This window comes from Streptomyces sp. NPDC088354 (assembly GCF_044753585.1).
GTDB lineage: Bacteria > Actinomycetota > Actinomycetes > Streptomycetales > Streptomycetaceae > Actinacidiphila.
This window is the reverse complement of record NZ_JBIVNJ010000006.1, coordinates 1-57,098: the sequence shown is the minus strand read 5'-3', so window position 1 is coordinate 57,098 and position 57,098 is coordinate 1. Positions and strand designations below refer to the sequence as shown.

Genomic DNA, 57,098 nt, shown 5'->3' with positions numbered 1-57,098 from the left:
CGTAGTGGTCCCGCAGGAGGTAGAGCAGCGTGGCGACCGCGCCCAGGTAGAACACCGCTCCCGAGATGATCGCGCAGGAGACGTGGATCCACAGCCAGTACGAGTGCAGGGCGGGCACCAACTGGTCGCTGTCCGTGTAGAGGACGGAGACGGCCAGGCCCAGGTCGAGCAGGACCGAGGTGGTCAGGATGAGCCCGATCCAGCGGACCTTCCTGCCCAGCGCGAGCAGCACGAGGTACGCGGTGACCGCGACGGCGCCGAAGGTCGTGGAGAACTCGTACATGTTGCCCCAGGGGGCGCGCTGCACCGAGACCGCGCGGGCGACGACACTGCCCACGTGCAGCACCCAGGCCAGCGCGGTCAGCGAGATCGCCATCCGGCCGTAGGTGTCCCCCTGCTGGTCACCGCCGGCGGCGCCGGGACCGTCGGCGAAGCCGCGGTCACTGCTGGAGGCGCGGGTGACGACCGTGGGCCGCTGCAGGGTGGCGGTGCCGCCGCCCTTGACGGTGACGGTGACCGCGGGCCGGGCCGCGGCGGGTTCGGCGGCGAGCGCGGCGGAGGTCCTGGCGACCTTGCTGCGGCTGCCGAAGACCCACTCCGCGATGTACGCCAGGAAAGCCAGCGTGTAGACCGCCATCGCCGAGTAGATCAGGTAGTTGCTGATATGGGCGACGTTCTCGTTGACCGCGGCAGCACTGGTCACGCGCGCGCTCCTTCGTCATCGGGCAGGGGTTCTTCTGAGGATTGCGGGTCCGCCGCGGGCAGCAGCGGTGCCGTGGACGTGAGGTCGGCCGCGAGCTCGCCGAGTTCGTCGGCGATCCGCACCGACTCGCTGCGGCCGAGTCCGGCGAGCTCGACGACGGTGACCCCGTCCGCGCCGCGCACCGCCCGCACCCAGACGCGGCGGCGCTGGATGAACAGCGATCCGGCCAGGCCGAGGATGGCGGCGACGGCGCTCACCAGCGCCCAGCCGTTGCCGACCTGGTGGGAGACCTGGAAGCTGGCCCAGGTCTTGACGCCGTCGAAGGTGAGCGTGCCGTCGCCGTTCGGCAGGGTCAGCGTGTCGCCCGTCTTCATGGCCTTGCGGACGATCTCGCCGTCGCCGTCCTTGAACTGCTTCATGTTGGTCGTGTCGAGCTGGTACACGTTCTGCGGCAGGCCGGCGTCCACGCCCAGGTCGCCGTAGTAGGCGGTGAGGACGAGCGCCGGGTAGTCCAGGGCAGGGAACGTGGAGTGCGGGCCCTGCGTGGCGTTCAGCCCGAAGGTCGGCGTGAACAGGCCGCTGAAGCCGTACTGGATCCGCTTGTCCGCGTGGTTGCGGGCGTCCATCACCTTGATCACGCCGGACGAGGTGAGGTTGCCGTCCTGTGGCAGGAAGGGCACCGGGCCCTGGAAGACCACGTTGCCCTTGCCGTCCTTGACGGTGACGGAGGGCGCGTAGCCGTGGCCGATGAGGTAGACCTTCGAGCCGCCGATCTCCAGCGGCTTGTTGACCTCGATCGCCGACGGGGTGCGCTTGCCGTCCGCGTCCGTCCAGTAGTGGATGTTGGCGCGGAAGGTGCGCGGGGTGCCCTTCTCGGGGCCGCTGCGGGCGTACGAGGCGGTGAAGCCGTCCAGCTTGAAGCCGAAGGTCGCCAGGTCGTCGGCGTTGTAGAAGGTGCCGGGCTTGAAGTCGTCGTACTGGGTGAGGGTGTTGTTGAAGCCGTCGCCCTCCACGATCAGCTTGCCGCCCTCGGCCTTGAACAGCCCGCCCACCGCGAAGGCGATCAGCAGCCCGAACAGGGCGACGTGGAAGAGCAGGTTGCCGGCCTCGCGCGAGTAGCCCTTCTCGGAGGCGACCGCGGAGTCCGCCGCCCGGGTCCGGAAGCGCCGGCCGCGCAGCACCTGCCGTGCCGCCGCGAGCACCTCGTCAGGACCGGCCTCGGTGCGCCAGGTCGCGTACGCGGGGAGCCGGGTGAGGTTGCGCGGCGGGAGCGGGGGCTTGGCGCGCAGCTGGCCGACGAACTGCCAGCTGCGCGGCACGATGCAGCCGGCGAGCGAGACGAAGAGCAGGATGTAGATCGCCGAGAACCACACCGAGCTGTAGACGTGGAAGAGCCCGAGCTTCTCGTACAGCGGCGTCACCGTGGTGTGCGCGTCCTTGAAGTCCTGGGCCTTGACCGCGTCGACGCTGGTCTGCGGGACCAGGGAGCCGGGGATCGCGGCCAGCGACAGCAGGAAGAGCAGGATCAGCGCGACCCGCATCGAGGTCAGCTGCCGCCACATCCAGCGCAGCCAGCCCCACACCTCGCGGAGGGTCCAGCCGAGCCCGCCGGCGAGGCCGGGCCTGCGCACGCCGCCGAAGGAGCCCGGCATGATCTCGCCGAACTCCTCGACGGGCGCGGTGGACAGCTGGGCGCCGGCGGCCGCGAGGTCCGTGCCCGCGTCGGTGGTGTCTTTGGAGCTCATGGATCAGATCCCTGGGGTGAAGCCGGACGACCAGATCTGCATCTGGTAGACGATGTGGTCCCACACGCCGGTGACGAGCAGGACGCCGACCGCGACGAGCATCGCGCCGCCGGCCCGCATGACCCACACATAGTGGCGCTTGACCCAGCCGAAGGCACCGAGGGCCCGCCGGAAGGCGACGGCCGCCACTATGAACGGCAGCCCGAGGCCCACGCAGTAGGCGGCGGTGAGCAGGGCGCCGCGCCCGGCGCTGGCCTCGTTGAAGGCGAGCGCGTTGACGGCGGCCAGCGTCGGGCCGATGCAGGGGGTCCAGCCGATGCCGAAGAGCACGCCGAGCAGCGGCGCGCCCGCCAGCCCCATCGTCGGCCTGCGGTGGAAGCGGAACTCGCGCTGCGTGATGCCGCCGACCAGACCCATGAAGGCCAGTCCCAGGACGATGGTGAGCGCGCCGAGCACCTTGGTGATGACGCCCTTGTGCTCCTGCAGCGTCCAGCCGAAGTTGCCGAACAGCGCGCCGCCGGAGACGAAGACGGCGGTGAACCCGATGACGAACAGCGAGGCCCCGGCGAGCATCCGCCCGCGCCGCGCCTCGGCGAGGTCGCTGCCGGTGACGCCGGTCACGTACGACAGGTAGCCGGGGACGAGCGGCAGCACACAGGGGGAGAAGAAGGAGACCAGGCCTCCGAGCAGCGCGACCGGCACGGCGGCGAGCAAGGCGCCGTTGAGCACGGTCTGGTTGACGTCGCCTGCGGCGAGTGCGCTCACGTCACTTCTCCGCGACCACCGGGTCGAGCGCCTTGTGCAGCTCCCCGGCGCTCAGCTCCTTCAGGGCGCGCACCGCGATCTTCCCCTGCCGGTCCAGGATCAGGGTGGACGGGATGGCCTGCGGGTTGAGGCTGCCCTTGGGGAAGCGCAGCAGGAGGTCGCCGGCCGGGTCGTACAGGCTCGGGAAGGGGATGCCGAACTCCTTCTCGAAGGCCTTGGCCTGCGCGGTCTGCAGGTCGCGGGTGTTGATCCCGACGAACTCCACGCCCTGGGACTTCGTCTGCCGCGCCACCTCCGCCAGGTGCGGCGCCTCCGCCCGGCAGGGCGGGCACCACGAACCCCAGACGTTGACGACGACGACCTTGCCCCTGTAGTCGGCGAGGCTGAGCTGCGCGCCGTCGACGGTCTTGCCGCTCAGGTCGGGAGCGGCCGTCCGGTGGCCCTGCGCGATCGTGGAGATCTCACCGGTGCCGCCGACGTAGTTGCTCCCGTTGCCCGTGCCGTTGGAGGAGGCCGTGGAGGTCGAGCAGGCCGTGGCGGCCAGCGCGAACGCGGCCGCGCCGGCCAGTGCCGCGGCGCCGCGGAGCAAGCGGCGACGGAGGGCGCGCGTAGGACTCATGTGAAAAGTTTCGCATGTGGTCCCGAGCGATCTTACGCACCCCCGACACCTTTGCCGAAAGCGGCGAATGCCCCGTATAAACGGCGCTTAACCACGGCCCGGTGTGTGTTCGGCGAACGCCGTGACGAACGCCGTCTCGAAGGCCTTGAGGTCGTCGGGCCGGCGACTGGTCACCAGGACGTTGGAGCCGGTGGGGTCGACCACGACCTCCTGGTCGAGCCAGGTGCCGCCCGCGTTGGTGATGTCGGTGCACAGGCTCGGCCAGGAGGTGAGGGTGCGTCCGCGCACCGCGCCCGCCTCGATCAGCAGCCAGGGCGCGTGGCAGATCGCGGCGACCGGACGTCCCTCGTCGAAGAAGTCCTTGGCGAAGCGGACGGCGTCGGGGTCCAGGCGCAGGGAGTCGGGATTGGCGACCCCGCCGGGGAGCACGAGACCGTCGAAGTCCACCGAGGCCACCTCTTCGAGGGTGTCGTCCACCGGGAAGGTGCCCGCCTTGTCCAGGTGGTCGAAGGCCTGGACGGTGCCGTGCGCACGGGAGACGAGCCGCGGGGTGCCGCCGGCCTCCCGCACGGCCCGCCACGGGCTGGTCAGTTCGATCTGCTCGACGCCCTCTGAGGCGACGAGGAAGGCGATCTTCCTGCCCTGCAGCGGTGCGGTCATGGGGTTCCCTTCGATGCCTGGTGTGAGTGAATGCCCGGTCGTCGGTGCCCGGTTGCCGATCAGGCGCCTTCCCCGAGCGGATCGGGCGAAACGGACCCTCCACCCCGGGAGGGGATGCGTTCCCGGGCCAGGAACCGCCGCCAGCCGCCGGGCGGCGGCAGGCCCGGCCCGAGTGTGCGCAGCTTCGCCAGCACCGCCGGGTCCTGGACGTCCAGCCAGTCCACGAACTGCCGGAAGGACACCAGGCGCACCTCGTCGTGACCGGCGATCCGCCGCAGCGCGTCCTCCACGGCGTCCATGTAGATGCCGCCGTTCCACCGCTCGAAGTGGTTGCCGATGAACAGCGGCGCCCGGTTGGTCTCGTACGCGCGCAGGAAGCCGGACAGGTAGGCGTCCCGCGCCTGCCGCTCCCACAGCGGGTAGTTGGCGGGATTGCCGCGGGTGGAGTTCGCCGACTGGTTGGCGAGCATGTTGTAGTCCATCGACAGGACCTCGAAGGAGCGCCCGGGGAAGGGCACCGACTGCAACGGCAGGTTCCACATGCCGTGCGCCCTGCCCGGCCACATCTGCAGGCCCCCCGGCGCGCTCGCGTCGTAGCGCCAGCCGAGCCGCGCGGCGGTGGGCAGCAGCCCGTCCCGCCCGAGCAGGCAGGGGGTGCGGCCGCCGGTCAGCTCCCTGCGGTAGTCGAAGGGCAGGGCCGGCAGGTCGTCGAAGCCGGTGTTGGTGCGCCAGGTCTCCACGAAGAAGACCGCCTGCTCGATCTCGCTCCGCCAGTCCGCCGGGGTCCAGCGGCCCACCGAGCCGGGGCCGGCGCAGAAGTGGCCGTTGAAGTGCGTGCCGATCTCATGGCCCTCCAGCCAGGCCAGCCGCACCTGTTCGAGGGTGGCGCGCACGTGCGCGTCGGAGAGGTAGCCGATCGCGGAGGCGCCGACGGGGTTGTTCGGGGGCCGGTACAGGTGCTTCTTGGACTCGGGGAGCAGGTAGATCCCCGAGAGGAAGAAGGTCATCTTCGCGCCGTGGTCGTCGGCGACCTTGCGGAAGCGCGAGAAGAGCCCGTCGTCGAGCTCCCCCGCGCCGTCCCAGGAGAACACCACGAACTGCGGGGGCCGCTCCCCCGGCTCCAGCCGCCGCGCGACCGGCTGGTGCGGCTGCGGGCCGGTGTCGGCGGTCGAGCCGTCCCCGATCGGACGGGCGGGGTACGCGGTGCCGGCCGGCCGGGGGCCCGGCGACACCTCCGGTCCCCCGCCCGCCGCACGGCGTCCCTCGGTGTGATCTCCGCCACAACCCGCCAGAGCCGCCGCGGCGGCACCGGCCGCCAGGCCCAGCACTCCACGTCGGCTGATCTCCCGCATTCCGCCCCATTCCCGTGCGCGACGGCCTCAACGCAGTGGATGCCATGGCGGAGGGGCGGGCTCCTGCGTCGCACGGCGGATTCACCGGGAAAGCGGAGTGATTCGGCCACGGTGGCGGCACGACGGGTGCGGTCCGGACGGAACGGTGGTGGAGCCGGTGCGGCCGGTGCCCCTGAGGCACCGGCCGCCGCCGGGACTACGCCCCGAAGCCCTTGCTGCCGCCCTTGACCGGCTTCGCACCGGCCAGCAGATGGGCCGGGACGAGGTCGCGGGCGGGCTCGCTGTACCCCACGGAGACGAGCCTGTCGTCCTCGTAGGTGAACGTGGTCAGGCTGGCCAGGGTGCACTGCCGCTTGCGCGGGTCGTGCCACAGCCGCCGCCGCTCCACGAAACTGCGCACGGTCCAGATCGGCAGCTGGTGGCTGACGCAGACCGCCTCGTGGCCGCGCGCCGCGTCGCGTGCCGCCTCCAGCGCGCTCGTCATCCGCACGACCTGGTCGACGTAGGGCTCGCCCCAGCTCGGCCGGAACGGGTTGACCAGGAGCTTCCAGTTCGACGGGCGCCGCAGGGCACCGTCGCCCACACCGAAGGTCTTGCCCTGGAAGGCGTTCTCCGCCTCGATGAGGCGCTCGTCGCGCGCGACGTCCAGTCCGAGCACGGAGGCGATGGGCGCCGCCGTCTCCTGGGCGCGCTCCAGCGGGGAGGCCACCACGTAGGTGATGTCGCGCCCGGACAGGTGCTCCGCGACCCGGTCGGCCATCTTCCGGCCGAGGTCGGACAGGTGGTAGCCGGGCAGGCGCCCGTAGAGGACCCCGCTGGGGTTCTCCACCTCGCCGTGCCGCATCAGGTGGACGACCGTGATCTCGCTCATGCGGTGGCCTCCGCGGCGGCGCGGGCGGCGGCCGGCAGGGCGGCGGCGATCCGCTCGATCGCGGCGGCGTCGTGCGCCGTCGACACGAACCAGGACTCGAAGGCCGACGGCGGCAGGTAGACGCCCTGGGCCAGCATCGAGTGGAAGAAGGCGGTGAAGCGGTACGACTCCTGCCGCTTCGCCGCGTCGTAGTCGGTCACACGCCCCTCGGTGAAGAACACCGAGAACATGTTCCCCGCGGTCTGCAGGCTGTGCGCCACGCCCTCCTTGGCCAGCGCCTCGCTCACCAGGCCGGACACCTCGGCGGCGACCCGGTCCACCGTCGCGTACGCGGCGTCGTCCAGCAGCCTCAACTGGGCCAGGCCCGCGGCGGTGGCCACCGGGTTCCCGGAGAGCGTGCCCGCCTGGTAGACCGGGCCGGCCGGGGCCAGGTGCGCCATGACGTCGGCGCGGCCGCCGAAGGCCGCGGCGGGGAAGCCGCCGCCCATGACCTTGCCGAAGGTCATCAGGTCGGGGCGTACGCCGTCGATGCCGTACCAGCCCGCCCCGGAGACCCGGAAGCCGGTCATGACCTCGTCGGAGATGTAGAGCGCCCCGTTCTCCCGGCACAGGTCGGCAAGGCCCTGGTTGAAGCCCTCCACCGGGGGCACCACGCCCATGTTGCCGGGCGAGGCCTCCGTGATGACGCAGGCGATCTCACCGGGGTGCGCGGCGAACGCCGCCCGCACCTGGTCCAGGTCGTTGTAGGGCAGCACCACCGTGTCGCCGGCCTGCGCGCCCGTCACCCCGGGGGTGTCCGGCAACCCGAAAGTGGCAACGCCGGAACCCGCCGCGGCCAGCAGCGCGTCCACATGACCGTGGTAGCAACCCGCGAACTTGATCACCTTGGCCCGGCCGGTGAATCCGCGCGCCAGCCGGATCGCCGACATGGTGGCCTCGGTGCCGGACGACACCAGCCGCACCTGCTCGACCGGCGCGACCCGCGCGACGATCTCCTCGGCGAGTTCCACCTCGCCCACACCGGGGGTGCCGAAGGACGTGCCGCGGGCGACCGCGGCCTGCACGGCGGCGATCACCTCGGGGTGCGCGTGGCCGAGAATCATCGGTCCCCACGAGCACACGAGGTCCACATATTCGCGGCCGTCCGCGTCCTTCAGGTAGGGACCATTGCCGGACACCATGAATCGGGGCGTACCGCCCACGGCGCGAAAGGCGCGAACCGGGCTGTTCACCCCGCCTGGGGTCACGGCGGCTGCTCGATCGAACAAGGTCTGAGAAACTGGCGCGTCGTAGGCGTACGGATAGCTCACAAGCACATGCTCTCAAATGCCGGGCGTTGCGCGATGAGGTATCGACCGTGCATCTGAGACGATGATCGGGTTGCGCGGTTGGGTCTGCGGATGGTCGGGTAGTGGAATGCAGCGCGGTGGCGAACGCGGTGGCGATCTGGGCGGCGGGGACGACGACCCCGATCCCGAGCACGCCCGTACCACCGGCCGGCGACGCCGGCCGTCAACAGAGCGCGACAAGGCCGTTGAGAAACGCGGGAGCAGGGGTGGCCGAGTGGGGGTGACCTACAAGTACTTCGGCGCACCCGACGGTGCCACGGCCGCGCGGGTCCCCATCTCCATGCGTCCGGAGGAGCTCGGCGGCGACGAACTGGGCCAGGGCATGTACACCAAGGTCAAGCCGGAGACCATGGCCGCCATGGTGCTCACCGGCATCGAGGGCATACCCCCGGCCAAGGTCCCGCCGCTGGAACTGGTCGTCCTCCACCCCGACTACGCCGTCGTCAAGCTGCCCATCTCCGTCGTCGAGCCGCTCCGCAAGGCCGACGAGGAGGCGCTCGGCGCCGCCGCGTTCATCTGGTCCACCGTCCCCGACCGGCGCGGTCCGCGGGACGCCTTCATGATCTACAAGATGCTCCACGAGTGGCAGGACTTCGCCCAGCGCTGCCACGAGAGCGGGCACCAGCTGTACTGCCTCGTCTGGCCCTGACCGGCCCGCACACGCGAAAGGCCCGGCGCGTCGGTACGACGTCCGCCGGGCCTTCGCGCACGGGTCAGTTGGCGGGGGTGGACTCCACCGGAGCCGGGGCGGGCGCCTCGGCGGGGGCCGCCGGGGCGACCGGGGCGGCAGCCTCGGCGGGGGCCACGACGGGCGCCGCGGGGGCCGCCACGGGCGCGGCGGGAGCCTCGGCCGGGGCCGCAGCCTCCACAGGGGCAGCGGGAGGGGCGACCGGGGCGGGCGCCGCGGCCGGAACCGCGGGGGCCGCCACAGGCGCGGCGGGGGTCACGGCGGCGGCAGCCGCGGCGGCCGCAGCGGCGGCGGCCGCGGCCTCCTCGACGGCCTTGGCCTCGGCGGCCTCCTCCGCCTCGATCTCCGCGGTGTGCTTGGCCACGAACGCCTCGCCCAGGACCTCGCGGGCCTCCTTGAGGTGGTCGAGCTCCACCTCGCCGTTCTCCGCGACGTGGCCCTCCAGGGCCTCGAACATCCTCTCCACCGGCTCGTGCGAGCCGCCGAGGCGCTGCTCGGCGTAGACCGCGACGCCCAGCTTCAGGAAGAGCTCGGCCGTGCGGCGGTTGACGGTGAAGTCGTGGATGGCGTCACCGCCCGCATCAAAGCCCTTCTCGATGACTTCGAATGCCTTCTTGATGAGACTCACGCTGTGCTCCCCTGCACGTGCCTGTCGGACGACTGCCTGACTGTAACCTGACCTGATCTGACCTGAACTGACCCGAACTGCGCAGTGCTGTACGGCAACTGACCGAACGGGCCGGTCCGCGCCGAACCCTATGGCAGTTCCCCGGCCGATGGGCAGTCGCCCCGGTCCCCATCCGTCCCCGGCGCGGAGAGCGTGCCGGCGCGCCGGAGGTCAGGCCCGGTGCGAACCCGCCGCGTACTGCTCCCGCGTGATCGCCGTGACCCGTACCGGCTGCCCGTGCGCGGGCACCGTCGTCGTACGGTCGAGGGCCATCCCGAGCTTGGCCATCACGCGGGCGGAGGCGTGGTGGTCGACATGGCAGATGCTCACGAGCCGGTCAAGACCGGCCTCGGCGAAGGCGAACTCCATTGCCGCGCGGGCGGCTTCGGTCGCGTAGCCGCGGCCCCAGTGGGCCCGTCCCAGACGCCTGCCGATCTCCACGGCGGGCAGGATCTCGGGCAGGAAGGCCGGCACCGTCAGCGCGACCCAGCCCGCGAGTTCGCCCGTGCTGCGGACCTCGACGGCGAACGCGCCGTGGCCGTGCCCGTGGTGGTCGCGCCATTCCCCACGGAAGCGCTCCAGTTGGGCGGCGGTCTCCTCGCGGGTGCGGGTCGAGCCGTCGGCGATGAAGCGCATGACCTCCGGGTCGGCGTTGACGGCGGCCAGCGGGTCCAGATCCGCGTCCTGCCACGCCCGCAGGCGCAGCCGCGCGGTCAGCCGTTCCACTGCGGGGGCGACGCGTGCGCCGCCAGGGCTTCGCGGAGCTGCCGCCGGGAGGGGTTGACCATGGCCCGGCCGGCGACGGTCACCGTGGGCACGGTCTCGTTGCCGTCGGCGACGGAGCGGACGAAGGCCGCGCCGTCCGGGTCCCGCCAGATGTTGACCTTGGTGTGCCGCAGCCGCGTCACGAAGAGGTAGAGCCGCAGCCGCATGCAGTAGGGGCAGCCGGGCCGCCAGTAGAGGACGACACCGCCGTCGCGCCCTTCGCTCATGCTTCCCCGCTCGGCAGGCGTGGCAGCCGGGTGTCGTGCAGCCACGGTCGGAACACCAGCGCGTCCAGGGGCTGGTCGCTGTGCTGGTGGGCCAGTGCGATGAACTGGTCGGTGGTCACGCTGCCATGACGGTACGTCCGGGTCCAGGCCTGTGCCAGCGCGAAGAAGGCGGCGTCGCCCATGGTGGTGCGCAGCGCGTGCAGGGCGAGCGCGCCGCGCTTGTAGACGCGGTCGTCGAACATGCGCCGTACGCCGGGGTCGGAGAGCCGCAGATCCTGCGCCAGGGAGGCGAGCCGGGAGTGCGCGCGGGCGGCGTGGCGGGCGGCCGGGATACCGCCGGAGACCTCCGACCAGAGCCATTCGGCATAGGCGGCGAAGCCCTCGTTGAGCCAGATGTGGCGCCAGTCGGCGATGCTGACGCTGTTGCCGAACCACTGGTGGGCGAGCTCGTGGGCGACCAGGCGCTCGTGGCCGCGCCGGCCGTCGACGTGGTTGCGGCCGAAGATGGACAGCGCCTGGGCCTCCACGGGGACGTCGAGTTCCTCGTCCACCACCACGACCGCGTACTCGGCGAACGGGTACGGCCCGAACAGCCTGGTGAAGGCCCTCATCATCTCCGGCTGGCGCCCGAAGTCGTGGCCGAAGTCCGCCACGAGCGCGGCCGGGACGGCGGCCGGCTGGGGTATGTCGCCGCCGATGTGGTCGATCAGCTCGTAGGCGCCGACCTGGACGGTCGCCAGGTACGTCGGCATCGGCTCGGCCTGCTCGTACACCCAGGTCGTGGTCGAGGCGCCGACCCGGTACGACTCCAGGCTGCCGTTGGCCACGACCGCGTACGCCGACGGCGCGGCCACCGTGATCCGGTAGCTGGCCTTGTCGCCCAGGTGGTCGTTGCAGGGGAACCAGGAGGGCGCCCCGATCGGCTGGCTGGCCACGAGGGCGCCGTCCTCCAGCTGCTCCCAGCCCAGGTCGCCCCAGTCGCGGGTGCGCACCGGCTTGGGGTTGCCGACGTAGCGGACCTCGATCTCGAACGGTCCGGCGGGCAGCGTCTTCAGCGGCTTGATCCGCAGCTTGCCGGCGCGGTGCGTGTAGCGGCACGGCCGGCCGTCGACGAGGACCCGGTCCAGCCGGAACGGGCCGAGGTCCAGGCTCAGCCCGGACAGCGCGCGGGTGGCCACCGCCGAGATCCGCGCGCGGCCCGACAGCCGGTTGGCCGCCGGGCGGTAGTCGAGTTCCAGGTCGTAGTGGGCGACCTGGTACCCGCCGTTGCCGTGCTCGGGGAAGTAGGAGTCGGCGGACACGTCCGCCCCCGGCGTGGCGGGGACGCCCTCCCCGCCACGCACGCGCTTGCCGTTGCTCACCCTCTGCGGGCCCCCTCTGTGTGCCAGGCGGAGATCGGGTTGCCCAGCCACCGGGTGCCCTCGGGAACGCTCTCCCCGCGCATGACCAGCGAGGCCGGGCCGATCGTGGTGCGCGCGCCGACGGTCGCCCCGGGGAGCACGATGCCGTGCGGGCCGAGCGTGGCACCCGGCTCGAGGACGACCTCGTCCATGCGCATGATCCGATCGTGGAACAGGTGCGTCTGCACGACGCAGCCGCGGTTGACGGTGGCGCCGTCCCCGATCCTGACCAGGTCGGCTTCCGGCAGCCAGTACGTCTCGCACCATACGCCCCGACCGATCCTGGCCCCCATGGTCCTCAGCCACAGGCTCATCAGCGGGGTGCCGCCGAGCGTGCCGACCGCCCACGGCACGGCCAGCACCTCGACGAAGGTGTCGGCCAGTTCGTTGCGCCAGACGAAGGAGCTCCACAGCGGCCGCTCGACCGCCCGGAAGCGCCCGACCAGCAGCCACTTCGCCTCGATGGCCACCGCGCAGGCCACCGCGCCGGCGAGGGCGAGCAGCAGCCCTCCGGAGAGCAGCGCCACCGCGACGCCGAACCGGCTCGCCAGCACCGCGTACCCGGCCAGCAGCAGCACGGCCAGCGCGGCCGCGCACATCAGCGGGACGATCCGGCACAGTTCGACGGCCCCGCGGGCCAGCACCAGGTGCCGGGGCGGCGCGAAGGTGCGGCTCTGGTCGGCGGCCTCGGGGGTGCGCGGCAGCTTCATCGGCGGCATGCCGAGGTACGAGCTGCCCGCCTTGAAGCCCTTGGGGGTCGACGAGAGCACGCCGACCAGGCCGTTCTTGGGCACCGAGCGACCGGGGGCGGTCATGCCGGAGTTGCCGAGGAAGGCCCGCTTGCCGATCCGGGCGCCGGCGATGCGCATCCAGCCGCCGCCCAGCTCGTAGGAGCCGACCATGGTGTCGTCGGCGAGGAAGGCGCCGTCACCGACGGTGGTCATCGAGGGCAGCGCCAGCACGGTCGAGGCCTCGACGCGGCGGCCGATCTTCATGCCGAGCGCCCGCAGCCAGACGGGCGTGAAAAGGCTCGCGTAGAACGGGAAGAGGTGCCCGCGGGCCATGTCCATGAGGCGTTCGGTCGCCCAGGCCTGCCAGGCGACACGGCCGTGCACGGGGTGGTGCCCCTCGCGCAGGCCGAGGCCCAGCAGGCGCACGCCGCCCAGCACGAGCAGCGCGTACGTCAGGAGCCAGGCGAGCGTGGCGAGCGGGACGGCGGCAAGTGCGGCGCCCAGGGACGCGTGCCCGGCGCCGCGCAGGAAGGCGGCGAGGACGAGCACGGCCGGCACCGACGCCACCGTCGGCAGCAGACCGAGGGCGAAGGACGCCATCTCGTAGGCGAGCGCCCAGCGCCGCTTGCGCGGCGGCCGGGTGTCGGGCCAGCGGTGGGACGCCTTGCCGGTACGGGCGGCGGGGACGCCCGCCCAGCGCTGCGCGGCGGGGACGGCGCCCTTCACTCCGGAGCCCGGCGCGATCTCGGCGCGCTTGCCGACGCGGGCCCCCGGGAAGAGCGTGGAGCGCGAGCCGACGGTGGCCCCGGCGCCGATCCGGATCTTGCCGACGCGCAGCAGGTCACCGTCGAGCCAGTGGCCGGCGAGGTCCACCTCGGGCTCGACGGCGCTGCCCCGGCCGAGCTTGAGCATGCCGGTCAGCGGCGGCAGGGAGTGCAGGTCGGCGCCGTCGCCGATGCGGGCGCCCAGGGCCCGCGCGTAGTGGGTCAGCCAGGCGCCGGTCAGCTGGGTCGCGCCGCTGAAGTGGGCGAGGCGTTCGGCGGTCCACAGCCGCAGGTGCACGCCGCCGCCGCGGGGGTACGTCCCCGGGCGCACGCCGCGCAGCAGCAGCCGCGCGCCGCCCGCGGAGATCGCCAGCCGGCCGGCCGGGCTGATGAGCAGGGCCCAGCCGGCCGCGATCCACCACCACGACACGGTGGGGGTGCCGGTGGAGGCGCCGAGCAGCGCCAGCACATTGCCGAGGGCCGCGGCCACCACGCCCCAGCGCAGGCCGGCCAGGGTGAGCAGCGGCAGCATCAGCGCGAGCTGCGCGGCGGCCGCGCGCCGGGGCACCGGCGCGATGGTGCGGACGGCGGTGCGGCGGGCGTCGGCCTCGTCCAGCCGCGCGGCGAGGCCGGCGAGCGTGGAGTGCTGGTAGATCTCGCTGACCGAGGCACTGGGAAAGCGGGTGCGCAGCTGGGAGACCAGCCGGGCGGCGGTGAGGCTGCCGCCGCCGAGCGCGAAGAAGTCGGCGTCGGCGGAGGTGGCGGGCACACCGAGGATCTCGCCCCACTGTTCGGCGAGCCAGGTCCCGGTCTCCGTCAGGTCGCCGGGCACCGCCCCCGCGGCGTCGAGCGCGGGCAGCGGCCAGGGCAGCGCGTCGCGGTCGACCTTGCCCGAGGTCCGGGTGGGCAGCGTGTCGACGACGGCGATCAGCGGGACGAGGGCGGCGGGCAGCGCCTCGCGCAGCCGGCCCAGCGCGTCGGCCTGGTCGAAGGCGTCGGTGCCGGCGACGTAGCCGACGAGGATCTGGTTGCCGGCCCTGGTGGTGCGGACGGCGGCCGCGGCGCCCGCGACCTCGGGCAGCGCCTGGAGCGCGGCGTCGATCTCGCCGAGCTCGATGCGGCGGCCGCCCAGCTTGATCTGCTCGTCGGCGCGGCCCATGAAGAGCAGGCCCTCGGGCTCGGCACGCACCAGGTCGCCGCTGCGGTAGGCGCGCTCCCATCCGAGCGAGCGCAGCGGTGCGTACTTCTCGGCCTCCTTGGCCGCGTCCAGGTAGCGGGCCAGGCCGACGCCGCCGATGACCAGTTCGCCGGTGGCGCCCATGGGCAGCGGTACACCGGCGGTGTCCACGACGGCCAGTTCCCAGCCGTCCAGCGGCAGCCCGATGCGGACCGGGCCCTCGCCGGTGAGCTGGGCGGCGCAGGCGACGACGGTGGCCTCGGTCGGGCCGTAGGTGTTCCACACCTCGCGGCCCTCGACGGCCATGCGCTCGGCGAGCTCGGGCGGGCAGGCCTCGCCGCCGAAGATCAGCAGACGTACGTCGTCCAGGGCCTCGATGGGCCACAGGGCGGCCAGCGTCGGCACGGTGGAGACCACGGTGATGCCCTGCTCGACCAGCCAGGGGCCGAGGTCCAGTCCGGTGCGGACCAGGGAGCGCGGCGCGGGCACCAGGCAGGCGCCGTGCCGCCACGCCAGCCACATCTCCTCGCAGGAGGCGTCGAAGGCCACCGACAGTCCGGCCAGCACCCGGTCGCCGGGCCCCAGCGGCTCCTCGGTGAGGAAGAGCCGGGCCTCGGCGTCGACGAAGGCGGCGGCGGAGCGGTGGGTGACGGCGACGCCCTTGGGCTTGCCGGTGGAGCCGGAGGTGAAGATGATCCACGCGTCGTCGCCGGGGGCGGGGCGGCGGCCCGGTTCGCCGCGGGGCGCGGCGTGCGGGGTGATCGCGCGGTGCTCGCCGATGACGGCGCAGACGCCGGCCTCGGAGAAGACCAGTTCGGCGCGCTCGTCGGGGTCCTCGGCGTCGACCGGCACATAGGCGGCGCCCGCGGCCAGGACGGCGAGAATCGACACGTACAGGTCGGCGGTGCCCGAGGGGACGCGCACGCCCACCCGGTCGCCGGCGCCGATCCCGGCGTCGGCCAGGCGGCGGCGCAGCCGCTCGGTCTCGGCGGCCAGCGCGCGGTAGCTCAGCGCGGTGGTGCCGTCGTCGACGGCGGCCGCGGCGGGGTGCGCGCGGGCCGTGGCGGCGAGGATGTCGAGCAGGGTGCGCTCCGGCGCGGCGCCGCCGGCGCGGAAGAGCGCCGGGACGGGCTCGTCCGGGGCGGTGGCGACACCGGCGAGGGCGGCGTCGAGCAGGGGCAGTTGCGGGAGCGGCGAGTCGACGAGCGTCACGCGGGGCTCCCCGGCTCGAACGACCCGGACGCCGGTGGCGCGCCGGCGGACGCGCGGGACACCTGGTGCCGGTCGCTCACGGCCAGAGACGGACGCATGTCAAACCCTCCAAAAGTCAAGGACCACTGCGGTGCCGGGGTTCACGCGACGGGCGGTCCCGGCCGGCCGGGGACGACACTGTCCCGGGGCCGCGGGCTTCTCCCCGCGGTCGGCGTACGCCCGGCACATCCCCGTTCCGCTGTCGTCCGCTCTGGACGACGACGGGTCCTTTCACCTGGCGTCACGAATAGCGAACAGGCAGTTTACCTGTCGTTAATCCACGCGGCCCGCCGAAACGGGCGCCAAGTGGCTGGTCTCACAGCGGGTCCAGCACCGGACGGGGATGCCGGTGGCCCGGCCGAAGGACGCCGGCGTCTCCTTTCCGCAGGTGCCACGGCGGTCCCGAAGCCGTTCACCCGTCCTTCTCCGGCGGTTGGGCCGGGGCCCGCGATCCGCCCGTAGCGTCCGGAACGACGCTGCCCACCGGCCGAGAGCGGGATCACCATGTGCGACACACACCACAGACCTGATGGACCTCGGCTCGGCGCGAGCCGCCGCTCCGTGCTGGCCGGCGCGGGTCTGGCGGGCGCCGCCGTCGCGGGGCTGGCCGCGGCCGCGCCGGCGGCGTCCGCCACCGGGAGCGCCGGTCAGGGCGGCTCGTGGCGCCCCGACACCGACGACTCGCGGTTCACGCTGGTCGTCATGCCGGACACGCAGTACCTCTTCGACGGCGCGAGCGTCCACTCGGCCCCCGTCGAGGCGTCGTTCCGGTACCTACTGGACCACGGCAAGGACGAGAACATCGTCTTCATGGCGCATCTGGGTGACGTCACGCAGAACGGCCAGGCCGGTGAATTCGCCGCCGTCAACGACGCGTTCCGCGTCCTGGACCGCAAGGGCGTGCCCTACAGCGTCGTCGCGGGCAACCACGACATCGACTCCTCCACCGACGACCAGCGGGGCCGCAGCGCCTACCTGGACGTCTTCGGCCCTGACCGCTACCGCCACGCGCCCACCTTCGGCGGCTCCAGCCCGGACGGCTACAACCACTACCACCTGTTCCGCGCGGCCGGCCGCGAGTGGATGGTGCTCTCCCTGGACTGGCGGCCCTCGCCGGGCGGCATCGCCTGGGCGAAGGACGCCATCGCGCGGCACCCCGGCACGCCGGTGGTCCTCACCACCCACGAGATCGTGTACGCCGACGCCTACGGCGACGAGGCCCAGCTGTCCGACCACGGCCGGGAACTGTGGGACGAGCTGATCGACGGCACGGACCAGATCTTCCTCACCCTGAACGGGCACTTCTGGCCGCCGGCCCGCACCACCCGCACCAACGCGGCCGGCAACGCCACCCACCTGCACATCACGAACTACCAGAACCGCTACTACGGCGGCGCCGCGATGATCCGGCTCTACCGCTTCGACCTGGCGCGCAACACCATCGACGTCGAGACCGTCTCCCCCTGGATCCTGGGCCGCGCCGGCGAGGGCCTGAACGCGCTGGAGCGCGAGGAGGTCGAGCTGACCGGTCCGCAGGACCGGTTCGCGGTCGACATCGACTTCGCCGAGCGCTTCGCGGGCTTCGCCCCGGTCCCGGCGCGCCCGTCCCGCCCGGCCGCCCGGATGCTGATCCCCGGCACGGTCGCGTACTGGCGCTTCGACGCCTCCCACGACACCGACCGGGTCCGCGACCTGACCGGCCGCGGCAACGACCTCACCAAGGTCGTCGCCCCCGGATCCGACCCCGCGACCGCCCTGACCTGGTCCGCCGAGCACCACCCCGACCAGCCCGGCCACGCCAGCCTGTACTTCGCCGGCGACAAGAGCCCGCTGCGCGGCGCCCACCTCACCACCGGCGACCACGCCCCGCTCAACTCGGCCACGTTCCGGTCCGGTTACACCTTCGAGGCGTTCTTCAAGCTGCCCGCCGACTGGGACGAGGGCCGCAACGCCTGGGCCGCCCTGCTCAGCCGCTGGGGCCTCAGCCGCGAGGCGGGCAAGACCTCCGGCGACCCCGACGAGCCCGTCGCGACGCTCAGCCTCTCCGGCGGGCGCGAACTCCAGTGGTGCGTCTACCCGCTGAACACGGACGGCTCGGTCACCAACTGGGGCCACGAGCTGCCGCTGGACACCTGGTGGCACGTCGCCGTCGTCAACGACGGCCGCCACACCACGATGTACGTCGACGGCTGCCCCGTCGCCCGCAACCCCTCCACCCGCAACTCCGGCCTCACCGCCCTGGGCCTGCCCTGGATGCTCGGCGGTTACGAGTACGGGGGCAAGCTCGACCAGCTCCTGCACGGCTGGATCGGCGACGTCCGCATCAACGAACGCGCCCTGCGGCCGGACGAGTTCATGAACGCGCGCCAGGTGTAGTGACCCGGAGCGCCGTTCACGCGGGTGATGGACGGACGGCCGCCGAGTGCGGGGTGGCGGGGGGCCGGCCGGAGCGGTCGGCAAGGCCCGCCTCTCCCTCGGCTCGCCGGCGGGCGGACCCATGTGTCCACACGTCGCGCGGGAGATGCCCGTTGGGACGACCCGCGCTGCACGCTCGACCAGCAGTCGCCTGCCGTGGACGGTCAGGCGGGCATTACGGCGGGACACGAAGACCTCCGGCGCGGTGCGGTCCTGGACAGCTCCACCGCACCGGAGGTCTTCGCCTTGATCACGCCCCGACCGGTGGACAACGCTCGTGATCAATACAGCTGCCGCCCCTCGCCCTGCCCCGCCCCGCAGGGCAGGGGGCGGGTGGGGTGAACGCCGCGGGCACGGTCTGCGTATCCCCTCGCGTAGCGGGTGCCGCACGAACAGCTGCCCGAGATCGTCACGAGGGTGAGGACCGGCCGATGAACAGTCAGAGCAACGTCTCCTTCCAAGGACTTCAGGCGCTTCCCGACGGCGAGGCGGAACTGCCCCTGGTCGTGCACCTCCGCTGGGAGGACCTGGCGGCGCTCGGCCGCGAAGCGAGCCGGCTGGCGGTGCGGCTGCAGCGCCCGGTGAGTCTGGACGAGGCCGCCGGGCACCATCTTCGGACCCGGTTCGGCGTGACCCACGCGCCGGAGAAGGACGAGCAGCCCAAGGCCGACGCCACCCGCGCCGTCGCGGCGCCGGCCGCCGCCGTGCCGTCGAGCGCGGCGCCGATGGCGATCACCCCGGGCACGGCACAGCACTCGTCCGGGGCGCACGCGGCACCCCCCGTCGTGACCGGCACCGGCGCGGGTACGGGCGCGGCGCAGGCGGCGCACCAGAGCGACCACGCCGGACGGGTCGGCCCCCTGGGCGGCCGCAACATGGTCGTGCAGCCGGGCACCACCCCCGCCTGACCCCGCGCCCACGGCGTCCGGGCAGGCTCGTTCGCCGTACCGCCCACACGGCGCGTAGGCAGCCACGCCAGGCACGGCACAGCGCTCGTCAGAGACTCACGCGCCCCCCGGTTGCGACCGGTACAGGCCGCGACCCCGGCAGCACCGGCCCGGACCGAGAAGCCCACACCCTGCCCGGGGCGACGGCGGGCACAGGCCCCCGGGCAGGCCCGTACCGCCCCCACGGGCGCCGAGGCAGCCACGCCGCACCGCGCAACCGGCGGCCTCAGCCGCCCGACGCGGCGACCCTGGCCTCGGCCGTCCAGCGACCGAGCGCGTCGCGGCAGGTCTCGACGTGATCGGCGCCGTAACCGCGCGGTCCGCACTCGACGACGAGGATCAGGCCGAGGTAGAGGCGGTAGAGCGCCAGCCGGTGCCGCATGGCGGGCCCGAAGCCCAAGAGCCCGCCGGCCTCGCGGTAGCCGGCGACGAGGTCGCTGTCCGGGCCGGTGTCGCCGCCGAAGCCCAGGGAGACCAGTTCGGCTGCCGGGTCGCCGAAGAAGGCCCGTTCGTGGTCGATGAGGCCGGTGACGGCGGTGCCGTCGTCGGTGACGAAGACGTTGCCGGGCCACAGGTCGAAGTGGACCAGCCGCGGCCGGTCCACCCGCGCGAGCGCGGACGCGCCGGCAGCGACCAACTCCCTTACCTCGTCCGGCGACACCCCGAGCGGGGAGTGCCACCGCGCGGCCTCCTCCAGCATCGCCTCGACCATCGCGCCGAAGGCGGCCGGCCAGTCCGCCGCCGACAGCCCGGCCTCGGGGGCGGGGTAGCCGTAGCGGCCGTCCTGGGAGGTCAGGGTGTGCAGCCGCGCCACTGTCCGGCCGAGTTCGCGGCGCAGCGCGGCCTGCCGCGGTGGCGGGAGGCGGTCGGCGGCCTTGTCCCAGGGCGTGCCCGGCAGGACCGACAGGGCCATGAAGTCCGGTCCGGCGTAGAGCAGTTCCGGCAGCGGGACGCCGCCGAGGGCGGCCGCGCGGCGGTGCACCATGATCTCCGTCGCCATGATGCCGCGCTCGTAGCGCAGCACGACGGTCTCCGGCGGGGGCGCGACCTTCAGCACGGCGGGGCGTCCGTCGTCGAGCAGCACGCGGTACGCGGCGTTGAACCAGCCGTCCGTCAGCTCGGCCTCGACACGGCAGCCGATGCCCGCCGAGGCGTGCAGCATGGCCGAGAGCTGATCCGGCGTCAGGGCGCGCTTGGTGAGGCTCCGCATGACCCGCATGGTATGAGAGCGCTCCCACGCCTGTCCCGGGTCCGGCACCGTGAAAGGATCGCGGTCATGCGCGACCAGACGATCGGCGAGTTCCTGGAGCAGTTGTCCGCGCGGGTGCCGGTGCCGGGCGGAGGCGCGTCCGCGGCGCTGCACGCGGCCCAGGGCGCCGCCCTCGTGGCGATGGTCGCCCGCTACACCACGGGCGAGCGGTACGCGGAGCACGGCGCCGCCGTCGGGCGGATCGCCGAGGCCGCCGACGAACTGCGCGAGGCGGCCCTGCGCCTGGCCGCCGAGGACGCCGCCGCCTTCACCGCCGTCACCGACGCCTACCGGCTGCCCAAGGGCAGCGACGGGGAGAAGGCGGCCCGCGCCGCCGCCGTCGCCGCCGCGCTGGAGGGCGCGGCCCGCCCGCCGGCCGAGGTCGTCGCCGTCGCCGAGCGCGTGGTGGCGCTCGCCGAGGAGCTGCTGCCGATCGCCAACCGCAACCTCCTGTCGGACGTCGCCGCCGCCACGGAGGCGGCCCGCGCCGCCGCCGGAACCGCGCGCGTCAACATCGAGATCAACCTCGGCGGCATCAAGGACGGGACGGTCCGGGCCGGGTTCTCGGCGACCGCCGACGCGGTCGGCGCGCTCGTGGACCGCGCCGACCGCGTGACGGAGGCCGTACGCCAGGAGATCGCCAAGTGAGCCCCGCACTCGCCCTGTCGGGCAAGGAACTGGCCGCGGCCCTCCGGGAGGAGACGACGGCCCGCGCCGCCGCGCTGACGGAGGGGGGCCGGCCGCCCCGGCTCGCGGTCGTGGTCGCGACCGCCGACGAGTCCAGTGCCTGGTATGTGCGCTCCATCGCGCGCGCCGCCGCCAAGTGCGGCATCGCCTGCGACATCCGCGACCTCGGTCCGGACGCGTCCGCCGCCGCCCTGCGCGCCGAACTCGCCCGGCTCAGCGAGGACGAGGCCGTCCACGGCGTCATCCTGCAGACCCCGCTGCCGGCGGGCGCGGCCCTGGAGGACCTTGCGTCGGCCATCGCGCCGGGCAAGGACGTCGACGGCGCCAACCCGGTGAGTCTCGGCCGTCTCGCCGCGCGGCTGCCGGCGTTCGCCCCGGCCACGGCGGAGGCGGTCGTCGCGCTCCTTGAGCACCACGGGATCGAGCTCACCGGGCGGCACGTCGCCGTCGTCGGCCGCTCCACGGTGGTCGGCAAGCCCGCGGCGCTCCTGCTGCTCGACCGGAACGCCACCGTGACCGTGTGCCATTCACGCACCCCCGACCTGCCCGCCGTCACCGGCCGGGCAGACGTCGTCGTCGCCGCGGCCGGCCGTCCCGGGCTCATCACGGCCGCCCATGTGCGCCCCGGGGCCGTCGTGATCGACGTGGGGACCAACCCGACGCCCGAGGGCGGGCTCGTCGGCGACGTGGACGCCGCCTCGGTCACCCCGCACGCGGGCGCGCTCACCCCCGTTCCCGGCGGCGTCGGCCCGGTCACCACCGCCCTGCTCCTGCGGCACGTGGTGCAGGCGGCGGAATAGCGCAGGCGGGGCCGTCGAGGCCTACCCCGCACGGGAGTTCACGCACGCGGCACGGCGATCGCGGGCCGGGCCGCCCCGGCCGCGACGGGAACCGGTCCCGGGAGCACGCCCCCACGGGGGCGCGCGGCTACACCCGTCACGCCGGGTGGCACAAGCCCTACACACGTGCTCTGTTCCCGGACTACTTTCGTATGGCAATCTCATCTACACGTCGTACGCTCAGGCCGCACGGGCCCCGTACGCCCTTTCCGCCCCCTCCTTCCGTTCCTCACCGCTGGTAATGGCTCGTTTCCCGCTGTTTCACAGGACCGACGAAGAGAAGACCGCTGTGGCGCCCCTGCCCCTCACTCTTGCGGCTCGTCTGCTGCCCACCGCCGTGCTCGCCATCGTCGGCTGGACGATGGCCTCCTCGTCCCAGCACGACGCCGCGACGCCCTCGGCCGGCGGCTCCCCGGCACGGCCGTCGACGCCGTCCGGCGGTTCCGGCTCCTCGAACGCGCCGGACTCCCCCGGCAGCTCCGGCGCCCCGTCGATCACGTACACCAAGCCGCCCGCGCCCTGCACGGCGATGCGGGCGGCCACGATCAAGAAGCTGGTGCCCCAGGCCAAGACGGCCGGCAAGCCGCTCTCCCTCACCGACCCCTCGCACCGCACGGGCTGCTCCTGGAACGCCCTCAAGGGCTTCGACTACCGCTGGCTGGACGTGACCTTCGAGGTCGCCGCGGGCGGCAACGGGCAGAGCGCGGAGAAGGCGGCGCAGGCCTCCTACGACCGGTCCAAGAAGCCGAACCCCGCGCAGGGGATCGGCGACGAGGCGTCCGTGTCGGTCCAGGTGACCACGGAGGACGGACAGCAGACGCGCGAGGCGGTCGTGGTGTTCCGCAAGGGCAACGCGGTGGTCACCGTCACGTACAACGGCAGCGACTTCGAGTCCAAGAAGGCGCCCGGCGTCTCCGAGGTGCGCGACGGCGCGCTGACCGCGGCCAAAGACGCCCTGGCCGGACTCGCCAAGGCGGCGACCTCCGCCACCGGCGACCAGAGCGCCTGACCCCTCCTCCTTTCCTCTCCCGCGGGCGAGGAAAGGCGACCGGCGCCACGTGGTCGGCGGCGCGGCCGGGCACGGGACCGGGGCAGACGGGGCGGCGATCGATGCGACCTGCCCCTGGAGGATCCCCCGCACGCGCTCCGTCCGGCCCGGCACCCGGGCCCCGGGCACCCGCCGCTGCGGGAAGGCGGGGACGACCGGTGGTGACGAGGCCCGCGCGCGGGCCGTCCGCACCGACGGCGGTCGTGGGACTCCGCGTCGCCCGGTCCGGCGGCACCCCGCACGACGTGGCCCCCGCACGGTGGGCGGGCCCCTCCTGACGCGTGCACCGTGCGGAAGCCCGCCGCCGCCCCGCCTATGCTCCAGTCATGGCCCGGCACCGCAGGCGCGTACCGGCGATAGCGAAAGGCAGCACGACATGAGCCCCCGTACCGCAGTCGTCACCGGAGCGAGCAGCGGCATCGGCGCCGCCACCGCCCGCCGGCTCGCCGAAGCCGGCTGTCACGTCGTCCTCACCGCCCGCCGCGCCGACCGGCTCGACGCCCTCGCCAAGGAGCTCACCGCCGCCGGCCACTCGGCCGCCGCCGTCGCCCTCGACGTCACCGACCGTGCCGCGGTCGACGCGTTCGCCGACTCCCTCGACCGCTGCGACGTGCTCTTCGCGAACGCCGGAGGAGCGCTGGGCGCCGACCCCGTCGCGACCGCCGATCCCGAGGAGTGGCGGACGATGTACGAGGTGAACGTGCTGGGCGTGCTCCACTCGGTGCAGGCGCTGCTGCCGAAGCTCATCGCCTCCGGCGACGGCACCGTGGTGATCCTGTCCTCCACCGCGGGCCTGACCCCCTACGAGGGTGGCGGCGGCTACGTCGCCGCCAAGCACGGCACGCACGCCCTCGCCGGCACACTGCGCCTGGAACTGCTCGGCGAGCCGGTCCGAGTCGTCGAGATCGCGCCCGGCATGGTCAAGTCCGAGGGCTTCGCCCTCACCCGCTTCCACGGCGACGAGGAGAAGGCCGCCGCGGTCTACGCGGGCGTCGCCGAACCGCTGACCTCGGACGACATCGCCGACGCCGTCACCTGGGCGGTCACCCGCCCCGCCCATGTGAACGTCGACCTCATGGTCGTCCGCCCGCGCGCCCAGGCCGCCCAGCACCGCGTCCACCGCGTCCACCGCGAGGACTGACCGGGACGGCAGAGCGCCCCGGGGTCCCCCGGGCCGGCATCACCGGCCCGGGGACCCCGGGGAAGGCACCTCAGCCCTTCACGCAGACGACCTGCTTGAGCTTCGCCACCACCGCGACCAGGTCCCGCTGCTGCTCGATGACCTTGTCGATGGACTTGTACGCGCCGGGGATCTCGTCCACGACGCCCGAGTCCTTGCGGCACTCGACTCCCCGGGTCTGCTCCTCCAGGTCCCGCGTGGAGAACCGCTTCTTCGCCGCGTTGCGGCTCATCCGGCGGCCCGCGCCGTGCGAGGCGGAGTTGAAGGCGTCGGGGTTGCCCAGGCCGCGGACGATGTAGGAACCGGTGCCCATGGAGCCGGGGATGATGCCGTAGTCGCCGCTGCCGGCCTTGATCGCGCCCTTACGGGTCACGAGCAGGTCGACCCCGTCGTAGCGCTCCTCGGAGACGTAGTTGTGGTGGCAGGAGATCACCTGGTCGAAGCTGACCTTCGCCTTGCGGAACTCGCGCCGCACGACCTCCTGGAGCAGCGCCATCATGATCGCGCGATTGCGCTTGGCGTAGTCCTGGGCCCAGAACAGGTCGCGGCGGTACGCCTCCATCTGCGGGGTGTCCGCGATGAAGACGGCGAGGTCGCGGTCGACCAGGTCCTGGTTGTGGGGCAGCTTGTGGGCCTCGCCGATGTGGTGCTCGGCGAGTTCCTTGCCGATGTTGCGCGAACCCGAGTGCAGCATGAGCCAGACGGCGCCGGACTCGTCGAGGCACACCTCGATGAAGTGGTTGCCGGAACCGAGGGTGCCCATCTGCTGCAGCGCGCGTCCGTGGCGGAAGCGCACGGCCTCGGCGAGGTCGTCGAAGCCGTCCCAGAAGTCGTCCCAGCCGCCGGCCGGCAAGCCGTACAGCCGGCCGGGGTCGACCGCCTCGTCGTGCATGCCCCGGCCCACCGGGATGGCCTGCTCGATCCTGGAGCGCAGCCGCGACAGGTCGCCGGGCAGGTCGCCCGCCGTGAGGGAGGTCCTGACGGCGCTCATCCCGCAGCCGATGTCGACGCCGACGGCGGCGGGGCAGACCGCGCCGCTCATCGCGATGACGGAGCCGACCGTGGCGCCCTTGCCGAAGTGGACGTCGGGCATGACCGCGAGGCCCTTGATCCACGGGAGCGAGGAGACGTTCCTCAGCTGCTGCATCGCGACGTCCTCGACCGAGGCCGGGTCGGTCCACATGCGGATCGGCACCCGGACGCCGGGCACCTCGGTGTAGGTGGGTCTGGACGTGGATCCGGACATGGACATGGACATCTGCCTTTCCCCCAGGGGTGGTTCATGGAACGGTTCAACCAACAAAGCACTTAAAAACGGATAAAGGCCACATATCAATGAAAAACGAAATCAGGGAGGAAGTCATCCATACAGCCCCCGGGCCCGGCGACGGCCGCGGCCGGTGCGGTAGACATTGTGTCTACTCGGCGTCGTCCCCCGCCAAGGGATTTACACGAGCGCCGGGCCACCGCCGGAGGAAGGGGCCACGTCAGTGCAGCCATCGGGAGACCGCTCCAACCGGGTCCGGGCACTGCTGAGCGGAACGTGCGCCGTGGCGCTCGCCGCCGTGGCGCTGGCCGGCTGCAGCGGCTCCGACGGTGCCGGGAGCGGCACGGCCGCCGCGGACGCGGCCAACGGCGGGCAGACCGTCGCCGCGGCCCCGCCCGGCAAGTACCGCGTGCTGCCGGAGCCGTGCGGCTCGGTGTCCGCCGGCACCATCGCCTCACTCGTGCCGAACGCGGCCGATCCCGACGGGGAGGCGAGCGTGACCTTCGACACGGACCGCAAGGTCGGTTGCAAGTGGACGGGGCGCACCGCCCTCGGCAACCGCTACCTCCAGATCGACCTGGAGCGCGTGGTGTCGTACGACTCTGCGGTCAGTGACGACGACCAGGCCGCGACCGACTACCGCACCCGCGCGACGGACGCCGGCATCCCCCTCGCGCCCGCCGACGGCGGGCCGGGGGCGCCCACTCCGCCCGGCGCCCCGACGTCCTCGACGAGCCCCAGTTCGACCGGGGTTTCCGCACCGCCGAGCAGCAGCCCGTCCGGCATCCCGCAGGACGTCGCGCCGCGCTTCCTGGACGGCCTCGGGGACGACGCCTTCCTCGACGACGCGCTGCGCACCCGGGACTCCGGGGTGCACCGCGACGTGACCGTCGTCTTCCGGATCGCCAACGTCCTGGTGACCGTCGGCCTCTCCCAGTGGTCCACGGACAAGTCGGTCGAACCGCCCAGTCCGGACCTGCAGGCCGGTGCCCGTCAGGTGGCCGCGGAACTGGCAGATCAACTGGACGAATGAGGCGATCCGCGTAGTCTGGCCGTTTGTGCCACGCCAGGACACGCGGAAAGTGAGCGAAGGATCCATGCACCGATCAGCCCCCCGTCTCGCCCGTCTGCTCGCCTGTGCGGCCGTGCCGGTGACGCTCGTCGCCGCCTGCTCCTCCGGCTCGGACTCGCCGAAGGGGACCGCCGGCGCCGACAAGGCGGCACCCTCCGCCTCCCCCTCGGGATCGCCCACGGCCTCCGCCTCACCGGCCGTCGCCCCGGCGAAGTACACGCAACTGCCCGCCGCCTGCAAGGCCGTCGGCGCCAGGACCGTCGCCTCACTGGTCCCGAAGGCGAAGAAGGCCGCCGGCACGCCGGCCGGCTCCGGCTCCGCCGACGAGCGCGGCGGCTGCTCCTGGAACGGCCTGAACGGCTACCAGTACCGCTGGCTGGACGTGTCGCTCCAGCGCTACGACTCCGTGGCCGGTCTCGGCTCCGCCGAGCAGCAGGCCACCAGGCGCTACAACGAGCTGGTCGCGCAGGCGAAGGCCGCCAAGGGCGCCACGAGCGAGACCGTCACGGCGTCCGGCACCTGGGACACGGGCACCGCGGTGACCTCCAAGGCCACGAAGGACAAGGAGGAGTACCAGGACGTCACGGTCGTCGCACGCTCCGGAAACGCCGTCGTCGCGCTCTCCTACAACGGCGCCGGCCTGGAGGACGCCAAGACCCCCAAGGCCGACGATCTCCGGAAGAACGCGCTCAAGGCGGCCAAGGAAGCCGTCGCCTCGGTCGCGGCGGCGAACGCGTAACAACTCCCCTCTCGCCGTACCGATTCACCACGTTTGTGCGACAAGCCCATTGACCCGTGTGGCAGGCTGGGCAGGCCAGTTTCCGAGCCTGGGAGGGTCGCGGGTGTCCGCGATACGCATGAACCGGACGCACCGCATCCTGGTCGGTGTGGTGGTCGCCGGAGCGGTGATCATCGCAGCGATCGGCTTCGCGGGCTCGTACGCGGCGGTGCGCGAACTCGCGCTCGCCAAGGGATTCGGCTGGTTCGCCAACGTCTTCCCGATCGGTGTCGACGCGGGGATCGTGGTCCTGCTCGCGCTGGACCTGCTGCTGACCTGGCTGCGCATCCCCTTCCCGCTACTGCGCCAGACCGCGTGGCTGCTCACCGCGGCCACCATCGCCTTCAACGGTGCGGCGGCCTGGCCCGACCCGCTCGGCGTCGGGATGCACGGCATCATCCCGATCCTCTTCGTGGTGTCGGTGGAGGCGGCCCGGCACGCGATCGGCCGGGTCGCCGACATCACCGCCGACAAGCACATGGAGTCGGTCCGGCTCGCGCGCTGGCTGCTGGCGCCGCTGCCGACCTTCCGCCTGTGGCGCCGCATGAAGCTGTGGGAACTGCGCAGCTACGACGAGGTCATCCGGCTGGAGCAGGAACGTCTCGTCTACCAGGCCCGGCTGCGGGCGCGCTACGGCCGCGCCTGGCGCCGCAAGGCCCCGGTGGAGTCGCTGATGCCGCTGCGGCTCGCCCGCTTCGGCGTCCCCCTCACCGAAACCGGCCCCGTCGGGCTCGCCGCGGCCGGCATCGAACTCCCGGCGGTCCCGGCGGTCCCGGCGCCCACCGCGCTGCCCGCCCCGGCCCCGGTCGCCGCCCAGGCCCCGGCACCGGAGGCCGCCCCGTACGCCGAGGAGTACCCGGTCCCGGAGCCCGCCCCCGAACAGGCTCCCGAGCCGGCGCAGTTCGCTCCCGCGCCCGCCGTACCGTTCCAGGCACCGGCGCAGCCCCAGCCCCAGCCGCAGGCCCCGGTCGCCGCCCAGGCCCCGGCACCGGCGCCCGCTCCCGCGCCCGTCCCGCAGCCCGAACCCCTCACCGCACCGGTCGGCGCGGGCAACCGCCGGCGCAACCTCGCCGACGGCAGCGGCGTGATCCCCACCCCGCGCGTCGAGTACGCGCCGGAGCCCGAGCCGGAGTACTTCGCCGAGCCGGAACCGGAGCCCGTCGTCGAGGACATGGGCCGCGAGGAACTGTACGACCGGGCCTTCCGGGCGTACCACCAGCAGTTCGGCGCCTTCCCCAACGCCCGCCAGTTCGGCCTGCTGCTGCAGGACCGGTACGGCATCTCCAGCCCCAACGGCGGCCCGCTGAGCGAGAGCACGCTGCGCCCCTACGTCCGCGAGCTGCGCCGCCGGCTCGAGCTCGACGGCCAGTACGCCTCCTAGGGCGTGGGGGCGGGGGTGAGCGCCGCGACGACGTCCGCCGCCGCCAGCAGCCGCACCCGCGCCGCGTCCAGCCCCGCCGGGTGGAGGGCGAACACCTCGGCGCCCTCCGGCAGTTCGAGGTCGCCGCGGAGCAGCCAGGCCAGCCGCGCCCGGCCGAGCTCCTCGCGCGCGTCAACGCCGTCAGCCCCGTCGGAGCCGTCCGCGTCGGGCGTGCCGATCCGGGCCGCGAACCCCGCCACCGGCTCCCCGGCACGGCGCCGGTAGGCGGTCAGCGAGCCGTCCGCGTGCCGCAGCAGCACGGTGGCGGCGCGGGCCGCCGCCTGCCACACGGCCAGTTCGCCCAGGCCCACACGGGCGCCGGAGGCGAACAGGGCGGTGAGGCTCCTGGCGAGCAGGGCGAGGTCGTCCCCGTGCCGTGCGACCGAGTGGTCGGTGCCGGTCACGCCCGAGACCACGTCCAGCCACCGCATGGTGCGGTTCACCACGTCGACGACCAGCGGCACGCTCGCGAGGGCCCGGCCGGTCAGGTCGTAGCGCTGCTCCACGGCACGGGCGTCGAAGACCGGCCCGTCGTCGCCGGGCAGGTCGCGGGCCATGAGCCCGGCGAACGCCTCGGGCAGTGCCTCGAACGGGACGTTGTTGAACGAGAAGACCACCGCCACCACATGGCGGACCCCGGCGGCCGCCAGCGCGTCCAGGTCGAGGTCGACGAACTCCGCCGCCCCCTGCGGCGCCGGGGCGCTGGTCAGGTCGCCCGAGTGCACGGCGGCGTCCGCCCCGAACCGCAGGCGGGTGTAGTCGCAGTGGCCGACCGCGTTCCACTCGGCGTCGAACAGCGCCGTGGACAGGTCCAGGTCGGTCCGGCCGGATTCCTCGCTCTCCATCCAGTGCAGGAACAGCCGCAGGCTCCTCCCGTCGGGGACGGGCAGTTCGCTGCCGCGCGGCAGCGTCACCAGGGCCCGAGCGGCCGTGCGCTCGGTGAACGGCGCGATCAGTCCGTCCAGGCCGGCGTCCACGACGGCGACGTCGGCTGCCTCCGCCTCCGCCGCCCGCCGCAGCACCTCGGCCTCCAGCAGGGCGACGGCCCGCCCGATGACGTCCGCCCCGATCGGCAGCCGGTCGTCCTGCGCCAAATGCACCTTGGCCGTGCCGCCCTTGGGGAAGAACACGCGTGTGGCCGCCGCGCGGGGACGGCTGCGCAGCTCGCCGAGCGCGGACAGCAGCACCGCGGGCGTCACCCGCGCCACCACGGGCTCCAGCGCGGACAGGACCGTGTCCGCGTCCTCGGCGGCGGACAGCCGCAGCAGGTGGTCCAGGCGGCGCACGAACTCGCCCGGCCGCTGCGCCAGCAGCGCGACGGCCGCCGGCACGTCCATGGCGTCCAGCGCGGCCTCGACCCGGCTCGCCCAGCCGCGTACCCGGACCGTGGTCCCGGTCGCGTCGACCCGCGCGTCCGAACCGGCCGCCGTCCGCAGGGTCGCGGTCAGGGCGTCGCCGTCCGCGAGCCGGGTGTCGCGCAGCGCCGCGACGGCCAGCGCCGCCCGGGGGAAACGGTCCGCGTACTCGAAGGGGTGCAGCAGTTCCGCGACCCGCAGCCACGCGTGCCGGTACCGGCGCATGTCCTGCACGGCGAGGTCGGGGGCCAGCCCCTCCAGCACGCCGAGCAGGGCGCGGCGCAGCGGCCTGGGCACCGAGACGAAGCGCGGCAGGTCGACCAGGCCGGGGTCGCCGCCGGAGCGCACGGCGAGCAGCCGCAGGATGTCGGTCGCCGTGTCGATGCGGGCCGTCACGGCGGGGAGGGTCGTCCCGTACGCGCCGGCGTCGTCCAGCAGCCGGGCCAGGACGCGCGCCTTGGTCTCCCGGCCGGGGATGTGCTCCGGCAGCCAGGACACATCTGCCGGGTCGCGGGTCTCCGTCAGCGCGAGGAGATCGTCGGCGTCCTGCGGGCTCAGGGCTCTGGGCCGGGCGAGGAGCCCGTGGATCTCCCGCACGGCGTCCGCGTCCCGGGCGGCGAGGTCGCCGCCGTGGTGCAGTACGCGCAGCCGCTCGGGGAGGGCGCGCCGGCGGCCGCCGAAGCGGCGCGGCCGGCGGGGCCGCAGGAAGGGGTCGTCCGCGTCGATCCGGCGGTGGCAGACCGGGCACGCGGAGAGGTCCGCGCCGTCGAAACAGCTCCGGCACACCAGGTGCGCGCAGGGCGATACGGCATGGACGGAGCCCTCCGTGCCGCACCGCACGCACGGCTGCTCCGGGTACTGGAAGAGCACGGTCAGCACGCGCTCGACGTAGAAGGCGAAGGTGTCCCGGGGCGTGCTCGCCGGGAAGTCTCGGAACAGCGGCACGTGGGGCCGGTCAGCGCCCAGCGCCTGGTCGATGTCGGCCAGCAGCGCACGGCCCGCCGCGGTCAGCGCGGTCTCGCCGCGCCCGGCGAGCGCTTCGCGCAGGGCGGACGACATCAGGTAGCCGCGGTCCAGCAGATCGGCCTCCAGCAGCGCCACCCCGGCGGCGGTGCCGAGCGACGCCCCCGCCGTGGCGGCGGGCAGGTACACGGCTCCGCGGCGGGCGAGCATGACGGCCGCGAGCGGGCGCGGAACGTGCGTGGTGGCTGCGGTGGTGGTCGTGAACATCGCTGTGTCTCCCCCTGGTTGACCTCAGGGCGGGAAGTGGGCGCGCTGAAGTCCATCGCAGGAATGCGACGTCGCAGTGAGAAGGAAGTACGCCCGTGAGCCGCCCCGGGTCCGGTCCGGTCGCCGGACCGGTGACGCCGGTTGCGTGCGCGGGGCGGGAAGGGTGCGCACTTTTTAATCCGTGACAGGGAAGAGAAGGAAGCACGCCAGGAGCCGCCCCGCGCTGGACGACCATAACGCGCCGCACACCACGGCGCGTTCGAATTTTCTGGCTCGTGCACGCGCAAAGGCGGCGGGTGGCCGGGCCACCCACCGCCTCCGTCTGCGTCCGCGTAAGCGCGTGTTCTCGCTCAGCTCGCCGCGAGCAGCTCCCGTACCCGCTCCTGGCCCACGGCCAGCAGCAGGGTGGGCAGCCGCGGACCGGTGTCCCGGCCGACCAGCAGGTTGTAGAGCAGGGCGAAGAACGAGCGCTGGGCCGCCTTCAGCTCCGGCGTCGGCTTGGCGTCCGGCGCGAAGCCCGCCTGCGTCTTCGGCACGCCGTAGACCAAGGTGGTCAGCCCGTCCAGCGACCAGTGCTCGGGCAGCCCGTCCACCAGCAGCTTCAGCGCCTCGCGCTCCTCGCCGGACAGCGCGGCCAGGGCCGCCGCGTCGGGCTCGGTGCGGACCTGGGTACGGGCCTCCGGCTCGACGTGGGTGTTGACCCAGTGCTCGGCGCAGTCCAGCCGCGGCCGGGCGTCGTCCAGGGAGGCCAGCGGCCGCTCCTGGTCGAGGTCGCGCAGGATGCGCAGCGTCTGCTCCTCGTCGCCGGTCGTGATGTCCACGACCGAGGCGAGGGTGCGGTACGGCAGCTTGTGCCCGGTGGTCGGGAGTTCCCCGCTCGCCGTGCGCGCGGCCCGCGAGTGCACGGCGACGTCGACCGGCGCGGCCGTGCCCTCGGCGACCTTGCGCTCCAGCGCGTCCCACTCGTCGTAGGTGCGGGAGATCTCGTCGCCGAAGGAGATGTTGAACGCCTGGTTCGGCCGGCGGCGGGCGTACAGCCAGCGCAGCAGCTGCGGCTCCATGATCTGCAGCGCGTCGGCCGCGATCGGCACACCGCCCTTGGAGCTGGACATCTTGGCCATGCCGCTGATGCCCACGAAGGCGTACATCGGGCCGATGGGCGGCTCGGCGCCGAAGATCTCGCGCACGAGCTGCTGGCCGACCATCCACGAGGAGCCGGGCGACTGGTGGTCGACGCCGGACGGCTCGAAGTCCACGCCCTTGAAGGCCCAGCGCATCGGCCAGTCGACCTTCCAGACCAGCTTGCCGCGGTCGAACTCGCTGAGCCGCACGGTCTCGCGGTTGCCGCAGGCCTGGCACTCGTAGGTGAGCTCGGTGGTGTCGTCGTCGTAGGCGACGACGGTGGTCAGGTCCTTGTCGCAGGCCGAGCAGTAGGGCTTGTACGGGAAGTACTCGGGGGCCTGCTCCAGTGAGGCCTCCTCGTCGTCCTGCTCCTCGCCGCCCGCCTTCTTCTTCGTCCGGTAGCGGCCGAGCACCTCGTCGATCCGCCGGCGCTCGCGCATCGCGTGCAGGATCTGCTCGCGGTAGGTGCCGGAGGTGTACTCGACGGTCTGGCTGATCTCGGTGACCTCGACGCCGAGCGCCGCCAGCGCCTCGCGGAAGGGCGCCTTGAAGTGGTCGGACCAGCTCGCGTGCGGGCTGCCCTCGGGCGCCGGGACGGCGGTCAGCGGCTTGCCGATGTGCTCGGCGTACGACGGGTCGTAGCCGGCCGGGACCTTGCGGTACCGGTCGAAGTCGTCCCACGACAGGATGTGCTCGCAGGGCACGCCGCGCCGCTTGATCTCGTCGGCGACCAGGTGCGGGACCATGATCTCGCGGAGGTTGCCCAGGTGGATCGGCCCGGACGGGCTGATTCCGGAAGCGACGACGATTTTCTTGCCCGGAGCCCGCCGCCCGGCTTCCGCAATGACGTCGTCCGCGAAGCGGGCGACCCAGTCGGCCTCGGTGCTCTGAGCCACTGTCTCGACTTCCTTCCACCAGTGCAGCGGGTAGCTCGGTACCCGGCAATTGTCCCAGAGAAAAATGAGTGGTAGCGCGTGGGATACTGAGGGTTGATCTCTGATCCCTCTCAGGAAGCACCCATCCCATGGCCTCGGTCAACTCGCTTTCCGCCACGATCCAGCAGCGCGTCGCTGACGCCCTCGGTGCCGACCCGCTGCTGCGACGTAGCGACCGGGCCGACTTCCAGGCCAACGGTGTGCTGGGCCTCGCCAAGCGGAACAAGGCGAACCCCCGCGAGCTGGCCGCCGAGGTCGTGGCCGCTCTTCCGGCGGACGACGGCCTCATCGCCGACATCGAGGTCTCCGGCCCCGGCTTCCTCAACATCACCGTCGCCGACTCCGCGATCACCCGGACGCTGGCCGCCCGGGCCGCCGACGACCGGCTCGGCGTGCCCGCCAAGGCCGACCCCGGCATCACGGTGATCGACTACGCACAGCCGAACGTGGCCAAGGAGATGCACGTCGGCCACCTGCGGTCCTCCGTGATCGGCGACGCGCTCGTCAAGATCCTGGAGTTCGAGGGCGAGACGGTGATCCGGCGCCACCACATCGGCGACTGGGGCACCCAGTTCGGCATGCTCATCCAGTACCTGGTCGAGCACCCGCACGAGCTGGACCACGACTCCGCGGGCGGCGCCGGCGACGAGGAGGCCGGCGAGGCCTCCATGTCGCGCCTCAACCGGCTCTACAAGGACTCGCGCGCCCTCTTCGACGCCGACGACGACTTCAAGACGCGGTCACGGAACCGGGTCGTGGACCTGCAGGCCGGCGAGCCGGAGACGCTGGCGATGTGGCAGCGGTTCGTCGACGAGTCGAAGATCTACTTCAACTCGGTCTACGACAAGCTCGACATCGCGATCCGGGACGAGGACGTCGTCGGCGAGTCCGGCTACAACGACATGCTCGTCGAGACCTGCACGCTGCTGGAGAAGTCCGGCGTCGCCGTGCGGTCCAACGGCGCGCTCTGCGTCTTCTTCGACGACATCAAGGGCAAGGACGGCGAGCCGGTCCCGCTCATCGTGCAGAAGGCCGACGGCGGCTTCGGCTACGCCGCGACCGACCTGTCGGCGATCCGGAACCGCACCGCCGACCTGCGCGCGAACACGCTGCTGTACGTGGTCGACTTCCGGCAGGCCCTGCACTTCAAGATGGTCTTCGAGACCGCCAAGCGGGCCGGCTGGCTCACCGACGAGGTCAAGGCGCTCCACATCCCGTTCGGCGCGCTGCTGGGCAAGGACGGCAAGCCGTACAAGACCCGGTCCGGCGAGTCCTTCCGGCTGGTCGACCTGCTGGACGAGGCGGTGGAGCGGGCGGGCGCGGTCATCGAGGACAAGAGCGGCGGCCTCCTCACCCCCGAGGAGATCGCCGACCGGGCCAAGGAGGTCGGCATCGGCGCGATCAAGTACGCCGACCTGTCCACCTCCCTCGGCCGGGACTACGTCTTCGACCTCGACCGGATGGTCTCGCTCAACGGCGACACGAGCGTGTACCTGCAGTACGCGTACGCCCGTACCCAGTCGATCCTGCGGAAGTCGGGCGACGCCAAGCCGGTCGCCCACCCCGAGCTGCCGCTGGCCCCGGCCGAGCGCGCGCTCGGGCTGCTGCTGGACGAGTTCGCGGAGACCCTGGCGAGCGTGTCCGAGACGTACGAGCCGCACAAGCTGGCCTCGTACCTCTACGCGCTGGCCTCGACGTTCACCACGTTCTACGACCAGTGCCCGGTCGTGAAGCCGGAGCCCGCTCCGGACGTCAAGGAGAACCGGCTCCTGCTCTGCGACCTGACCGCCTGCACCCTGCGCCAGGGCATGGCACTGCTCGGCATCCGCACCCCCGAGCGCCTCTGACGCACCCCGCGTCCGCACGACGGCGGCCCCGGGAAGAGCAACCGCTCTCCCCGGGGCCGCCGTTGTCAGTGGTCACCCCTACATTCCCGACCATGGCGACGCTCCCCAACCAACTCCCCAAGCTCGCGCAGGACCCGACCGGCCGGTGTCTGGGCCTCGACCTCCCGCCCGGCAGCCTGGTCGACGCGACGTGCGACGGCCCCTGGCACGCACCGTTGCTCTGGCACGCGGACGGGCCCGCCGCGCCCGACGCCTGGGAGCGGCTGCTGCCCGCGCGCATGTCGGCGGGCCTGCATCCGGTGCTGCTCTCGATGGCCCCGGTCATGCCCGCCACCAGGGAGTTGTCCCCCGGGATGATGTCGTACCCCGGCGACCACGACGCCGAGGACGTGCTGGCCGGCTTCTGGGGCTTCGAGGAGGATTTCGACACGCGCGACGCCGAGATGGTCGCCCCCTTCGGCCGGGAGTGGCCCGGCCTCGCCCCGGCACGGGAGTTCGAGGCCGACCCGGACGTGAGGGCGGCGGAGGTCGCGGCGTCGGTGATCGGTGCGGGACGGCTCGAGGATCCCCGCGTTGCCCTGGTTCCGGCCCGGCGCAGTGCCGACGTGCCCGCGGCCATGGGCTGGGCCGGCCCGCTCAACCACGAGAACGACGTGGGCCGGCTCTGCGCCGTGCTGCGTTCCTGGGAGGACCGCTTCGGCGTGCGGGTCGTGGCCCTCGCCTTCGACGTCCTGGTGCTCTCCGTGGCCGCACCGCCGGCGGACCTGGCGGAGGCCGAGGCGACGGCCGCCGAGCACTTGGCCTTCTGCCCGGACAACATCACCCAGGGCAGCGGTTCCCTCCACACGTACGCGAAGTCCTTGCTGGGCGAGGTGTGCTGGACCTTCTGGTGGGACTAGCGGCCGCCCGGGCACAAGGCGGGGGCGCCCTCCCCCGAGTCGGAAGGGCGCCCCTGCGATGTCATCCGTCAGCGGTGGTGACCCCAGCGGTGGCCCCAGTGGTGACGACCGTGGTGACGGTGGTGACGGTGGTGGCCCCAGCGGTCGTGGCGGTGGCCCCGGTCGCGACCCCAACGGTCGCCGTAGTCGTTGCCACGGTCGCCGTAGCCGTTGCCACGGTCGTGCGTCACGTGAGCTGCCGCCTTGGGCGCCACCTCGGTGGCGGCGCTGGCAGCCGTGGCGCCACCCATCAAAACGGCGGCCGCGACACCCAGCGCGGCGGCAAATCGGGAAGCCCGCATTGCGGTCTCCTTTCTCGGCGGCGCTTGCGCGTCCGCCCCGGTTTGGACAACCCGATACTTCCCGGCGATATGCCCCTTTCATTCGGGATAGGGGGCAAACCCACTTGATGTAACGAAATATCACCTTGGCGGGAACCGGAGTACGGCGTGGCGGCGTCCCGCGTGCCCAGGCACCCCTCCGGTCGGCGTCCGCGACGGAAAACCCCTGGTGGCGGGCTTGGAGCGGCCCTCGCGCGGTGCCCGCACGCCCGACCCCGCGCACAGGTGTCCGGACCCGGTCGGGCAGCACGGGGCCTCTGCGGGGCCTGTGGCGGACCGGGCGGCGCGGGCCGGGGCGCAGTGCAGCGCGAGCGCCACGACGGCGACGCTCCCCAGGGCACGGCAATCCCGCGGGCGCAGGAGCGCGCCACGCAGGCCCCGAAGCGGACGACGCCCGCCCGGGTGAGCACGGCCACGGCGACGCCCGGCCCGCGGCTGACGCGCCAGGGTGCTGCTCCGCTTTGCGGGGGCCTTGCGGCCCCCCCCTGCCGCGGCGGCGCATGCGGCACGGCCCCAGCAGCACTGCGGTCTGTCGATGCCGACGCAAAACCCGCCGTCCAAGGGCCCGTTGGCCCGGCGCGCCGGGCCCCGCGCGGTCAGAGCTGCTGCGCGACCTCGGTCGCCCAGTACGTGAGGATCATCTGGGCGCCGGCCCGGCGGACCGAGGTCAGGGTCTCCATGATCGCGCGGTCGCGGTCGATCCAGCCGCGCTCCGCGGCGGCCTCGACCATCGCGTACTCACCGCTGATCTGGTAGGCCGCGACGGGCACGTCCACCGACTCGGCGACCTTGGCCAGCACGTCGAGGTAGGGCAGCGCGGGCTTGACCATCACCATGTCGGCACCCTCGGCGAGGTCGAGCGCGAGCTCGCGCATCGACTCGCGGAGGTTGGCGGGGTCCTGCTGGTACGTCTTGCGGTCGCCGGTCAGGGACGAGCCGACGGCCTCGCGGAAGGGGCCGTAGAAGGCGGAGGCGTACTTGGCGGTGTAGGCCAGCACGGAGACGTCCTGGTGGCCCGCGGCGTCCAACGCGTCCCGGATGACGCCGACCTGGCCGTCCATCATGCCGCTCGGGCCGACGACGTGGACGCCGGCGTCCGCCTGGACGCGGGCCATCTCGGCGTAGCGCTCCAGGGTGGCGTCGTTGTCGACGCGGCCCTCGGCGTCCAGGACGCCGCAGTGGCCGTGGTCGGTGTGCTCGTCCAGGCACAGGTCGGACATGACCACCAGCGCGTCGCCGACCTCGCTGATCACGTCGCGGATGGCGACCTGCAGGATGCCGTCCGGGTCGGTGCCGGGGGTGCCGATCGCGTCCTTCTTCTCGTCGAGCGGGACGCCGAAGATCATGAAACCGCCGACGCCCGCCTCGACGGCCTCGACGGCGGCCTTGCGCAGGGTGTCGCGGGTGTGCTGGACGACGCCCGGCATGGTCGACAGCGGCACGGGCTCGTGAATGCCTTCACGAACGAACACCGGGAGGATCAGCTCGGCGGGGTGGAGGCGGGTCTCGGCGACCATGCGGCGCATCGCCGGCGTGGTACGCAGGCGGCGCGGGCGCGCGCCGGGGAACTGACCGTAACGAGTACCGCTTCCGCTCATGACCGTGTCGCGCCTCTCCATCGCCGGGGCTTCCGTTCACCACCGTACGCCCGCGCCGGGGGTGCTCTTCCCGACCGGATGTCGGGCCGTACCGGGCCTCCGGGCGTACGCCCGCGGGGCGGCCGGCCGCGCGGGCCGGCCGCCCCGCGGGTGGCGTGGAGAGAAGGCGCGCCGGATCAGACCCGGGCGCGGCGCCGCGAGCCGGGACGGCGCTCGCTGGGCCGGGTGACCGGGTCGCCGGCCGCGACGGCCGCCTCACGGCGCCGTACGCCGAAGTCGGCCAGGGCCTGCGCCAGCGCCTGCACGGACGGCTCGGGAGCCATCACGTCCACCCGCAGCCCGTGCTCCTCCGCCGTCTTGGCGGTGGCCGGGCCGATGCAGGCGATGACGGTGACGTTGTGCGGCTTGCCGGCGATGCCGACGAGGTTGCGCACCGTGCTGGACGAGGTGAACAGCACCGCGTCGAAGCCGCCGCCCTTGATGGCCTCACGGGTCTCCGCCGGCGGCGGCGAGGCGCGCACGGTCCGGTAGGCCGTGACGTCGTCCACCTCCCAGCCGAGCTCCACCAGGCCCGCCACCAGCGTCTCGGTGGCGATGTCGGCGCGGGGCAGGAAGACCCGGTCGATGGGGTCGAAGACGGGGTCGTAGGGCGGCCAGTCCTCCAGGAGGCCGGCCGCGGACTGCTCGCCGCTGGGGACCAGGTCCGGCTTCACGCCGAAGTCCACGAGCGCGCGGGCCGTCTGCTCGCCGACGGCGGCGACCTTTATGCCGGCGAAGGCCCGCGCGTCGAGCCCGTACTCCTCGAACTTCTCGCGCACCGCCTTGACGGCGTTGACCGAGGTGAAGGCGATCCACTCGTACCGCCCGGTGACCAGGCCCTTGACGGCGCGCTCCATCTGCTGCGGGGTGCGCGGCGGTTCGACGGCGATCGTGGGCACCTCGTGCGGCACGGCTCCGTAGGACCGCAGCTGGTCCGAGAGGGAGACCGCCTGCTCCTTGGTGCGCGGTACGAGGACCTTCCAGCCGAACAGGGCCTTGGTCTCGAACCAGGAGAGCAGGTCGCGCTGCGTGGTCGGCTCGCCGACCACGGCTATCGCCGCGATGGGGCCCTCCGGGGTGGGGAGCGCCTTGGTGGCCTTCAGCTCGGCGGCGATGGTGGCCAGCGTGGCGGTCCAGGTCCGCTGCCGGGTGGTGGTGCCGGCGACGGTGACCGTCAGCGGGGTGTCGGGCTTGCGCCCGGCGGACACCAGCTCGGCGGCGGTGGCGGCGACGGTCTGCAGGGTCGTGGAGACCACCACCGTCGCGTCGCTCGCGCCCACCTCGCTCCAGCAGCGGCCGGAGGCGGTGGCGGCGTCTATGAAGCGCACGTTGCCGCTGAGCGGGACACCGGCGTACGCGGGCACGCCGATGGCCGCGGCGACGCCCGGGACCACCTCGAAGGGGATGCCGGCGTGCGCGCAGGCGAGCATCTCGGCGGCGGCCTGGGGGTCGAGTCCGGGGTCGCCCGCGATCGCTCGGACCACCCGCTTGCCGGTGCGCGCGGAGGCCGTGCAAAGCTTGGTCGCGGCGGCCGAAGGGCTCAACTCGCCCTCGGTGAAGGCCGGCTCCGCCGTGTCCACGCCTGCCCGGGCGTGCGTCCGCACGACGTCGAGCACCTGCTGGTCGGCGACCAGCAGATCGGCGCGGGCCAGGGCCTCGACGGCCCGCAGGGTCAGCAGACCCGGGTCACCGGGTCCGGCACCGAGGAAGGTGACGTGCCCGAGGACCGGAAGGGGCGGCGGTCCGTCAGCCGCGCTGCCGGTCGTGGCATCGGCTGCGGTCGTGGTGTTGGTCGCTGCGGCGGCGGTGGGGCTCAATGTACGCGCTCCCCCATAAGACCGGCCGCACCCTTGGCGAGCATCTCGTCGGCGAGCTCGCGGCCCAGGGCCAGAGCTTCCTCGCGAGAGACGGGGGTGGGACCAGTGATGGACATCTGCACCAGCGAGGAGCCGTCGGTGGTCCCGACGACACCGCGCAGGCGCAGCTCGGTGATGGGCTCGTCGGCGCCTGCGAAAGCGGGCTCGGCCAGCGCGCCCACGGGCGCGGAGCAGCCGGCCTCCAGGGCGGCGAGCAGTGCGCGCTCGGCGGTCACGGCGGCCCGGGTGAACGGGTCGTCGAGCACGGCGAGCGCGGAGACGAGTTCTGCGTCGGCCGCAGAGCACTCGACGGCCAGCGCCCCCTGTCCGGGGGCGGGCAGCACGACGTCGGGCGAGATCAGCTCGGTGACCTCCGGCAGGCGCCCCAGCCGGCTCAGGCCGGCGGCGGCCAGGACCACGGCATCGAGGTCGCCCGAGGCAACGTATCCGATGCGCGTGTCCACGTTGCCGCGGATCGGCACGGTCTCGATGCGGACGCCGAGCGAGCGGGCCCAGGCGTTCAACTGCGCCGCCCGGCGCGGCGAGCCGGTGCCGACGCGCGCGCCGCGCGGGTCCATGGCGAGCTGCTCGAACGTGAGGCCGTCGCGGGCCACCAACGCGTCCCGCGAGTCCTCGCGGGACGGGATCGCGGCCAGCGTCAGCCCGTCGGCATCGGCGGTGGGCAGGTCCTTCAGGGAGTGGACGGCGAAGTCGATCTCCCCGTTCAGCAGCGCGTCGCGCAGCGCGGAGACGAACACCCCGGTGCCGCCGATCTGCGCCAGGTGCTCGCGCGAGACGTCGCCGTACGTGGTGACCTCCACCAGCTCCACGTCACGGCCGGTGAGCCGGCGTACCTGGTCGGCGACCATGCCCGACTGCGTCATCGCCAGCGCGCTGCGCCGGGTTCCCAGTTTCAGTGCGGTGGGCCTCGTCATGCCCGCCCTCGATTCGCTTCATTCGTGACGGCACCGGTCGACGCGGCCGGTGACGGGACCACCGGTACGACCGGGGTGTCGGCCCGGCTGACCGCGGCGACCGCCTGCGGGTCCAGGTCGAAGAGTTCGCGCAGCGCGTCAGCGTACCCGGCTCCGCCGGGCTCGCCCGCGAGCTGCTTGACCCGCACGGTGGGCGCGTGGAGGAGCTTGTCCACCACGCGGCGCACGGTCTGGGTCACCTCGGCGCGCTCGCGCTCGCCGAGGCCGGGCAGCCGGCCGTCCAGCCGGGTGAGCTCGGTGGCGACCACGTCGGCGGCCATGGCGCGCAGGGCGACGACGGTCGGCGTGATGTGCGCGGCGCGCTGGGCGGCGCCGAACGCCTCGACCTCTGCGGAAACGATCTTTCGGACCTGGTCGACGTCCGCCGCCATCGGGGCGTCGGCCGCGGCCGTGCCGATGGTCTCCAGATCGGTGAGGTGCGCGCCGTCGATGGCGTGCACCAGCGGGTCGATGTCACGCGGCAGCGCGAGGTCGAGCATGCCGATGGGCGCGGCCGGCCCGCCGGCGGCGCGCAGGGCGCGGGTCAGGGTGGCGCGGGCGACCGTGTCGGCGGTCAGCACCAGTCCGGTCGCGCCGGTACAGGACACCACGATGTCGGCGTGCGGCAGCTCGGCGGCGAGATCGTCCATGGGCACCGCGCGACCGCCGACGGACTCGGCCAGCCGCTCGGCGCGCTCGTGCGTGCGGTTGACGACGACGATGTCGCCGGCCCCCGCGCGGGCCAGGGTCGCGGCGGCCAGTGAGCTCATCGAGCCCGCGCCGACGACCAGGGCGCGCTTGCCCTTGCCCCACTCCGCGAACGTGGTGCCGCCGACGGCCTGCGCCATCTGGTCCAGGCCGAAGGTGACCAGCGACTGCCCGGCGCGGTCGATGCCGGTCTCGGAGTGGGCCCGCTTGCCGACCCGCAGCGCCTGCTGGAACAGGTCGTTCAGGGTCCGGCCGGCGGTGTGCAGCTCCTGGCCGAGGCCGAGCATGTCCTTGATCTGGGCGAGGATCTGGCCCTCGCCGACGACCATGGAGTCCAGGCCGCAGGCGACCGAGAACAGGTGGTGGACGGCCCGGTCCTCGTAGTGGACGTACAGGTGCGGGGTGAGCTCGTCCAGGCCGACGCCGCTGTGCCGGGACAGGAGCGTGGACAGCTCCGCGACCCCGGCGTGGAACTTGTCGACGTCCGCGTACAGCTCGATGCGGTTGCAGGTCGACAGCACCGCCGCCTCGCTGGCCGGCTCGGCGGCCAGCACGTCGTGCAGCAGATCGGCCTTGGTGTCCTCCGCGAGCGCCGCCCGCTCCAGGACGCCGACCGGGGCGGTGCGGTGGCTCAGCCCGACCACGAGGAGACTCATGCCGGCATCACGGCGGGGACGTCCCCGTCAGGTCCCGGGCGGCGGTCGCTGTCGCGGACCGCCTTGGCCGCCACCGGGGGCACCGCGAGGGTGCCCTCGAGCTCCTCGCCCGCCTTGCGCTGTTCGTGGAAGGCGAGGATCTGCAGTTCGATGGAGAGGTCGACCTTGCGGACGTCGACCCCGTCGGGGACGGTCAGCACGGTCGGGGCGAAGTTCAGGATCGAGGTGACCCCGGCGGTCACCAGGCGGTCGCAGACCTCCTGCGCGGCACCGGCGGGCGTGGTGATCACGCCGATGGACACGTGGTTGTCCCGCACGATCGACTCCAGCTCGTCCGCGTGCCGCACCGGCAGCCCCGCGATCGGCCGGCCGGTGAGCTGGGCGTCCGCGTCGATGAGCGCGGCGATGCGGAAACCGCGGGAGGCGAAGCCGCCGTAGTTCGCGAGCGCGGCGCCGAGATTTCCCATGCCGACGATCACGACCGGCCAGTCCTGGGTGAGGCCCAGTTCGCGGGAGATCTGGTACACGAGGTACTCGACGTCGTAACCGACACCGCGGGTTCCGTACGAGCCGAGGTACGAGAAGTCCTTGCGGAGTTTGGCGGAGTTCACTCCGGCGGCCGCCGCGAGTTCCTCCGACGACACGGTGGGCACCGATCGCTCGGAGAGCGCGGTCAGGGCCCGCAGGTACAGCGGGAGCCTGGCGACGGTGGCCTCGGGAATCCCTCGGCTCCGGGTCGCCGGTCGGTGAGTTCGGCCAGTTGCCACGATGCTCCTGCGGGTAGAGCTGGGCTGCGAGCGGCACCCCTCGATGGGGCCGCCCCGTACACGCCAGGCTATGTCTTTGTGAACGCGTGCACAAAGATGGTGTCCGATTTGCCCTGGGGAAGTGACCGGCATCACGCACCCCCATTACGGACAGAAGAAGCCACCTTTTGTACGGGAACGTTCCGCATCAGCGGCCTCTCCGCACCCTTGCGCTCCACCCAGGCCGCATCGGTCCCCGCCAGCCGCGGCCATTCCACCCCGGCGGCGCGCGCCAGCTCCTGTTCCGCGTGCGCGGGCCACTGCGGGTGCTCGCGGACGTACGCGGTGAACAGCCGGGCGGTCGCGCGGGCATCGCCGAGCGCGGTGTGCGCCGACCAGCCGGTCACCCCGGCCGCCTCGGCGCACGCGCGCAGGCTCAGGCCCCGCGGCACGGGCTCGCGCTGCGCCGCCATCCGCATGGTGCACAGCTCCGGCACCTCGGGGAACCGGATGCCGATGCGGCCGTACTCCGCCGCCAGGAACGCCCGGTCGCAGCCCACGTTGTGCCCGACCAGCACCCGGCCGCGCAGCAGGGCGAGCAGCCCGGGGGCGATCTGGGAGAACAGCGGCGCGCGGGCCGCCTCGACATGGTGGGACTCGATGCCGTGGATATGGGTGGGACCGACCGGGCCCTCGGGGTCCACCAGCGTCGAGAACTCGCCCTGCGGGACGAAATCGCGGTCCATCAGAACGACCGCCAGCTCGACCACGCGGTTCCGCCGCGAACTCGAACCGGTGGCCTCGACGTCGACGACGGCGAATCCGCCGCGCGCCTGAAGCCTGCCCGGGAGCACGCCGTCACCTTCCTCACGTACATACCCCCGCAGCACACAAAACGCCTTGATGGTAATCGAGCACACGGGCCAAGAGGAACACCCGCAAATCACCCACCTGTGGTCCCAGGCGTCTCAGAGGCCCAGCCCGCGGCGCAGCCGGCCCTCGTCGACACGCCAGAACGTGTGCTGTTCCCCGTCGATCAGGACGACCGGGATCTGCTCCCAGTACGCGCGGTGCAGCTCCTCGTCCTGGCTGATGTCGCGCTCCTCGAAGCGGCATCCGACCTCGGCGACCACCTTCTCCACGACGGCCCGGGCGTCGTCGCACAGGTGGCAGCCGGGTTTCACGATCAGCGTGACCGTGCGGAGGGCGGGGTCGAGGGGGGCGGCGGGACCCGTGGCGTCCTGGCGGGGGCCGCGTCCGAACAGGGGACTCATGCCGGTCATTCTGCCCGCGCCCGGCGTCAACCGGCCGTGACGGGAGTAACACTTCTGTCGCTCGGAGTTCATTCACCTGCTCCATCTGAGCACCGGAAGTACCCAACAGACTGGCTATGCTCCCCCCATGGCCGCTCTGCGATGGCTCACCCCCCGTAAGCGCTCCGCGACAGCACGCAGCGTGCTGGCGGGCGAGGCCGCGGCCGAGGCCGCCCTCGCGGCACCCGCGCCGAAGAAGGCGGCGCGGACCGCCCTCCCCGCGTTCCCGGTCGTCGGCGACCCCCATGCGGCCGCGTTCTTCGACCTGGACAACACGGTCATGCAGGGCGCCGCGATCTTCCACTTCGGACGCGGCCTGTACAAGCGGAAGTTCTTCCACAGCCGCGACCTGGTGCGCTTCGCCTGGCAGCAGGCCTACTTCCGCATCGCCGGGTCCGAGGACCCCGAGCACATGCAGGAAGTGCGCCAGAGCGCGCTGTCGATCGTCAAGGGGCACCGCGTCGAGGAGCTCATGTCGATCGGGGAGGAGATCTACGACGAGTACATGGCCGGCAAGATCTGGCCCGGCACCCGCGCGCTCGCCCAGGCCCACCTGGACGCCGGGCAGCGGGTGTGGCTGGTCACCGCCGCGCCTGTCGAGACCGCCACGATCATCGCCCGGCGGCTCGGCCTGACCGGCGCCCTGGGCACCGTCGCCGAGCACGTCGACGGCGTGTACACCGGCCGGCTGGTCGGCGAGCCGCTGCACGGCCCGGCCAAGGCCGAGGCGGTCCGGGCGCTCGCCGCGGCCGAGGGACTCGAACTGTCGCGCTGCGCCGCGTACAGCGATTCGTCGAACGACATCCCGATGCTGTCGTTGGTCGGACATCCATACGCGATCAATCCCGATACGCGCCTGCGCAAACACGCGCGCGAAATGGGCTGGCGACTGCGCGACTACCGCACCGGCCGCAAGGCCGCGAAAATCGGCATTCCGGCGGCCGCCGGGGTCGGGGCGGTCGCGGGCGGCGCGGCCGCCGCGGTGGCCCTGCAGCGCCGCCGCCGCTGAGCATCGGCCCCGGTCCGGGGCCGATGCGCGACACACCGGTGTACCCCTCTGGCGTCCCGTCAGTCGCCACATGACCACACAGCCACAACACGCTCTCCACGCGAGCAATTCACGACGCTATGTGGTCAAGTACGTTTCAGTGTTCGATAATTGATCGATCACCATTCCGCCAGAGAGTGGGCGGAACCGGCGATTTCAGCAACTCGGTGTAGCGTCGCCTGTACGAAGCGTTATTCTCCTCAAACGCAAGCCGGTTCCCACGCGTCGCTACGACGAGTGAACGGTTCCGTACTGCACGTGATGGAAGTTCTGCCTCTGGGAGTCCCGTGTACCCACACACCGGGGTTGACGCCTCTGGCCTGGCTACGCTGCGCGCACTGGTGGCTGAGCACCTGCTGCGCGTTGTCCCCGCGTACGCCGTGCCCGTGCCAGCACTCGCCGCAGCAGTGCCCGCCGGCCCCGCCCTGGCGACCTATGCGCTCGCCGACGGCCGGGCGGCGGTCGGCAGACGAACCCGCAGCACCCCGCAGACCGCACGGTCCTCGGGCGCCTCCACGCGCCGTCCCGCCTCGGACACCGACAGCGGGCGGATGATGGACCTGGTCGAACGCGCCCAGGCCGGGGAGACCGAGGCCTTCGGGCGGTTGTACGACCACTACTCCGACACGGTGTACCGGTACATCTACTACCGCGTCGGGGGCAAGGCGACCGCCGAGGACCTCACCAGCGAGACGTTCCTGCGCGCGCTGCGCCGGATCGGCACCTTCACCTGGCAGGGCCGCGACTTCGGCGCCTGGCTGGTGACGATCGCGCGCAACCTGGTCGCCGACCACTTCAAGTCCAGCCGCTTCCGGCTGGAGGTGACCACCGGGGAGATGCTCGACGCCAACGAGGTCGAGCCCAGCCCGGAGGACTGCGTCCTGGAGTCGCTGTCCAACGAGTCGCTGCTGCGCGCGGTGCGCAAGCTCAACCCCCAGCAGCAGGAGTGCGTGACGCTGCGCTTCCTGCAGGGCCTGTCCGTCGCCGAGACGGCACGCATCATGGGGAAGAACGAAGGCGCGATCAAGACCCTGCAGTACCGGGCCGTACGGACCCTCGCCCGGCTGCTTCCCGACGACGCGCGATGAACGCCATGGATGGGACTTCATCTTGCGACTGTCTTCACGGTCCGATCATCATGAGTGCGCAACCCTGGGCGTAACCCTGGGCGTACGGCGCTCGTTGCATCACATGCGGACCCCCCACTGCCGTGCCCTGCCCGCTTCCGATCACTCGATCGGGTGGAAGGGCTCAAGGTCTGGAACCTTGCAGGCACATCGGGGAGTCGAGGTGGATGACGAGAGGAGGTGCCGCCCGTGATCGCGAACCCAACGGCGCACCGGCGGGCGAACGCCTTCGCCGACGCCCTTGAGGACGACGGCCAACAGGCGCACGCCGGCGAGCAGCACGGCGCACACGCCGCGGACCGGCATGCGGATCCGGATCAGGGAAGGCTCCTGGCCCTGGCGGACGCCCTGGAGGACGTGCCGCGGCCCACGCTGGACCCCGAGGCCAAGACCGTGCAACGTGCCCAATTGATCGCGGCGATGGAAGCCGCGCTCGCCGACGGCACGCTGACGGTCCCCGAGCAACGCGACGGCGGTCGTGGCGCACATCGCGCCGGCGGCCGCGGCATCGGGAAACTGAGGCCCCGCTCCGCGTGGTCCCGCCGGCTCGCCGCCGGCGGGCTCTCGGTGGGCGTCGCGGCCGGTGCCTTCGGCGGCGTGGCCGCCGCGAGCACCGACGCGCTCCCCGGTGACACGCTGTACGGCCTCAAGCGGGGCATGGAGGACATGCGCCTCAACCTCGCCGACGACGACGCCGACCGCGGCAAGGTCTATCTCGACCTCGCCTCCACCCGGCTCCAGGAGGCGCGCCGCCTCATGGAGCGCGGGCGCGGCGGCCAGCTCGACGACGAGTCGGTGGGCGAGATCCGCCGGGCGCTGTCCGGTATGCAGCAGGAGGCCACCGAGGGCCACCGGCTGCTCACCGCCGCATACCGCAAGGACGGCTCACTGCGGCCGATGGAGACGCTCTCCGCGTTCTCCAGCAACCACCGCAGGGGCTGGACCGAGCTGCGCGACCGGCTCCCCACCAAGCTCAGCGACGTCGGCAACAAGGTCACCTCCGTCTTCGACGCCATAGAGCAGGAGGTCGCCCCGCTGCAGAAGCTGCTGCCCCCCGCCGCCACCCCCGGCGACGGGCGCAACGGCCTCCCCGGCAGCGGTGCCCGCTCCAGCAGTGGCACGCGGGGGCCGTCCCCCTCGTCGAGCGACTCCGCGAGCGACCGCTCCGTCGAGCGCGGCACGGAGAAGGCCAGCCCGTCGGCGTCCAAGAGCTCCGACAGCGGCTTCATCGGCGGCGCGGACGGACTGCTCAACCCCCCGCCGAGCAGCGGAAGCCCTTCCACCGGCTCCGGCGAGACCGCACAGCCGTCCGTCACCCTGCCCCCGTTGCTGCCGGGTCTGCTCCCGGGCCTCGGCCTCGGCGCGGAGAACGACAACGGCGAGTAGCCGACCGAGCGGTACCGGCGAGGGCCGGTGCCCGGGGTGACGCCCCGGGCACCGGCCCTCGCCGCGTCCCTCTGCGTCCTCGCCGCGTCCGTCAGAAGAACACCGAACGCCGTTGCACCAGCAGCTTGTAGAGCGTGTGCTGAATCGTTTCCCGTACCTGGTCGGTGAGGTTGAAGACCAGCATCGGGTCCTCCGCCGCCTCCGGCGCGTAACCGTCCGTCGCGATCGGCTCGCCGAACTGGATGGTCCACTTCGTCGGCAGCGGCACCAGCCCCAGCGGCCCGAGCCACGGGAAGGTCGGCGTCATCGGGAAGTACGGGAAGCCCAGCAGCCGCGCCGCGGTCTTCGCGTTGCCGATCATCGGGTAGATCTCCTCCGCGCCCACGATGGAGCACGGCACGATCGGCACCCGGGTCTTCAGCGCGGTCGCCACGAAGCCGCCCCGCCCGAAGCGCTGCAGCTTGTAGCGCTCCGAGAACGGCTTTCCGAGCCCCTTGAAGCCCTCCGGCATCACCCCGACGACCTCGCCGCGCTCCAGCAGCCGCTGCGCGTCCTCCGCGCAGGCCAGGGTGTGCCCGGCCTTCCGCGCCAGTTCGTTCACCAGCGGCAGCACGAAGACCAGGTCCGCGGCGAGCAGCCGCAGATGCCGCCCGGCCGGGTGGTTGTCGTGGACGGCGACCTGCATCATCAGCCCGTCCAGCGGCAGCGTCCCGGAGTGGTTGGCCACCACCAGGGCGCCGCCCTCGGCCGGGATGTTCTCGATGCCCTTCACCTCGACGCGGAAGTACGACTCGTACAGCGGCCGCAGCACCGACATGAGCACCTGGTCGGTGAGGTCCTCGTCGTAACCGAAGTCGTCGACCTCGTAGTCCCCGGTGACCCGGCGGCGCAGGAACGCCAGGCCGTGCGCCACCCGGCGCTCCCAGGGACCGCCCAGCAGGCGGTCGGCGGCCTGGCCGAGAGCGGCGGCCAGCGGCCCGCCCCCGGTGGCCGGCCGCGGCTGCGTGCCCTCGGCCCCTTCCGGGGCCGCTCCGGCCGCTCCGGCCGGTGTGACGTCCGGGCCGCCCGCCGCAGCCGTGCCGGTCTCCTCCGGCCGCGCGGCGGCCTGGTCCCGTACGGTGCGGTCCTCCACCGGCAGTGCGGCCAGCGCGTTCGCGCCGGAGGCCTCACCCGACGTGCGGGCGGCCGCACGCCCGCGCGACCGTGACGCCCCCCTACGCGTTCGCGTGTCCTCGTCGAACGGGATGACCTTGGCATCCGCCATGGCGCGATTCCTCCTCGCAGGAGTGCTCACAAGCTCAGTTCTCAGGGACGCCCGCGGGCACCAGCGCGGCGAGCCGGTCCACGGTGCGGGCGAGCCGTTCGGGCGGAAGCAGACCCGGGCCGTGACTGCGGGCGAAGTCACTGAAGGTCTCGGCGGTGGTGTACTTCGGGGCGAAGCCGAGAGTCTCGCGCATCTGTGTCGTGTCCACCACCCTGCCATGGGTGAGCAGCCGGATCTGCTCGCGCGAGAAGTCCGTCACCCCGGCCGTGCGCAGCATCTGCCCCACCCAGGTGACCGCGGGCAGCAGCACCGGCACGGTGGGCTTGCCGAGCCGGCGGGCGGTCTGCGACAGCAGCAGCACCCCGTCGCCGGCGATGTTGAACGTACCGCTGTTGATGGTGCCGTTGCCCTCGTCGCGCAGGGCCAGCAGCAGGACGTCCATGACGTCCTCCTCGTGGACGAACTGCAGCCGCGGGTCGTAGCCGAGCACGGTCGGCAGCACCGGCAGGGCGAAGTACTCCGCCAGCGGCGTGTCGGCGTTCGGGCCCAGGATGTTCGCGAAGCGCAGCACCGAGACGGCCACGTCCGGGCGGCGCCGGGCGAAGCCCCGCACGTACCCCTCGACTTCGACGGCGTCCTTGGCGAAGCCGCCGGTCGGCAGTGACTTCGCGGGCATCGACTCGGTGAAGACCGCCGGGTCGCGCGGCGCCGATCCGTACACGCTCGTCGTGGACTTGACCACCAGGCGCCGCACGGTCGGAGCCTTCTGGCAGGCACCGAGCATCTGCATGGTGCCGATGACGTTGGTCTCCTTGACGGCCGCGCGGTTGTTGCGGCCCGGCAGCGTCCCGCTCACATCCATGTGCACCACCGTGTCCACGGAGTGCTCGGCGAGCACCTTCGCGATCATCGGGTGCCGGATGTCGGCGCGCACGAACTCGGCGCCGTCCAGCTGGTGCTCCGGCGGAAGCACGTCGACGCCGACCACCCGGTCGACATCGGGCTCACGCATGATCCGTCGTACCAGCCGGCCACTGAGCCGGCGGGCGACCCCCGTCACGAGCACCACTTTGCCCAAGATCAGCGCCTTCCTTCTTACCGCATATACGCACCGTATCGGTTCGATGTTGCGCCGTGATGACGCACGACCGTACGAACACCGTCAAGGCGGCCAAGGAGATCCTGTCCCAGCCGGTGACCGGAGCCGCCACCGGGCCCCCCGTCCCGGCTGCCCCGCCGCCCGCGCCCGGAACGCCACTGCCCTCCCTCCACCGCGGATGGCGGTGGAGGGAGGGCAGTGGGAAGAGCGACGCGCAGCTCGACTACTTCTTGTTACGGCGCTGCACACGCGTCCGCTTCAGCAGCTTGCGGTGCTTCTTCTTGGCCATACGCTTGCGCCGCTTCTTGATGACAGAGCCCACGACTACCCTCGCTTCGTTTTCACTCGGTGCGGGGCGTCCGAGCCCACACGACCTACGTCGGCCAAGCCTACCCGCCCGGGGGCACCGAACATAAACCGAGGCAGCCGTCAGGCAGTTTCCACCCCCACGTAGGACTCGCGAAGATAGTCATGGACGGCCTGCTCCGGGACGCGGAAGGACCTCCCCACCCGGATCGCCGGCAGATGACCGCTGTGCACCAACCGATACACGGTCATCTTGGACACTCGCATCACCGCGGCGACCTCTGCCACGGTCAGGAACACGACCTCGTTGAGAGGCCTCTCGCTTGAAGCCATGACACACCTGAACCTTCCGCACATGACGGGCACCGGCTTCCCCTCCGGTGACTCCCTCTCGCATGTGCGCTCCTCCCCAGATTAGGTGCGCATGATGCAAGTGGGGAAGAGGAGTAGCGATCGGTTGACTACTGTGACAGACACGCTCGATTGAGTACATAGCGCGTAAGCGGTCGGTAGTAATCGGACCGCACAGCGTCATCAAGCGGAACCACGACCGAAACCCTGCCCTCCGCCTGGGCGACGAAAACGGCGGGGTCGTCGGAGTCGGCCAGCCCCACGGCCTCAATGCCCAGCTGACCTGCCCCGCAGACCCAGCCGTGGTCCCCCACCACAAGGCTCGGCAGCGGGCCGCCGTGCGTGGCCGCGCCGGCCAGGGCGACCCGAACCGGGAGCGGGGAGTGCGTGTGCACTCCGGGCGCACTCCCGGCGCCCTCACCCGGCGCACCGCGGACCACCGCGACGCCCCCTACGTAGCGGAGGTTGTGCGGGCGTAGGCCGAATTGCGTCGGCATGTCGACACGTCGACCATGCGATGGGGTGAGGACAGGACATCCCGCCGCCGACAGGGCCGCGGCCAATCCGGCGTAGAAGCCCAGGAGCCGGTGCGGATGCCCGGTCCCGAGGAGCACCGGCTCCCGGTCCAGCGCCGCTCGCCGCAGACGAGCGGCGAAGGCGTCCAGGCCGGCCAACGTGCGGTCCGGGTCGATCACATCTTGCCCTGACGTGTGGCTCGGATCAGGCGAAACCCCGCATTGGTCAGCCATCAGGCGGAGCAGTTCGGACGGCGTCCAGTTCCGGCCCGGATCCAGCCCCAGCGTCTGGCGCGGATCCCCGGCGGCGAACAGCCGGTAGCTGCGCAGGCTTCTCTCCCGTGTCGTCGCCACCGGCCCGGCGATCCCGACCCCCACCAGATGCGCGCGCAGCGCGCCCACACTCACCACGGGCCGATGGTGACCCGGAGCGGACCGCGGCCGCACCGGAACAGGCCGGACATCACTCGCGTGGGGCGGCCGTTCGGACCGGCGGTCCGACGACGGGGCCGCCGCGTGCCCGCCGCTCTTCCTAGACTTCCCAGAAGGGGGCAAAGCGCGCGACGGCGATGGGCGGTTCACCGTGACCGGCACCTTTCCGAACGGCACCGAGTTCGACTACGTCGTGGTGGGCGCCGGGTCCGCGGGGTGCGTGCTGGCCGCGCGCCTGTCCGAGGACGAGGCGGCCCGCGTGCTCCTCCTGGAGGCGGGCGGAGCGGACCTCCCGCCGGCCGTGGCCCTGCCGCCGGCCTGGCCGGACCTGCTGAACACCGCCCTGGACCGGGCGGACCGCACCACACCGCAGACCGAGACCGGCCTCACCGTGCCGTGGCCCCGCGGCCGCGGCCTGGGCGGCAGCTCGGCGATCAACGCCATGAACTTCCTGCGCGGCCACCGCTCGAGCTATGACGCCTGGGCCACCGAGGACGACGCCCCGGGCTGGGGCTTCGACGACCTCCTGCCCGCCTTCAAACGCACCGAGAACCTCACCGGCGTCGCGGACCGCGATCCGGCGCTGCGCGGCATGGACGGTCCGCTGCGGGTCGCCCCCGCCGCCGACCCGCACCCGCTCGCCCGGGACTTCCTGCGCGCCGCGGCACAGGCCGGGCACCGTCAGGCCCGCGACCTCTCCGGGGGCCTGGAGGAAGGGTTCGGCCGGGGCGACCTCAGCATCGCCGACGGTGTCCGGCAGGACGCCGCCACGGCCTACCTCCGGCCGGCCCGCCACCGGCCCGGGCTGCACATCGTGACCGATGCCCTCGTCCACCGGATCACCCTGGACGGCGCCCGCTGCACGGGCGTGGAGTACGCCGCCGACGGCGAGTTGCGCACCGCGCGCCGGTCCCGCTCCGGAGCGGTCGTGCTGGCCGCGGGGGCCGTCGGCACCCCGCAGCTGCTCATGCTGTCCGGCATCGGCCCGCGCAACCACCTGCGGGCCCTCGCCGTCCCGACCGCGGTGCACCTGCCCGGCGTCGGCTCGCACCTCCAGGACCACGTGCTGACCGGGGTCGTCCACCGCTCGGCCCGCCCCGTGCCCCCTGGCACCGACCACCACGGCGAGGCCCAGGGACTGATCCGCAGCGGACCGCAGGCCCCCGGGCCCGACGTGCAGCTGCAGATCGTCGACGTCCCCCTGCGCGAGGACAGCCTGCCGGGACCAGAACCCGGCCTGGGCTGGACGATCATGGTCGCCCTCATGACGCCGTTCAGCCACGGCACGGTCCGCCTGGCCGGCACCACTCCCGGCGCGCCCCCGCGCATCGATCCGCGGTACTACGCGGACATGCGCGACCTCGACGCCATGGTCCAGGGCCTGCGCGCCGCCCGGGAGATCGCCGATGCCCCGTCACTCGCGGACTGGAGCGCCGAGGAAATCCTGCCCGGCCGGGACGTCGACGGCGAGAAGGCCCTGCGCGGCTACCTCTGCCGCAATCTGCGCTCCTACCACCACTACGCGGGCACCTGCCGCATCGGCACCGACGCGCACGCCGTCGTCGACCCCGCCCTGCGGGTCCACGGCGTGGACGGCCTGCGGGTGGCCGATGCCTCGGTGATGCCGCGGGTGGTCTCCGCCAACATCAACGCCACGGTCTACGCCATCGCCGAACGGGCCGCACAGCTGCTGCGCGACGCGGCCTGAGCGCTACGGCAGAAGCCCGTGCAACGGGAACACCGCCCGCCGGGTCGCGAGGATCGCCTGGTCCAGCCGGTCCGCCGGGTCGTACCCCGCCTCGTGGAACCCGGCGAAGGACACGTCCCGGCCGTCCGTCATCCGCTGCGGCGCCGTCTGCCGCGTCCTGCGGTAGACCTCCGCACGCCACTCCTCGGGCGTCGCCGCCTCCGGCGGCACCGGCCGCCCCGCGGCGATGCCCACCAGGTGCGTCCACGTGCGCGGCACGACGTCCACCACCGCGTACCCGCCGCCGCCCAGCGCCACCCAGCGCCCCTCGGCGTGCTCGTGCGCCAGGCCGTGCAGCGCCTCGGCCACCACGCGCTGCGCGTCCAGGCTCACGGCCAGGTGCGCCAGCGGGTCCTCGAAGTGCGTGTCGGCGCCGTGCTGCGTGACCAGCGCCTGCGGCCGGAAGGCGGCGATCAGCTCGGGCACGACCGCGTGGAAGGCGCGCAGCCAGCCCGCGTCCCCGGTACCGGCCGGCAGCGCCAGGTTCACCGCGCCGCCCTCCGCGGCGGCGCCGCCGGTCTCCTGCGGCCAGCCCGTCTGCGGGAACAGGGTGCTGGGGTGTTCGTGCAGCGAGATGGTCAGCACGCGCGGGTCGTCCCAGAACACGGCCTGGACCCCGTCGCCGTGGTGGACGTCCACGTCCACGTAGACCACCCGCTCGGCGCCGAGCTCCAGCAGCCGCGCGACGGCCAGCGCGGCGTCGTTGTAGACGCAGAAGCCCGAGGCCGCGGCCGGCATCGCGTGGTGCAGGCCGCCCGCGAAGTTCACCGCGTGCGCCGCCTCGCCCCGCCAGACCGCCTCGGCCGCGCCCACCGACTGCCCGGCGATCAGCGCCGAGGCCTCGTGCATGCCCGCGAAGGCCGGGTTGTCCTCGGTGCCGATGCCGTACGACAGCTCCGTGAGCGCCTTGGGGTCGGCCGACGCCCGCCGCACCGCGGCGACGTACTCCGCCTCGTGCACCAGCCCCAGCGTCGAGTCGCCCGCGGCCGGCGCGGCCGCGACCGTAGCCGCCCGATCCAGCCCGAAGGCCCGGATCAGCCCCATGGTCAGCGCGAGCCGCACCGGGTCCATCGGGTGCCCGCGACCGAAGTCATAGCCCGTTACCTGCTCGTCCCACATCAGCTGTGCGCGGCCGCTCATGGTCGCCACCGTATCGGGCGGGCTCCGTTCCGAACGAGCGGGCGTACAGCAGCGTGGCCGACACCAGCACCATCGGCACCAGCATGGCCCCCCGGTAGCTCCACGCGTCACCGAGCGCGCCCACCAGCGGCGAACCGACCAGGAAACCGACGTAGTTGAAGATGTTCAGCCGCGCGATCGCCGTGTCCGACGCCCCGGGGAACATCCGTCCGGCCGCGGCGAAGGTCTGCGGCACGATCACGCACAGCCCGAAGCCGAGCAGCGTGAAGCCCAGCATTCCGGCCCAGGGCCCCGGCGCCACCGCGACCACCGCGAAGCCCGCGACGGCGACCACCGCTCCGGCCCGCACGACCGCCGCCGCCCCGAAGCGCCGCACCCCCAGGTCACCGACCGACCGGCCGAGGAGCGTCGTCACCATGTAGACGTTGTACGGGACCGTCGCCAGCTGTTCGGAGCTGCCGAGGACGTCCTGCAGGTACTTCGCGCTCCAGTTGGAGACCGTCGAGTCGCCGATGTACGCGAACGCCATCACCAGGCACAGCGGAAGCAGCATCCGCATCGCGACGGAGGTGCCGGCCGCGGCGGCGGACGGCCCCGGCTGGTCCTGCGCCGCGGCCTTCGCGAGGCCGTCGGCCGCCGCCTGGTCGACGTACCAGCGGCTGCCCACCAGGGTCAGCGGGATCAGCACCGCCACCACCGGTCCGTACAGCACGGCCAGCGACAGGTGCCAGTGCGCCCCGGCCCACGCCAGCGACGCACCGAGGATGCCGCCGAAGCTGTAGGCGGCGTGGAAACCCAGCATGATGCTGCGGCCGTACCGCCTCTGGAGGCTCACGCCCAGCATGTTCATCGAGGCGTCCAGCCCGCCGACGCAGATGCCGAACACCGCGAGCGAAAAGGCGAGTTGCCACATCGTGTCGCCCGAGCCGGCACCCAGCAGCGCCAGGCACACCACCGGCTGCACCCAGCGCAGCACCGCGCTCGGCCGCACACGCTTCACCAGGTACTCGGTGGCCACGCTTCCGACGCCGGCGAGGACGGGCACCGCCGCGAGGAAGAGCGGCAACAGCGCGTCACTGATGTCGTACCGGTCCTGCAGGGCCGGGATACGCGTCACCAGGAGCGCGAAGGCCACACCTTGGGAGAAGAAGCTGACGGACAACGAGGCCCGCCCATGACGCAATCTGCCGTCGATGCCGTCCATGAGCGAGCAGCGTAGGGCCGAACCCTACGGACGGGTAGGTCGATCACATCATCAGTTTTCCCGGCAGGCCCGCCATATCGGCGAAGAGCGTCAGCGTCCCCGCGGACCCCGCCTCCTCCAGCCGCGCCTGCGGGGTCATCGCCGTGAAGCCGTACGCGTCCATCCCCGCCGCGACCGCCGCCCGCACCCCGAGCGGACTGTCCTCCACCACCGCGCACCGCTCCGGCGCGACACCCATCACGCGTGCCGCGTGCAGGAACAGATCGGGCGCCGGCTTGCCGCGCCCCACGTCCTGCGAACTGAAGATGCGCTCCTCGCCGAAGTGCCCGTACAACCCGGTCTTCCGCAGGGCCACCCGGATCCGCTCATGGCTGCCCGACGACGCCACGCAGTACGGCACCCCGTCAGCGTCCAGCTTCTCCAGTACGTCCGCCACACCCGGTACCGGCTCCAGCTCACGACGGAAGCCCTCAAAGACCCGCGCGTAGTACGTCGCGTCGAAGTCCTCGGGCAAACGCTGCCCCGACCGCTCCGCCACCAGGTCGTGCACCCGGTGCATGGCAGAGCCCATGTAGTCCCGCAACGACTCCTCGTAGGTCGTCGGATGCCCGTGCTCGGTCAGCAGATCGGCGAGCACGTGGTTCGCGATCGGCTCGCTGTCGACGAGCACACCGTCGTTGTCGAAAATGACCAGGTCGTAGCGCACGCAGTCAACTGTAGTGGACGCAAAAAAGCCTCAACCCCCGAACCGGAGTTCGGGGGTTGAGGCTGAAGAATTGTTCGGCGGCGTCCTACTCTCCCACAGGGTCCCCCCTGCAGTACCATCGGCGCTGAAAGGCTTAGCTTCCGGGTTCGAAATGTAACCGGGCGTTTCCCTAACGCTATGACCACCGAAACACTATGAAACTGTCCGAACCGGCACCAGCACACAAAAAATATGCCGGGGTTCGTTGTTTCAGAACTACACAGTGGACGCGAGCAACCTATGGACAAGCCCTCGGCTTATTAGTACCGGTCAGCTCCACCCATTACTGGGCTTCCACATCCGGCCTATCAACCCAGTCGTCTACTGGGAGCCTTAACCCCTCAAGGGGGTGGGAGTCCTCATCTCGAAGCAGGCTTCCCGCTTAGATGCTTTCAGCGGTTATCCCTCCCGAACGTAGCCAACCAGCCATGCCCTTGGCA

Annotated in this window: 49 protein-coding genes, 2 rRNA genes and 1 pseudogene (1 of these 52 running past the window's edge); 16 read left to right on the top strand and 36 right to left on the bottom strand. The window is 72.8% G+C overall.

Annotated elements, in window-relative coordinates; genetic code table 11:
- The 8 genes from ccsB to hemL form a co-directional block, all read right to left on the bottom strand.
- Positions 1-703, bottom strand: partial view of a c-type cytochrome biogenesis protein CcsB gene (gene ccsB / locus ACIP98_RS12005; protein ID WP_401975310.1) — the 5' portion only. 377 nt of this gene lie to the left of the window's left edge; only the first 703 of its 1,080 coding nucleotides appear in the window; the start codon lies at positions 701-703; the stop codon falls past the left edge of the window.
- Positions 700-2,448, bottom strand: coding sequence for a cytochrome c biogenesis protein ResB (locus tag ACIP98_RS12000; protein ID WP_401975307.1), 1,749 nt, complete (start codon positions 2,446-2,448; stop codon positions 700-702). Before ACIP98_RS12000 ends, ccsB begins: the two co-directional genes overlap by 4 nt.
- A 3-nt stretch (positions 2,449-2,451) precedes the next feature.
- On the bottom strand, positions 2,452-3,213 hold the full coding sequence (locus ACIP98_RS11995) for a cytochrome c biogenesis protein CcdA (protein ID WP_319658370.1): 762 nt from the start codon (positions 3,211-3,213) through the stop codon (positions 2,452-2,454).
- A gap of 1 nt (position 3,214) precedes the next feature.
- Positions 3,215-3,832, bottom strand: coding sequence for a TlpA family protein disulfide reductase (locus ACIP98_RS11990; RefSeq protein ID WP_401975304.1), 618 nt, complete (start codon positions 3,830-3,832; stop codon positions 3,215-3,217).
- An 87-nt stretch (positions 3,833-3,919) separates the two neighbouring features.
- Positions 3,920-4,492 (bottom strand): type 1 glutamine amidotransferase domain-containing protein, encoded by a 573-nt coding sequence (locus tag ACIP98_RS11985; RefSeq protein ID WP_319658368.1) that lies wholly within the window; start codon positions 4,490-4,492, stop codon positions 3,920-3,922.
- A gap of 59 nt (positions 4,493-4,551) precedes the next feature.
- Positions 4,552-5,844, bottom strand: coding sequence for a hypothetical protein (locus ACIP98_RS11980; RefSeq protein WP_401975301.1), 1,293 nt, complete (start codon positions 5,842-5,844; stop codon positions 4,552-4,554).
- A 196-nt stretch (positions 5,845-6,040) separates the two neighbouring features.
- A complete protein-coding gene (locus tag ACIP98_RS11975; RefSeq protein ID WP_319658366.1) occupies positions 6,041-6,715 on the bottom strand; it encodes a histidine phosphatase family protein in 675 nt (224 codons plus the stop codon).
- On the bottom strand, positions 6,712-8,025 hold the full coding sequence (hemL, locus tag ACIP98_RS11970) for a glutamate-1-semialdehyde 2,1-aminomutase (protein ID WP_401975298.1): 1,314 nt from the start codon (positions 8,023-8,025) through the stop codon (positions 6,712-6,714). The genes ACIP98_RS11975 and hemL overlap by 4 nt, the downstream gene beginning before the upstream one ends.
- A gap of 106 nt (positions 8,026-8,131) precedes the next feature.
- Here hemL and ACIP98_RS11965 point away from each other — a divergent pair, with 106 nt between their 5' ends.
- Complete coding sequence (locus ACIP98_RS11965; RefSeq protein ID WP_319658364.1) at positions 8,132-8,713, top strand: hypothetical protein; 582 nt, start codon at positions 8,132-8,134, stop codon at positions 8,711-8,713.
- Between the two features lie 64 nt (positions 8,714-8,777).
- Here ACIP98_RS11965 and ACIP98_RS11960 read toward each other — a convergent pair whose 3' ends face one another.
- The 5 genes from ACIP98_RS11960 to ACIP98_RS11940 all read right to left on the bottom strand — a co-directional run bounded on the left by ACIP98_RS11960 (position 8,778) and on the right by ACIP98_RS11940 (position 15,695).
- Entirely contained in the window at positions 8,778-9,380 is a 603-nt protein-coding gene (locus ACIP98_RS11960) for a hypothetical protein (RefSeq protein WP_401975295.1), read from the bottom strand.
- Positions 9,381-9,590: 210 nt separating this feature from the next.
- Positions 9,591-10,145, bottom strand: a complete 555-nt coding sequence (locus tag ACIP98_RS11955; RefSeq protein ID WP_401975292.1) for a GNAT family N-acetyltransferase — start codon at positions 10,143-10,145, stop codon at positions 9,591-9,593.
- Positions 10,133-10,411, bottom strand: a complete 279-nt coding sequence (locus ACIP98_RS11950) for a glutaredoxin domain-containing protein (protein ID WP_401975290.1) — start codon at positions 10,409-10,411, stop codon at positions 10,133-10,135. The genes ACIP98_RS11955 and ACIP98_RS11950 overlap by 13 nt, the downstream gene beginning before the upstream one ends.
- A complete protein-coding gene (locus tag ACIP98_RS11945) occupies positions 10,408-11,772 on the bottom strand; it encodes a M1 family metallopeptidase (protein WP_401975288.1) in 1,365 nt (454 codons plus the stop codon). Before ACIP98_RS11945 ends, ACIP98_RS11950 begins: the two co-directional genes overlap by 4 nt.
- Entirely contained in the window at positions 11,769-15,695 is a 3,927-nt protein-coding gene (locus tag ACIP98_RS11940; RefSeq protein WP_401975286.1) for a Pls/PosA family non-ribosomal peptide synthetase, read from the bottom strand. The genes ACIP98_RS11945 and ACIP98_RS11940 overlap by 4 nt, the downstream gene beginning before the upstream one ends.
- 543 nt (positions 15,696-16,238) lie before the next feature.
- Between ACIP98_RS11940 and ACIP98_RS11935 the strand changes: the two genes are divergently transcribed.
- Positions 16,239-18,110 carry a LamG-like jellyroll fold domain-containing protein gene (locus ACIP98_RS11935; protein ID WP_401975284.1) on the top strand — a complete coding sequence of 624 codons (1,872 nt, stop codon included), beginning with the start codon at positions 16,239-16,241 and terminating at the stop codon, positions 18,108-18,110.
- A 37-nt stretch (positions 18,111-18,147) separates the two neighbouring features.
- On the opposite strand, the pseudogene ACIP98_RS11930 reads toward ACIP98_RS11935, so the two are convergent.
- A pseudogene (locus tag ACIP98_RS11930) lies at positions 18,148-18,338 on the bottom strand (IS481 family transposase); the annotation flags it as partial.
- 242 nt (positions 18,339-18,580) lie between these two features.
- Between ACIP98_RS11930 and ACIP98_RS11925 the strand changes: the two are divergent.
- Positions 18,581-19,057, top strand: coding sequence for a hypothetical protein (locus ACIP98_RS11925; RefSeq protein ID WP_319665635.1), 477 nt, complete (start codon positions 18,581-18,583; stop codon positions 19,055-19,057).
- 265 nt (positions 19,058-19,322) lie between these two features.
- On the opposite strand, the gene ACIP98_RS11920 is transcribed toward ACIP98_RS11925, so the two are convergent.
- The gene (locus ACIP98_RS11920; RefSeq protein WP_319665636.1) at positions 19,323-20,306 is read right to left on the bottom strand and encodes an aminoglycoside phosphotransferase family protein; all 984 of its coding nucleotides are present in this window, start codon (positions 20,304-20,306) and stop codon (positions 19,323-19,325) included.
- Between the two features lie 66 nt (positions 20,307-20,372).
- Here ACIP98_RS11920 and ACIP98_RS11915 point away from each other — a divergent pair, with 66 nt between their 5' ends.
- The 4 genes from ACIP98_RS11915 to ACIP98_RS11900 all read left to right on the top strand — a co-directional run bounded on the left by ACIP98_RS11915 (position 20,373) and on the right by ACIP98_RS11900 (position 24,060).
- The gene (locus ACIP98_RS11915; protein WP_401975281.1) at positions 20,373-20,993 is read left to right on the top strand and encodes a cyclodeaminase/cyclohydrolase family protein; all 621 of its coding nucleotides are present in this window, start codon (positions 20,373-20,375) and stop codon (positions 20,991-20,993) included.
- The gene (locus ACIP98_RS11910; protein ID WP_401975278.1) at positions 20,990-21,832 is read left to right on the top strand and encodes a bifunctional 5,10-methylenetetrahydrofolate dehydrogenase/5,10-methenyltetrahydrofolate cyclohydrolase; all 843 of its coding nucleotides are present in this window, start codon (positions 20,990-20,992) and stop codon (positions 21,830-21,832) included. Before ACIP98_RS11915 ends, ACIP98_RS11910 begins: the two co-directional genes overlap by 4 nt.
- 328 nt (positions 21,833-22,160) lie before the next feature.
- A complete protein-coding gene (locus ACIP98_RS11905) occupies positions 22,161-22,880 on the top strand; it encodes a hypothetical protein (RefSeq protein ID WP_319665639.1) in 720 nt (239 codons plus the stop codon).
- Between the two features lie 415 nt (positions 22,881-23,295).
- Positions 23,296-24,060 carry an SDR family NAD(P)-dependent oxidoreductase gene (locus tag ACIP98_RS11900; RefSeq protein WP_401975275.1) on the top strand — a complete coding sequence of 255 codons (765 nt, stop codon included), beginning with the start codon at positions 23,296-23,298 and terminating at the stop codon, positions 24,058-24,060.
- A gap of 70 nt (positions 24,061-24,130) precedes the next feature.
- Here the strand turns inward: ACIP98_RS11900 and ACIP98_RS11895 are convergent, their stop codons facing one another.
- Positions 24,131-25,345, bottom strand: coding sequence for an RtcB family protein (locus ACIP98_RS11895; RefSeq protein WP_401975621.1), 1,215 nt, complete (start codon positions 25,343-25,345; stop codon positions 24,131-24,133).
- 244 nt (positions 25,346-25,589) lie between these two features.
- On the opposite strand from ACIP98_RS11895, the gene ACIP98_RS11890 reads away from it, so the two are divergent.
- From ACIP98_RS11890 to ACIP98_RS11880, 3 genes are all read left to right on the top strand, one after another.
- Positions 25,590-26,399 carry a hypothetical protein gene (locus ACIP98_RS11890; RefSeq protein ID WP_401975272.1) on the top strand — a complete coding sequence of 270 codons (810 nt, stop codon included), beginning with the start codon at positions 25,590-25,592 and terminating at the stop codon, positions 26,397-26,399.
- A gap of 64 nt (positions 26,400-26,463) precedes the next feature.
- Entirely contained in the window at positions 26,464-27,177 is a 714-nt protein-coding gene (locus tag ACIP98_RS11885) for a DUF3558 domain-containing protein (protein WP_319665642.1), read from the top strand.
- Between the two features lie 118 nt (positions 27,178-27,295).
- Positions 27,296-28,597 carry a DUF2637 domain-containing protein gene (locus ACIP98_RS11880; protein ID WP_401975618.1) on the top strand — a complete coding sequence of 434 codons (1,302 nt, stop codon included), beginning with the start codon at positions 27,296-27,298 and terminating at the stop codon, positions 28,595-28,597.
- On the opposite strand, the gene ACIP98_RS11875 is transcribed toward ACIP98_RS11880, so the two are convergent.
- Complete coding sequence (locus ACIP98_RS11875) at positions 28,594-31,221, bottom strand: MXAN_6230/SCO0854 family RING domain-containing protein (RefSeq protein ID WP_401975270.1); 2,628 nt, start codon at positions 31,219-31,221, stop codon at positions 28,594-28,596. The two genes, ACIP98_RS11880 and ACIP98_RS11875, sit on opposite strands and share 4 nt — an antisense overlap.
- 350 nt (positions 31,222-31,571) lie before the next feature.
- Positions 31,572-33,239: a lysine--tRNA ligase gene (gene lysS / locus ACIP98_RS11870; RefSeq protein ID WP_319665644.1), complete on the bottom strand. Its 1,668-nt coding sequence runs from the start codon at positions 33,237-33,239 to the stop codon at positions 31,572-31,574.
- 128 nt (positions 33,240-33,367) lie between these two features.
- On the opposite strand from lysS, the gene argS reads away from it, so the two are divergent.
- Positions 33,368-35,125 (top strand): arginine--tRNA ligase, encoded by a 1,758-nt coding sequence (argS, locus tag ACIP98_RS11865; RefSeq protein ID WP_401975267.1) that lies wholly within the window; start codon positions 33,368-33,370, stop codon positions 35,123-35,125.
- Positions 35,126-35,217: 92 nt separating this feature from the next.
- Positions 35,218-36,024 carry a DUF4253 domain-containing protein gene (locus tag ACIP98_RS11860; RefSeq protein ID WP_401975266.1) on the top strand — a complete coding sequence of 269 codons (807 nt, stop codon included), beginning with the start codon at positions 35,218-35,220 and terminating at the stop codon, positions 36,022-36,024.
- A 68-nt stretch (positions 36,025-36,092) separates the two neighbouring features.
- Here the strand turns inward: ACIP98_RS11860 and ACIP98_RS11855 are convergent, their stop codons facing one another.
- The 8 genes from ACIP98_RS11855 to ACIP98_RS11820 all read right to left on the bottom strand — a co-directional run bounded on the left by ACIP98_RS11855 (position 36,093) and on the right by ACIP98_RS11820 (position 44,255).
- The gene (locus ACIP98_RS11855; protein WP_319665647.1) at positions 36,093-36,365 is read right to left on the bottom strand and encodes a hypothetical protein; all 273 of its coding nucleotides are present in this window, start codon (positions 36,363-36,365) and stop codon (positions 36,093-36,095) included.
- A gap of 635 nt (positions 36,366-37,000) precedes the next feature.
- Positions 37,001-38,002, bottom strand: coding sequence for a porphobilinogen synthase (gene hemB / locus ACIP98_RS11850; RefSeq protein WP_319665666.1), 1,002 nt, complete (start codon positions 38,000-38,002; stop codon positions 37,001-37,003).
- Between the two features lie 176 nt (positions 38,003-38,178).
- A complete protein-coding gene (locus ACIP98_RS11845; RefSeq protein WP_401975263.1) occupies positions 38,179-39,858 on the bottom strand; it encodes a uroporphyrinogen-III synthase in 1,680 nt (559 codons plus the stop codon).
- Entirely contained in the window at positions 39,855-40,832 is a 978-nt protein-coding gene (gene hemC, locus ACIP98_RS11840) for a hydroxymethylbilane synthase (protein WP_319665649.1), read from the bottom strand. Before hemC ends, ACIP98_RS11845 begins: the two co-directional genes overlap by 4 nt.
- The gene (locus ACIP98_RS11835; protein ID WP_319665650.1) at positions 40,829-42,235 is read right to left on the bottom strand and encodes a glutamyl-tRNA reductase; all 1,407 of its coding nucleotides are present in this window, start codon (positions 42,233-42,235) and stop codon (positions 40,829-40,831) included. The genes hemC and ACIP98_RS11835 overlap by 4 nt, the downstream gene beginning before the upstream one ends.
- Positions 42,232-43,002, bottom strand: coding sequence for a redox-sensing transcriptional repressor Rex (locus ACIP98_RS11830; protein WP_401975260.1), 771 nt, complete (start codon positions 43,000-43,002; stop codon positions 42,232-42,234). Before ACIP98_RS11830 ends, ACIP98_RS11835 begins: the two co-directional genes overlap by 4 nt.
- A gap of 131 nt (positions 43,003-43,133) precedes the next feature.
- Positions 43,134-43,835, bottom strand: coding sequence for a 3'-5' exonuclease (locus ACIP98_RS11825; RefSeq protein ID WP_319665652.1), 702 nt, complete (start codon positions 43,833-43,835; stop codon positions 43,134-43,136).
- Positions 43,836-43,949: 114 nt separating this feature from the next.
- A complete protein-coding gene (locus ACIP98_RS11820) occupies positions 43,950-44,255 on the bottom strand; it encodes a glutaredoxin family protein (protein WP_319665653.1) in 306 nt (101 codons plus the stop codon).
- 127 nt (positions 44,256-44,382) lie between these two features.
- Between ACIP98_RS11820 and ACIP98_RS11815 the strand changes: the two genes are divergently transcribed.
- From ACIP98_RS11815 to ACIP98_RS11805, 3 genes are all read left to right on the top strand, one after another.
- Positions 44,383-45,303: an HAD-IB family hydrolase gene (locus ACIP98_RS11815; protein ID WP_319665654.1), complete on the top strand. Its 921-nt coding sequence runs from the start codon at positions 44,383-44,385 to the stop codon at positions 45,301-45,303.
- 326 nt (positions 45,304-45,629) lie between these two features.
- Positions 45,630-46,430, top strand: a complete 801-nt coding sequence (locus ACIP98_RS11810; protein WP_319665655.1) for an ECF subfamily RNA polymerase sigma factor, BldN family — start codon at positions 45,630-45,632, stop codon at positions 46,428-46,430.
- A gap of 228 nt (positions 46,431-46,658) precedes the next feature.
- Positions 46,659-47,855, top strand: a complete 1,197-nt coding sequence (locus tag ACIP98_RS11805) for a DUF5667 domain-containing protein (protein WP_319665656.1) — start codon at positions 46,659-46,661, stop codon at positions 47,853-47,855.
- Between the two features lie 91 nt (positions 47,856-47,946).
- On the opposite strand, the gene ACIP98_RS11800 is transcribed toward ACIP98_RS11805, so the two are convergent.
- The 5 genes from ACIP98_RS11800 to ACIP98_RS11780 form a co-directional block, all read right to left on the bottom strand.
- Complete coding sequence (locus ACIP98_RS11800; RefSeq protein ID WP_319665657.1) at positions 47,947-49,119, bottom strand: lysophospholipid acyltransferase family protein; 1,173 nt, start codon at positions 49,117-49,119, stop codon at positions 47,947-47,949.
- Positions 49,120-49,153: 34 nt separating this feature from the next.
- Positions 49,154-50,197, bottom strand: a complete 1,044-nt coding sequence (locus ACIP98_RS11795; RefSeq protein ID WP_319665658.1) for an NAD-dependent epimerase/dehydratase family protein — start codon at positions 50,195-50,197, stop codon at positions 49,154-49,156.
- A gap of 244 nt (positions 50,198-50,441) precedes the next feature.
- The gene (locus tag ACIP98_RS11790; protein ID WP_003948845.1) at positions 50,442-50,540 is read right to left on the bottom strand and encodes a 30S ribosomal protein bS22; all 99 of its coding nucleotides are present in this window, start codon (positions 50,538-50,540) and stop codon (positions 50,442-50,444) included.
- Positions 50,541-50,647: 107 nt separating this feature from the next.
- Positions 50,648-50,857, bottom strand: a complete 210-nt coding sequence (locus ACIP98_RS11785) for a helix-turn-helix domain-containing protein (protein WP_319665659.1) — start codon at positions 50,855-50,857, stop codon at positions 50,648-50,650.
- 128 nt (positions 50,858-50,985) lie between these two features.
- Positions 50,986-51,801 carry a phosphatase gene (locus ACIP98_RS11780; protein WP_319665660.1) on the bottom strand — a complete coding sequence of 272 codons (816 nt, stop codon included), beginning with the start codon at positions 51,799-51,801 and terminating at the stop codon, positions 50,986-50,988.
- A 172-nt stretch (positions 51,802-51,973) separates the two neighbouring features.
- Here ACIP98_RS11780 and ACIP98_RS11775 point away from each other — a divergent pair, with 172 nt between their 5' ends.
- A complete protein-coding gene (locus tag ACIP98_RS11775; RefSeq protein WP_401975254.1) occupies positions 51,974-53,530 on the top strand; it encodes a GMC family oxidoreductase in 1,557 nt (518 codons plus the stop codon).
- Positions 53,531-53,533: 3 nt separating this feature from the next.
- Here ACIP98_RS11775 and ACIP98_RS11770 read toward each other — a convergent pair whose 3' ends face one another.
- The 5 genes from ACIP98_RS11770 to ACIP98_RS11750 all read right to left on the bottom strand — a co-directional run.
- The gene (locus ACIP98_RS11770) at positions 53,534-54,709 is read right to left on the bottom strand and encodes an acetoin utilization protein AcuC (RefSeq protein WP_401975252.1); all 1,176 of its coding nucleotides are present in this window, start codon (positions 54,707-54,709) and stop codon (positions 53,534-53,536) included.
- Positions 54,660-55,913 carry an MFS transporter gene (locus ACIP98_RS11765; RefSeq protein ID WP_401975250.1) on the bottom strand — a complete coding sequence of 418 codons (1,254 nt, stop codon included), beginning with the start codon at positions 55,911-55,913 and terminating at the stop codon, positions 54,660-54,662. The genes ACIP98_RS11770 and ACIP98_RS11765 overlap by 50 nt, the downstream gene beginning before the upstream one ends.
- A 43-nt stretch (positions 55,914-55,956) precedes the next feature.
- Positions 55,957-56,619: an HAD family hydrolase gene (locus ACIP98_RS11760; protein ID WP_319665663.1), complete on the bottom strand. Its 663-nt coding sequence runs from the start codon at positions 56,617-56,619 to the stop codon at positions 55,957-55,959.
- A 72-nt stretch (positions 56,620-56,691) separates the two neighbouring features.
- Positions 56,692-56,808, bottom strand: a 5S ribosomal RNA gene (gene rrf, locus ACIP98_RS11755).
- A gap of 90 nt (positions 56,809-56,898) precedes the next feature.
- A 23S ribosomal RNA gene (locus tag ACIP98_RS11750) occupies positions 56,899-57,098 on the bottom strand; the annotation flags it as partial.

What these genes read in the sequence shown, in the direction of transcription:
- ACIP98_RS12000 (WP_401975307.1), bottom strand. Translation starts at nt 2,448, where the DNA reads ATGAGCTCCAAAGACACCACCGACGCGGGCACGGACCTCGCGGCCGCC.
- ACIP98_RS11990 (WP_401975304.1), bottom strand. Translation starts at nt 3,832, where the DNA reads ATGAGTCCTACGCGCGCCCTCCGTCGCCGCTTGCTCCGCGGCGCCGCG.
- ACIP98_RS11985 (WP_319658368.1), bottom strand. Translation starts at nt 4,492, where the DNA reads ATGACCGCACCGCTGCAGGGCAGGAAGATCGCCTTCCTCGTCGCCTCA.
- ACIP98_RS11980 (WP_401975301.1), bottom strand. Translation starts at nt 5,844, where the DNA reads ATGCGGGAGATCAGCCGACGTGGAGTGCTGGGCCTGGCGGCCGGTGCC.
- ACIP98_RS11975 (WP_319658366.1), bottom strand. Translation starts at nt 6,715, where the DNA reads ATGAGCGAGATCACGGTCGTCCACCTGATGCGGCACGGCGAGGTGGAG.
- ACIP98_RS11965 (WP_319658364.1), top strand. Translation starts at nt 8,132, where the DNA reads ATGCAGCGCGGTGGCGAACGCGGTGGCGATCTGGGCGGCGGGGACGAC.
- ACIP98_RS11950 (WP_401975290.1), bottom strand. Translation starts at nt 10,411, where the DNA reads ATGAGCGAAGGGCGCGACGGCGGTGTCGTCCTCTACTGGCGGCCCGGC.
- ACIP98_RS11935 (WP_401975284.1), top strand. Translation starts at nt 16,239, where the DNA reads ATGTGCGACACACACCACAGACCTGATGGACCTCGGCTCGGCGCGAGC.
- ACIP98_RS11925 (WP_319665635.1), top strand. Translation starts at nt 18,581, where the DNA reads ATGAACAGTCAGAGCAACGTCTCCTTCCAAGGACTTCAGGCGCTTCCC.
- ACIP98_RS11920 (WP_319665636.1), bottom strand. Translation starts at nt 20,306, where the DNA reads ATGCGGAGCCTCACCAAGCGCGCCCTGACGCCGGATCAGCTCTCGGCC.
- ACIP98_RS11915 (WP_401975281.1), top strand. Translation starts at nt 20,373, where the DNA reads ATGCGCGACCAGACGATCGGCGAGTTCCTGGAGCAGTTGTCCGCGCGG.
- ACIP98_RS11900 (WP_401975275.1), top strand. Translation starts at nt 23,296, where the DNA reads ATGAGCCCCCGTACCGCAGTCGTCACCGGAGCGAGCAGCGGCATCGGC.
- ACIP98_RS11895 (WP_401975621.1), bottom strand. Translation starts at nt 25,345, where the DNA reads ATGTCCGGATCCACGTCCAGACCCACCTACACCGAGGTGCCCGGCGTC.
- ACIP98_RS11885 (WP_319665642.1), top strand. Translation starts at nt 26,464, where the DNA reads ATGCACCGATCAGCCCCCCGTCTCGCCCGTCTGCTCGCCTGTGCGGCC.
- ACIP98_RS11880 (WP_401975618.1), top strand. Translation starts at nt 27,296, where the DNA reads ATGAACCGGACGCACCGCATCCTGGTCGGTGTGGTGGTCGCCGGAGCG.
- ACIP98_RS11875 (WP_401975270.1), bottom strand. Translation starts at nt 31,221, where the DNA reads ATGTTCACGACCACCACCGCAGCCACCACGCACGTTCCGCGCCCGCTC.
- argS (WP_401975267.1), top strand. Translation starts at nt 33,368, where the DNA reads ATGGCCTCGGTCAACTCGCTTTCCGCCACGATCCAGCAGCGCGTCGCT.
- ACIP98_RS11860 (WP_401975266.1), top strand. Translation starts at nt 35,218, where the DNA reads ATGGCGACGCTCCCCAACCAACTCCCCAAGCTCGCGCAGGACCCGACC.
- ACIP98_RS11855 (WP_319665647.1), bottom strand. Translation starts at nt 36,365, where the DNA reads ATGCGGGCTTCCCGATTTGCCGCCGCGCTGGGTGTCGCGGCCGCCGTT.
- hemB (WP_319665666.1), bottom strand. Translation starts at nt 38,002, where the DNA reads ATGAGCGGAAGCGGTACTCGTTACGGTCAGTTCCCCGGCGCGCGCCCG.
- hemC (WP_319665649.1), bottom strand. Translation starts at nt 40,832, where the DNA reads ATGACGAGGCCCACCGCACTGAAACTGGGAACCCGGCGCAGCGCGCTG.
- ACIP98_RS11835 (WP_319665650.1), bottom strand. Translation starts at nt 42,235, where the DNA reads ATGAGTCTCCTCGTGGTCGGGCTGAGCCACCGCACCGCCCCGGTCGGC.
- ACIP98_RS11820 (WP_319665653.1), bottom strand. Translation starts at nt 44,255, where the DNA reads ATGAGTCCCCTGTTCGGACGCGGCCCCCGCCAGGACGCCACGGGTCCC.
- ACIP98_RS11815 (WP_319665654.1), top strand. Translation starts at nt 44,383, where the DNA reads ATGGCCGCTCTGCGATGGCTCACCCCCCGTAAGCGCTCCGCGACAGCA.
- ACIP98_RS11800 (WP_319665657.1), bottom strand. Translation starts at nt 49,119, where the DNA reads ATGGCGGATGCCAAGGTCATCCCGTTCGACGAGGACACGCGAACGCGT.
- ACIP98_RS11785 (WP_319665659.1), bottom strand. Translation starts at nt 50,857, where the DNA reads ATGGCTTCAAGCGAGAGGCCTCTCAACGAGGTCGTGTTCCTGACCGTG.
- ACIP98_RS11770 (WP_401975252.1), bottom strand. Translation starts at nt 54,709, where the DNA reads ATGAGCGGCCGCGCACAGCTGATGTGGGACGAGCAGGTAACGGGCTAT.
- ACIP98_RS11765 (WP_401975250.1), bottom strand. Translation starts at nt 55,913, where the DNA reads ATGGACGGCATCGACGGCAGATTGCGTCATGGGCGGGCCTCGTTGTCC.